Raw genomic sequence first — 57,671 nt, 5'->3', positions numbered from 1 at the left:
AACAAACTTACAGACGGAAATTATATGTTCCTTTCCTATAAACCGGATAATGCCTCTTTATTGGATTATTTTGGTCCGTACCCTGTTTACATATTATCACTTGAAGGGGCTGCCATATTGCTGTTTCTTTTGCTGCTGGTGCCATTCAAAAGGAAAGATAGGCAATCTGCAAGAAAGGAGGAATCTTCATGAGACCTGATAAAGTTGGGATAGATGCTGGCGGTACATTGCTGAAAATGGTTTATGAAGAAAGTAGCCGCTTTCACTATAAGACCTATTCAATGGATAACTTACAGAGTTCTATGAAGTGGCTGAAGATGACTGCTTCGGGGGCATCATTTGCATTGACAGGCGGCCAATCAGAATTTCTTAAAAATGATTTCTTTCCAAATGCCATAACTGTTTCTGAATTTAAGGCAAACTGTGAAGGAGCTGCTTTTTTGATGAATCAGGAAGGGAGAACGAAGGAAAACTATTTGCTCATTAATATTGGAACCGGTACATCCATTTATCTTATAAAGGCCAGGGAATATACCCGATTATTAGGGAGCGCTATCGGCGGAGGCACATTTCTGGGGCTGGGGAAATTGCTTACTGGAGAAACCGACTTTTCAAAGCTGGTTTCTTTGGCAAGAAAAGGGGAAGCTGCAGCTGCAGATTTGCTGGTTAAAGATATCTACCACCCCTCCAAACCTCCAATTGACGGCAGCCTGACCGCCAGCAATTTTGGAAAAGTTCGCATTAATGAAAAGGTAAGCAATGAAGATAAAATAGCAAGCTTAACCAATATGATTGCAGAAACGATCGTCCTTTTAAGTATGCAGTCAGCTTCCCATCATCAAATTAAAGACATCGTTTATATTGGAAATACTCTCAAAAATAATAAGCTGCTTAAGAACCGCTTAGAGCATTATACCAAAATGCTTGGCTTGAATCCGTTTTTTATTCAGAATGGGGAATACAGCGGTGCAGTGGGAGCTTTCTTATCTTTATAATACCTGTTTATTGAAAGATTCTTTTTTTCAGGATACAGTTAAAAAAAGAATGTATATAGAAGTAGGTGGCAGATTTGACGAAGAGATATTTTACTATAGGCATGGCAGGTCATATCGACCATGGTAAAACAACTTTAACTAAAGCATTAACGAATGTAGATACTGATAGGTTAAAAGAAGAAAAAGAACGGCAAATATCCATAGAGCTCGGGTTTGCACCTTTATATGAAGATGAGGAAATTCAAATATCTGTCGTGGATGTTCCCGGACATGAACGCTTTATACGGCAGATGATAGCCGGTGTAGCGGGAATAGACTTAGTTGTATTAGTAGTTGCCGCTGATGAAGGGGTAATGCCGCAAACAAAAGAACACTTGGAGATTCTTGATTTTCTTGGGATCCGAAAAGGGATTGTTGCTATTACGAAGATTGATCGAGTAGACGAGGAATTTAGTGACCTTGTAAAGGAAGAAATAATCGAGGAACTTAAAGGAACAGTTTTTGAACATGTTCCGTTCGTATTAACAGATAGTTTGTCTCTTAACGGAATTGATGAGCTAAAGCAGTTAATCATTCATACTTTGAAAGAACAGGATACCCGGGATACGAAAGGGGCTTTCCGCCTGCCGATTGATCAGGTATTCACCGTAAAAGGGCAAGGAACGGTAGTAAGAGGAACGGTTTATGAAGGATGGGTTGAAGAAGGGCAGCCTCTTAAAATTCTGCCAAAAGGACTTGAGGTAAGAGCTCGGCAGCTTCAGGTGCACCATCAGCCTGCAAATACCGCCTATGCAGGGCAAAGGGCGGCAATTAATCTTTCCGGGGTATCTAAGGAAGACATTGAGCGTGGAGAAGTACTTGTTTCTTCTGAGCATTTTAGCGTAACAAAAACCATTGATGTAGCCGTTAGAATGGTTGAAAATTTTGAACATATCATAAAACAGCGGATGCCGATAAAATGCCATATTGGGACAGCTGAAGTAATGGGAAGAATCGTATTTTTCGATCGTAATGAATTAAACGATAACGATGGGGAAATTCTCTGCCAGCTGCGATTGGACGAGGAGATTGTAACCAAAAGAGGAGACCGGTTTATTTTGAGAAGGCCAAGTCCCCAGGAGACAATCGGAGGCGGCTGGGTAATTGATCCCAACGGTGAGAAATATCGGTTTGGGTTAAAAACCATCGAGGAATTAAGCAAGAAAAAAGAGGGCAGCCCTAAAGATAGAATTATGGCTGCGTTAACGGAAGGCAAGAGTTTGTCGCTCTCCGAAATAATGACCAGAACTTCACTAGATGAAATTACAGTAAAAGAAGTGCTGGCTGATGCAGATTTCCTTTCTATAAACAGCAAAGAATTTACACTTGCTGCTATAAAAGAAAGCATTGAAGAAGAGTTATATGACCGTTTGCATGAGTTTCATCATCAGAACCCGATGAAGCAGGGGTTAAATAAAGCAGAACTTCTTCAGGTTATGCTGAGAGCCTATCCTAAAATGCTTGTTGAATTTGTGATAAGCCTTGGAACTGAATGTGGAATTTTCAGAAGAAAAGGGCAATATTTGCAAAATGCCGATTTCCATCCGCACATCCCGCAAAACTGGCAAAAACGCATTGAGAATCTTCTGGCTGAATTAAAAAAGGATGGTTTAAAAGTAAAGCATTTTGATGACTATTATTTTTCTGCTGGGATTCCAGAAGTTCTAAAAGGTGATTTGAAGCGTTTCTTAGAGGAGCAGGGAACAATTGTGCCACTTGATGGGCAATTTTATTGGCATGGAGACCATTTCGGACAAACAGTAGACAAACTAAAAAAAGATACAGGTGCTGAATTTGAAGTTGGAGATGCCAAGGAAGTCCTGGGACTTTCCAGAAAATATATGATTCCTTTTTTAGAGAGGCTCGACTCCATGGGACTTACTAACAGAATCGAGAACAAAAGAGTTTGGAGAAAAACAGATCATTAATTAAAAGCTGGTCCTTGGACCTGCTTTTTTTATTTATATCCGTTATTAAAAGTAAGATAAACAGCTAAAGAATGGGATCCTTTTTATTTTTGGGGGTATTTACTATTAAAAAGTGTATTGTAAACATTCAAATAACTTGGGGTATATTACACTTGTGTTTCCATGAATAGTTTAAATTTCTATTATTTTCTGGGTTAAATTAACTAGCTTTTAATGGAAGGGTTAGGATGTTTAGGGAGGTTTAGGAATAGGGAGGCAGTTTTACCAATTAATCCAATATTTTCAGGTAGGATTTTACTAGATTTATTACTAATATTAGGTTGTCAAAGAAATTTAAGGAGAGTACAACTTGAAAAAACAACTACTTACAATGGCTGCGACAGCTGGTTTATTGTTTACAACGTTCAATGGTGAAGCAAGTGCTCATGAAAATAGATATAAAGTTCAGTTAGGCGATACATTGTGGAGAATTTCCATTAATAATAATCTGTCAGTGGAAGAATTAAAGAAATGGAATAACATTTCTGGTTCGACGATTTATACGGGACAGTCTTTATCTTTGTTAGCACCGCACAGTCATGAGGCTTCAACTGGTACATCAAGCAGTGGAGCAGTCAGCTATACAGTGAAATCAGGCGATACTTTATGGGGAATTGCAAGAACACATGGCCTTTCCGTCAGCGCTCTTAAGAATTTAAACGGGCTTAGCCGTGACACCATTTATCCAGGCCAAAAGCTTAAGGTCAAAGGCACATCTCAAAGTGTATCTGTACCTGCAGCAACGGCTTCTTCAGGAAGCAGCAGTGTCTATACAATCCAAAGAGGCGACACTCTTTCCGGAATTGCATCTCGCCATAACTTATCGGTTTCACAATTAAAGGCAATGAATAATCTTTCTTCTAATCTTATTTATGCAGGCCAAACGTTAAAGGTTAAAGGGACTTCAGTAAGCCAGACAACCGAAACGAAAGTAGCGGCCCAGACTGCATCACAGGTTGACGAGCTTATAGCAGAAGCAAAGAAATATATGAGTGTTCCATACGTATGGGCAGGAAGCACGCCGTCAGGATTTGATTGCAGCGGCTACCTTAACTATGTATATAGCAACGTAGGAATCTCCATTCCTCGTACTGTAGCATCCATTTGGAGTGCTACGAGGTCAGTTTCAACACCAAGAGCAGGGGATCTTGTCTTCTTTGAAACGTATAAAGCAGGTCCATCCCATGCAGGAATTTACCTTGGGAATAACAAGTTTATCCATGCAGGTTCTTCACGAGGTGTAGAAATCAGTGACATGAATAACTCCTACTGGAAGCCGCGTTACCTTGGTGCGAGAACAACTTTTTAATTCATTACCCATTTATGTTTAAATGAAACATAGAAATATAAAAAAAGTAACCAACGTCTTGAACGCGTTGGTTACTTTTTTTATTAATCTCTTGAATCATTAAAAGTTTTGGAGAGGGCTTCTTTGGCATCCCCCCATTTTTCTTTGGCTTGGCCTTTCATTTTATCCATATTTCCTTCAGCTTCTTTTGATTCATTATTTGTAAATTTGCCGTATTGTTTTTTCAGCTCGCCTTTTAATTGATCAACATTGCCATTCGTTTGGTCTCGATTCATTTAGCAATTTTCCTCCTTGTTTAGTTATTTCTTGCTTTGTATTTACCCGCAGGATATCTATTAAAACAAAATAAACAATTGTAAATCTTTCCTTAAAAAATTTTTTCTTACTGCCGCAACGATGGAAGCGTTTCCTTTAATTGTTTGAATATAAAAAGCATATTGACAATTCTATTGTATGGATATAATATTTTCACTAACAACTTAATAGCTAACTTATCAAGAGTGACTGAGGGATCAGGCCCTATGACGTCCGGCAACCTCCATTTTGGAACGGTGCCACTTCCTGCAGAATGATTTCATTCTGAAAGATAAGTCGTAATACATACGCGATGCCTCTTTCCGAATGGAAAGAGGTTTTTTATTTGAAAAAGGCTATGTTAAAGCGATTCATGTTGTTTGGATCGGAAATAGGGACGAATGAACGGGGGGATCTGCATGATAGAAATAAAAGATCTGGTAAAAGTGTATGAAACAAAAAAAGGGAGAGTAACAGGTGTTGACCAGGTGTCACTTAAAGTGGAAAAAGGAGAAATTTTTGGAATTGTAGGATATAGCGGTGCAGGTAAAAGCTCGTTGATCAGATGTTTAAACTTATTGGAAACGCCGACTTCAGGGGAAATAAAAATTGATGGACTATCTTTAACCTCATTAGGAAAAAAAGAGCTGCGCCAGGCGCGATTAAAAATAGGTATGATTTTTCAGCATTTTCACCTGGTTAGTTCGAAAACCGTCTATGAAAATATAGCTTTTGCTTTAAAAGCAGCACACAAGACGAAGAGCGAAATAGATGCAAGAGTTAAAGAATTGCTTGATATGGTAGGGTTAACGGATAAGCGGGATGTCTATCCTTCACAATTAAGCGGAGGTCAAAAACAAAGGGTTGGAATTGCCCGGGCATTGGCTAACAATCCATCCGTCCTCCTATGCGATGAAGCAACATCTGCTTTGGACCCGAGCACAACGAAATCGATCCTGTCACTTTTGAAGAAAATTAATAAAGAGCTTGGCTTAACCATCGTATTAATCACCCATGAGATGGAGGTTGTTAAAGACATTTGCGATCGGATGGCCGTCATGCAGGATGGAAAAGTTATCGAGGAAGGAAAAGTGTACGATCTTTTCTCAAATCCTCAGCAGCCGCTGACAAAAGATTTTATTAACAGTATCCTTCAATTTGAATTGCCGGAAAAGCTTTTAAAGGAACGGAATGGAAAGATTATAAAAATATATTTCCAGGGCAGTATCGCAGAGGAATCCGTCATCTCAGATGTGTTTCAGCAATTTAAAGTTAAAGGCAATATTCTTCACGGGAAAATTGAGTATATACAGGAAACACCGCTTGGGATCTTTGTAATGGAATTGACAGGTTCGCCGCTTGAGATTGAACGTGCCATCCATTATATTACTGATCGCACAAGAAATTTGGAGGTGATTCGTGATGCAGCTTGATAGTTTATTAAGTATATTGCCAGAACTAAATAAAGCATTCTTTGAAACAATCTATATGGTTGGCATTTCAATAGTAATAGCCATTGTTGTTGGCCTTCCGACAGGTGTGCTGCTATTTGTAACAGATAAAGGACTATTTATGGAGAATACAGCTTTTAAAAATATTGTAGGATTTATCGTCAATATGGTACGGTCCATTCCATTTATTATTTTGCTGATTGCCCTTTTGCCTTTAGCCAATTTGATTACTGGAACAACCATTGGACCGACTGCAGCATCTGTTTCTCTTTCAGTAGCGGCCATTCCATTTTTCGCAAGAATGGTCGAACAGTCTTTGCGTGAGATCGATAAAGGTGTGATTGAAGCAGCTGTAGCTGTGGGAGCATCGCCGTGGATGATTATAAAGGACGTCCTTGTCCCTGAAGCAAAACCGGGAATTGTCCAGGGGATTACAATCACAGTCATTAGCCTTGTCGCATACTCAGCAATGGCAGGCATTGTCGGCGGCGGTGGTGTGGGTGACCTGGCCATCCGCTTTGGATATTACCGATATGATAATACAGTTATGTTTACAACCGTTATTATTCTAATTTGCCTGGTCCAAATATTCCAATTTGCAGGAGACCGGATTGCAAGATTAGTTGATAAAAGATAGAAAAAAAGTGGGGGCGGCGGAATATCAGCGATCGCCTTAAACCTCCACTGAATGAATCACACCTATAGACGATAGTCTAAAAAACACAACAGGGGGAAAAGGGAAATGAAAAAACTTGGAATACTATTCATGCATGTACTCATATTGGGCCTATTGGCAGCATGCGGCAGCGAAGATTCAAATTCAGAAGCAAGCAGCGATAAAAAGGAAGTTACAATCGGGGCTACATCAGGACCGTACAGTGACATGGTAAGCAAGGCAATTAAACCAGTACTTGAAGATAAAGGCTATACAGTGAAAGTAGTTGAATTCAGTGATTATATCCAGCCAAACCTGGCCCTTTCAAAAGGAGACCTGGATGCAAACTTATTCCAGCATAAAGTGTACATGGAAAACTTCGCAAAAGAACACAACATCGAGTTATCAGAGGTAGTTGTGGTTCCAACCGCGCCGATGGGCATCTACTCTAAAAAGTTCGCTTCACTTGAAGAAATTGAAGTCGGTGCAGCGATTGCCATTCCAAACGATCCAACAAATGCAGCACGCGCTTTCTTGATTCTCGAGGACGCAGGACTAATCACTTTAAATCCGGATGCAGATCCGCTTACTATTTCTGAGAAAGATGTGGAAAACAATGTAAAAAACCTGCAATTTAAACCAATCGAAGCTGCCCAGCTTCCTCGTGCGGTAGACAGTGTTGATCTGTCAGCTGTTCCAGGGAACTTTGCTTTGGCTGCAAAAATGGATCTGCTTGATGCACTGCAACTTGAAAAAATGCCAGATCAATACCGCAATCGTGTGGTCATTGATACGAAAAATGAAGATGCTCAATTTGCTAAAGACCTAAAAGAGTCTGTTGAGTCAGCTGAATTTGAAAAAGTCATTGATGAACAGTTTAAAGGCTTTGGCAAACCAGAATGGATGGAAAATCAGTAATTATATTAATGAAGGAATGCGCCGGTTCTTGCCGGCGTATTTTTTGGTTAATAAAATAGTAATTATCTCTAAAGTTTATGGTTGTTGATGTAATAAGTGCTGTGACGTAAAGGCTGGAGTTGAAATATAACCTTTTGCACATAAATAGAGTACGGTTCGCCGCAAACAAGTAGATTTCGACACATACACGATCCCACGATTTAAGACAGGTGGAAATGGACGAAAAAACTGTTTTGATCGCCGTAAAAAGAATCGGGATTGAAGCATTAACAGCAGATTCTGAAGCACAAAAGTCCCATTGGTACAATACAACCTCTTATAAGTGAACTTTCCTCAAAATATTGCTAAAATAAGAAACGTATCTACTTCAAGACCTAGCAAAGAAAGGACATAATATTTTGTTTTTTAAACAATTAGGGAGCTTTCTTCTATTTTTATTAGTCATGACTACAGTTGGACTCATTTTCTATCAATATATACAGCAAGCAGAAGATCCATTTTTAAAAGATGTGCCGCCTCCAACCGCCCTGCATCCTGTGGTTGCAGAGAAGAAGGATGAGCTGATTGCGAAGGCTGCGGATAGGGGCATTAACGTGGTGATTACGCAGGATTTTAGAAGTATCGAAGAGCAGGACGCCCTTTATGAAAAGGGTCGTTCAAAAGAAGGCAGCATCGTTACACATGCAAAGGGCGGTGAGTCTTATCATAACTTTGGACTGGCCATTGATTTTGCACTGCTGTCTGTTGATGGCCACGTGATTTGGGACATGCAATACGACGGGAATGGCAATGCCAGAGCAGATTGGATGGAGGTTGTCGGGATTGCCAAGGACCTCGGTTTTGAATGGGGAGGGGACTGGAAGCATTTTAAGGATAATCCTCACCTGCAAATGGATTTCGGCCTTTCCATCTGGGAGCTGCAAAGAGGGAAGAGACCTCCGGAAAAAGAAAAAACGCCATAAAGATGAACTGCACCCCAATAGTTAGACACATCTAACAATTGGAGGTGCAGTTTTATAAAATAACATTATAGTACCATCTCTGATTGTACATAGTGGTACAGCAATTTGGCTGTATTTTTAATTGAATCTTCATGTGTACGCTCAAAAGCATGGGAAGAGTCAATTCCTGGCCCAATCAATCCGTGTACAATATCATGTCCGGCACGGATGGCAGCTGATGCATCGGATCCGTAGAAAGGATAGATATCGAGTTTGTAGCCAATCTGATGGTCTTGTGCCAGCTGAACAAGCCGCTTTCTTAATTCATAATGGTAGGGACCGCTTGCGTCCTTTACACATATGGAAACTGTGTATTCATCTGTTGATTGCCCATCTCCCATAGCACCCATATCGACAGCCAGATACTCTACCGTTTCAGGTGTGATGTTTGAGTTGCCGCCATAGCCGATTTCTTCATTATTGGAAATAAGGAAGTGGGTTGTATATGGCAGCTCAATATTTTCCGACTTCATCTGTTTAATAAGCTGGAGAAGGATGGCTACACTTGCTTTGTCATCAAGGTGGCGGGACTTAATAAATCCTGAAGGTGTCGTTTGCACGCGAGGATCGAAGGAAACAAAGTCCCCGACCTCAATGCCAAGAGCCCGGACATCCTCTGCATTATGAACCTGTTCATCTATGCGGACTTCCATATTATCCTGATTTCTTTCTGCCTTGCCGGCATCCTTGTATACATGGACTGAGGTCTGGTGCATAAGTATTGTGCCGGTGAGTTTTTTGCCGGAGGACGTTTCAATTTCACAATATTCGCCTTCAATAGAGTTGTACTTGAAACCGCCTATCAAATCAATTTTAAGGCGTCCGCTCGGTTTAATTTCTTTTACGATCGCACCAAGGGTATCGACATGTGCTGTGAGCATCCGATGATTGGCATCATCTTTGCCTGGCAAAGTTGCAACCAGACCGCCTTTGCGGTTTCTGCTGGTTTCGACATTCAGCTCATTTAAAAACTTTTCCACATATGTAATCACTTCATTCGTATTTCCGGAAGGACTCGGGATAGAGACGATTTCTTTTAATAAACTTATTGTTTCTTTTGTTTTTGGGTAAGCCATGATAAAACTCCTCTCAAAATATTTCCACACAATTCCTATTATACTGTTTTATTAATAAAGAATCATATCATTCGAATTATCTCCGCAAAAAAAAGGAGCTGCCGATTTGGCAGCCCCAACCAATCAACTAACTATTCTTCCGATAAAATGCTTTCTCTTGTTCTTAATCTGTAAAATCTTTTGAAGTCTTTGACCAGTACCTTAATAACTGAGTATAAAGGAATGGCTATGAGAATTCCGATGAAGCCGTAAAGGGATCCTGCTACGAGCAGCAAAATAATGACCGTTAAGGGATGAAGGTTCAGCCTATGGCCCATTACATAAGGAGATACAAGATTCCCTTCCAGCTGCTGTACAATAACAAGTACGCCTAAAATTTTAATCACCATGGTTGGGCTTTGCATCATGCCGACAAAAATGGCAGGGATTACTCCCAGAATGGGGCCGAGAAATGGAACGACTGTCAGGAACATCGCAAAAATCGCCAAGATCAAAGCGTAATCAAGACCAATGATCAGGAAACCAATATACATAAGTGTCCCGTCAACAACTGCGATAATGAACTGTCCAATGACATAAGAAAACAAGGTTTTATCAACATCCGTAAGAATTTTGTTTCCCTCATGCTCGTGTTTATCCGGCAAATATTTTAAAAGGAAGGGGCGAAGCTTATGATCATCCTTTAAAAAGTAAAATAATATAAAAGGTACAACGACGAGTACTGTAGCGATGCTGGTAATCGTATTGAATATATTCATGATGTTTTCGCCTGCACCGGATAAAATCGATTTAAAATAGGAGACAGCCTTATTCTCTAGATTCTTGTAAGAGAACATTCCCATATTGTTTTCTTCAACCACTTCTTCTGTTTCTTTGGATACATCCTTCACTTTTTCAGGCAAATTCCCGGTTAATTCGGTAATTTGATTGCCTATCAGGGATCCTGCAAAACTGCTCCCTAAGTATATCAATCCAGCTACCGCTGCAAACACCAGTAGTATGCTTGCTGGTTTTGGCATGATATTAGAAGCCAGCCTAACAAGCGGCCTTAAAATATAATAGAAGAGACCTGCAATTAGTATAGGAAAAAAGATAGTGGCAATCAATGCACGGATTGGCCACAGAAAGTAATCAATTTTTCCTAACAGAAAAATGATGATTAAAACCAAAATAATGCCTGTTGCATATTTAAAAAACGGTTTGTTAATCCACATTCACATACCCAACCTTACTATATGTATTTAATATTCACCTTTCCTTTTTTTTATCATTGTTAAACACAAAGCTGGTTTAAACCCTCCTTCTGTTTAATAAGCCCCAAAAGAAGGAATAGATAAACATTAGCAATTAAACAGGTGAGTGTTAAATGGATGAATTGAATGTATCTATACTATTAATAAAAAATGTAACAATACAGGAAGCTGCACTATTTCTCTTTTTTACTGGCGTAATTTTGGCTGCAAAATGGACGATAAACATGGTCTTAAATAAAACGGGGAAAAAGAAGTCGATCCAAAACGAGCGTATTCTGCAAGGAGTTGCCTCATTAGTAAATTGGGCCGCTTTTTATGGGATTATTATTCTCTTTCTGTTTTACTTTTCAAAGGAGAAGTGGCTTTCTTACATCTTGTTCACAGCAGGTGAAGTAGATGTTACGCTCAAATTACTTATCGTTGCTTTTTTAACTGTTTCGCTTGCGCACCGGCTTGTTCAGGTATTAACCAAATATCTGTTAACGTCTGTTTATGAATTTTACGGGGTCGACAGAGGATTGGGTTACTCATTCAACCGGATGATCTATTATACGGTTATGATTGCGGCTCTTGGGATAAGCTTAACGACCGTAGGGCTGGATTTAAGTGCTGCAGCTGCGATATTGGGCGTCCTTGGGATTGGTATTGGTTTCGGTATGAGGAATGTTGCCGGAAACTTTATTTCAGGTATTATCATTTTGTTCGAAAGGCCGGTTGAAATCGGGGAAATGATCGAAATCAATAATAAGATAGGAAAAATAGAAAGTATTCGATTAAGGTCAACGATCATCCGGACAGCCAAAGAGGGGACGCTAATTGTGCCAAACCAGTATTTTATAGAACAAATAATAAAAAACAGGACAGGTTCAGAAATGCTGGCACAAGTACTGATAAGTGTTGCCTATGGAACAGATACAGAAAAAGTCGAAGAGCTGCTCCACGAAGTAGTAGTACGGGAGATTTCAAATGCAGACGGAGTGCTGCTTAAACCATCTCCAGATATCCGTTTTGTTGATTTTCGCAATAAAGCCATGGATTTTCTTATCGAAGTCCCAGTTGCCCATTTTGAAGCAAAGCAAACTTTTGAAAGCCGTCTGCGCCATGGAATTGCGGAGACCTTTTATAAAAATGGAATTGAGCTCGCTTCACCTCACGGTTTCCCAGCCGATTAACTGTCCCCATCAGAAAAAGATTAAAAGCCAGGCTGCACGATCAATGAGTGCTGCCTGGCTTTCTTTAAATGCTATTTTCTTTGGACATTTGTGAAATAACGGCTTGAAGATTGCTCATCACCTGGATATTTGCGAAACTTACACCCAATTGAACGACTGATTGGGCAATTTCCGGCCTAAGACCTGTTAGAATAGCTTTAACACCAATTAAATTTAATGCCTTTACGACCTGGAAAATTTCGTGTCCAACCATTGTATCGATAATCGCAACGCCCGACATATCAATAATCAGCGTATTAACCTTTAGCTCTGAGCATTTTTGCAATGACTTTTCAATCAAAACCTTCGAACGGTATGTATCGAGCTCGCCAATTAACGGCAAAATTGCTACGTCCTTGGTTAGTGCAATAACAGGTACGGATAGTTCCTGAATCGCTTCTTTCGCTAAATCCAAAGAGCGTTTATGGTCTTTTACGTAGGAAGCGCTAAATATGGATGCTGCGTTATCTAGAATAGGATCAATAATATCTGATACCCCGATTAGCTCCATTGGATCAACAGAATGAGATTTTAAATATTCTTTAATCACCTTCCAAGTTAGAGAACGGTATACGCTAATCGTTTTTAGGGCTTTATCCAACGGAAGCTGGCTTTCAACTGCTCCTTCGCCTGTAACCTTTGCCCATTCAGCGACTTTCTCTTCCACTGATTCTGGATTCCTCTCAATGATCGCTTCTCCCAAAAAACCGATGAGCTTGGATCTCCATTCATTTACTGCATCTAAATCGCTATGTGAAGCTTTTAAACGCTTTACATAGCCTTCCTCTAGAAGCTCATTGAATTGTTTCGTTATTTCAAGCTTTTTATTTATTACTTCTTGCCCGATGTCTTTTAAAGATTGCAAAATATAATCCTCCATGACTTTTTGAATCATTATAACATTGGGCAGAACTGTTAAAAAGCAATGTGCCTTTCGTGGCTGAGTAAAGGAAGTTAAAGAAGAAAAAGAAAAAGAAAAGAAAAAGCATCGGCATTAGCCGATGCATAATCAAATGAAGCTTATCTTCCGATCAATGCCTTCACGCCAAGATAAAGAATGGCTAGACCGAATACAAGCATGGCCAGGCCGCCGACAATAGTGAAAAAACTAGTAATACCTGAAGTAATAACTGCAGTAACAGGTACCATTGTCAAACCATAACCAGCCAGCATACAAGCTAAATATAATAATGCCAATTGATACATTATTGATCCCTCCTTCACTAATAATTTATGAGGAGGAACCAATCTTGCTTGGTCTAATAGCCCAAATTTTCCGAATAAATAATAAACAGTTCTTTAGTAGGAATTATCAAACCCCAGCCAACATTTGGTTATTTCTGCATTTCTTGTATGGCAATAATTTTTAAAGCAGTTAGTTCTTCTTCTGTTAACCTATCACTCAAAAGAGCATATATTTCATTTTGTTCTTCAGGGGTCAGGCCGCCTTTTACTTTCGAAGCTACCTGGCGGATTTCCTTTACGGAGAAGTCTTGAGAAATCTTTTTAACAGCTTCCTCTTTTGTAGTGATTGGCAAAGAGGTCTCTTTTAAATCCACAGTAGAAATTGCCTCTGAATGACTACCAATTAACTCTTTCACGGAAGGGTCATTCGAAAGCATCTCAATATCACCTTCAGTAATGCTCCCAGCCACTTCAGCCATTACTTTGTCAGAAATCATATCCATTGAAGCTAAATAGGCTAGTACACCGAGGAATAAAACAGCACATACAGACATCGTCCAAAGTGTAATTTTTTTCAACATTTGTTCGCTATTGCTCTAATTTGAACAATACCTCTCACACCCTTTTTAAGTTCTACTCTATTAAAGTGTAAATCGTCATTTCCGCATTTTGCAAATAATATCTTATGTAGAACATATGTGCTATAATGAGGTCATTATTTAATATAAGGAGCCGAATCGATGCAAGATAAAGTGAAACTATCTGTTAGGTCGCTAGTTGAATATGTGTATAGAAGCGGCAGCATTGAAACAGGCTTTCGCTCTGCAGTATCCCTTTCGGAGGGAACCAGGTTACATCAGCGCATTCAGAAACGGTATGGAGAAGACGATCAAAAGGAAGTGCATTTTCTCGCCGACCTATTTTATGGAAATCTGGAATTTACTCTGGAAGGTCGCTGCGATGGACTGCTCCTCAGAAACAATGAACGAATAATAGACGAAATTAAGTCAGTTTCCCGTTCAATAACAGACATAAACGAGGATACATATCCTGTACATTGGGCTCAGGCAAAGTGCTATGCTTTTATGTATGCCAGGGATCATCATTTAAAAAAGATGACCGTCCAGTTGACTTATGTCCAAAGTGATACAAATGAAGAGAAGAAATTTAGGCAAAGTTTTTCCTTTGAAAAATTAGAACATTTTATACAGGAACTATTGGAAGCTTACACTCCTTACGCAGAAATGAGAATGATGCACAAAAAGGATATGATGAAAAGCATCCGCGATTTGGGCTTTCCTTTTCCTAACTATCGCGAAGGCCAAAGGAAGTTCGCGGGTGCAGTCTATAAAACCATTGCCGAAGGAAAAAGCTTGTATGCCAACGCTCCTACCGGAATTGGAAAAACCATTTCGGCTCTTTTTCCAGCTATAAAAGCCATTGGGGAAGGAGAAATCCAGCGAATCTTTTATTTAACGGCAAAAACAATCACCCGCCAGGCTGCTGAAGAAGCTATAAAATTGTTGGAACAAAGCGGATTGAATCATAAAACGGTAACCATTACCGCAAAGGACAAAATATGCTTTAAGGAAGAAACCAATTGCCAAAAGGAGTACTGTGAATTTGCCAATGGATATTATGATCGGATAAATGGTGCTATTCTCGACCTTCTGGCAAATGAAAACTTGATGGATAGAAAAGTAATTGAAAAATATGCGCTAAAGCATAGAGTATGTCCCTTTGAATTCTCATTGGATGCAGCTTATGCAGGGGACGCCATTATTGGTGATTATAATTATGTTTTTGACCCCAGGGTGTCTCTTAAGCGCTTCATTGAAGAAGAAAAAAAGAAAACCGTTCTCCTGGTAGATGAAGCACATAATCTGGTCGACCGTGCAAGAGAGATGTATTCATCTTCATTGGATAAGTCTTCCTTTTTGCAGTTGAGCAGGAGCTTTAAAGGGAGGGACGAGGGTATTCAACAAAGTGCTAAGCGGGCGAATCAAGTATTTATTGCGCTGAAAAAAAAGTGCGGTGAACCCAAGGCAATTGTAGAAAAGGATTATCCGGATGAGCTCCTTCCAGAGCTCCAAGAATTTGCAGCATGTGCTGAAAAATATCTATTCCTTAATAAGCATGAAGCTGAAGACGAATTACTGGATACATACTTTGCTGTCCAAAGCTTTATTCGGATCAGCCAGCTTTATGATGAAAGATTTGTTACTTATTTTCAAGACCAACGGAATGATATCCGAATCAAATTGTTCTGCCTGGATCCTTCATATCTTTTGCAGCAGGCAGTGAAAGGATTTAAGTCGACTATCTTTTTTTCGGCTACTCTAAAGCCGTTAAACTATTTTAAAGACATGCTTGGTTTTTCTAAGGATGACTACACATTATCTATTCCATCTCCCTTCTCAAAAGAACAGACTGATGTTTACATTCAACCTCTATCAACAAGGTTTCATGATCGTGGGGAGTCTATTGAACCCATTATTAAAACAATTAAGGATAGGCTAAAAGGCAAGAAAGGCAATTACCTTATTTTCTTTCCATCCTATCAGTATATGGAAGAAGTATATCGACGATTTCTGGATGAGGATTTGCATATTAGGACCATCATACAGAGGACAGGAATGGAAGAAGGGGAAAGGGAAGCTTTCCTCGAAACATTTAAACCAAATGCTGCAGAAACACTGCTTGGTTTCGCGGTTATGGGCGGAATTTTTTCGGAAGGCGTTGACCTGCAAGGAGACAGGCTGAATGGGGTGCTTGTGGTTGGAGTTGGACTTCCCCAGATCGGATTGGAACGAGATATTATGAAAAATTATTTTCTTCAGCATAAAAAGAATGGGTATGACTATGCATACACTTACCCTGGAATGAATAAAGTCCTGCAGGCAGGAGGAAGACTGATTCGAGCTGAAAACGATACAGGAATGATTGTCTTAATTGATGACCGGTATTTGCACACTAAGTATCAGGCTCTGCTGCCAGAAGAGTGGAAAGATTTTATGGTATTAAAAAAATGGCTATGTTAAAGCTCATTGTTGATTTTGGCACATGTTGATTGGAGAGGAAGGCACGAGACTCCAGCGGGAAACGCGAGTCATTGGGAGACCCCGCATGCTTTTACGCCGAGGAGCGTCGGACCGCCCTCTGTTCGCTGAGTTTCTTAAGCGGAAATCAATAGGCAAGATTAACAGAGTCAAAAAAATAAAAAACAGCCTGTCGAACAAAATCAGGCTGTTTTTTTTATTCAGTAATAATCGGCTTTTTAGGTGCCTGTATTTTTTCAAGCATCTTTTCAAATCTCGGATAAAAGAATTGCACAACCAATCCAAGTGTCAGTGTCACTACAATGGTTCCAATGCCAATAGCTCCTCTAAATAAAAAGGCAAGCAGGAGGGCGAAACTTTCACTGATAATGCGAGAGTTCCTCAGGTTTAAACCAAAACGGGTGTGGATGGCAACCATCAGTGTATCCATCGGGCTTGCCGGGAATTTTGCCTGCAAATAGATCGCAACACCGACCCCCATTGCCATTATGCCAAATAATAAGGCAAAGGATTGTCCTGCCAGTGTAGCCGGAGATAAATCCTTAAAGATAATCAGAAGCCAAAAGTCGATAAGAGCCCCAATAATCAGGATTGAAATCGCTGCAAGCACTTCAGGCTTTTTCTTCATTAAAAAAGCATTAAGAAAAATCAGTACAATTCCATTTATAAACACAAAGGTACCAACCGTTAAGTTGAACATCTGAGATTCACCGACAGCTAATGCATCCCATGCTGAAGCACCAAGATTCGACTTAATAATTAAGGCAACTCCCATCGTAAGGATAAGAAGACCTACAGTAAAAAATAAAAAGCGCTCTTTCATGATGATTCTCCAATCATTTGTAATTAATTTTAGCTTGTGCCCTTTTAAAATCATTACTCGCAAAGAAGTAATATTATGAAAGGAAAATTCATTTTACCATTGGAATCAATTCGTTTAAAGTAAAATATTTGTGGCGAGATTCTATGTTTGTAGGATTTTGCAAGAAAAAGGCGAAAGATATAGCGGGTATTTTTGTTTTCATTAGGCTGAAACTGTGCTATATTATTTTACATTCATTCACCAATAATTAATGTAAGCTTTACATATTTTACTTAAAAATAAAAAAACTTAGCTGCCGCTAAGTTTTTCGCATGTTTACTATTTAAGAGGTGAAACATTATGAGAAAGCTTTTAAAATCGCCTAAAAAGCTGGCGAAAAGCAGTCTGGCTGTATTCTTTCTGGCTGTAGTTCTGTTTTGGCTAAAAACGTATATTGCCTATCGAATTGAATTTAATTTGGGAATTAATAATGATGTCCAAAGGTTTTTGCTGTTTCTGAATCCATTAAGTTCTACTCTTGTATTCCTTGGATTTGCTTTGTTTTTTAAAGGAAAGATCCAGTCCGGGATGTTAATTGGCTTAAACTTCTTTTTATCCTTTTTGCTGTATGCCAATGTTGTTTATTACCGATTCTTTAACGACTTTATTACCGTGCCAGTCTTAATGCAGGCAAAAGTGAATGGCGGACAGCTTGGGGACAGTGCTCTTTCGTTAATGTCTCCATTAGATATCCTTTATTTTACCGATACCCTTTTGCTGATTTTTCTTGCAGTAAGGAAATGGTACAAACCTGGAAGGAAAGTTAGCAGAAAACCTGCTCTGGCTGTAATCGCAGCTGGAATCATTGTTTTTTTCATCAATCTCGATATTGCTGAAAGTGATCGTCCGGAACTGCTGACCCGCTCATTTGACCGTAATTATTTAGTTAAATATCTTGGTGCCTATAACTTTACCGTCTACGATATTGTCCAAAATGCCAAATCAGCGAGCCAGAGAGCGCTGGCGGATAATAATGATGTAACCGAAGTGGAAAACTACGTGAAAGCCAAGTATGCTGCGCCAAATCCTGAATTTTTTGGAGAAGCGGAAGGTATGAACGTTATTTTCGTTTCCATGGAGTCACTTCAGACCTTTATCATTGACTACAAACTAAATGGAAAAGAAGTCACGCCATTCTTAAACTCCCTTGCCCATGATGAAAAAACGTTTTATTTTGATAACATCATTAACCAGACTGGCCAGGGAAAGACATCTGATGCGGAATTCATAATGGATACTTCCTTATATCCGATGTCACAGGGTGCGGTTTACGTAACGAAAGCGCAAAATACTTTTCATGGTACACCTGCCATCTTAAAATCCCGGGGTTATACATCCGCTTCCTTCCATGGAAACTACAAAACCTTCTGGAATCGGAACGAAATGTATAAAACAATGGGGTATGACAAATTTTTTGATGCTGAGTACTACAATATGAGCGATGAAAATACGAAAAATTATGGCCTGAAAGATAAGCCGTTTTTCAAGGAATCCATGCCGCTGCTGTCAAGCTTGCCGCAGCCATTCTATACAAAATTTATTACACTTTCGAATCACTTCCCGTTTAAAATGGATGAGTGGGATACAGAGTTTCCTGCAGCTGAAACAGATAATAATGTTGTCAATCATTATTTCCAGTCAGCCAACTATATGGATCAGGCTCTTGAGCAATTCTTTAACGACTTAAAAGAATCTGGCTTATATGATAATACAGTTGTTGTCATGTATGGTGATCACTACGGAATATCTGAAAATCATAATGAGGCGATGGCAGAGGTCATTGGAAAAGAAATTACTCCTTTTGAATATGCACAGCTACAGAGGGTGCCGGTTTTTATTCATGTACCTGGAGTTGATGGTGGAGTAAACCATAATTTTGGCGGGCAGGTGGATGTGCGCCCAACATTACTTCACTTGCTCGGTATCGATACCAAGGATTATTTAGAAATGGGTTCAGACCTACTATCTGAAAAGCATCGCGAAGTCGTGCCTTTTCGAAATGGAGATTTCATTTCACCTGAATTAACACAAGTGGAAGAAACATGCTATTACACTGAAACAGGTGAAATTGCTGAAGCAAGCGCATGTGCACCACTATCAGACCAGGCGAAAAAAGAGCTCGAAATGTCAGATAACATTGTCTACAAAGACTTGCTGCGCTTCTACCAGCCAGAAGGGTTTGTACCAGTCAATCGAAATGAATTCTCGTATGTGAAGAAAGAAGAGCCATATAAAGAAGAACGAAATGGGCCAGGCTTACAGAAATAAAAGTGAGAGCGGAGAGATGAATCTCCGCTCTTTATTTTATTTTTTAAATGGCTATGTTAAAGCTCATTGTTGATTTTGGCACCCTCTTGATTGGAGCGGAAGGAATGAGATCCTCGGAAATGCATCCGCATTTCCTTCGTGCGGTGTTTATTCAAGGATGCTTATTCAAAGTGCTGCGTGACACGCGTGTCAAAGGGAGACACCGCAGGCGTTAACGCTGAGAAGCGTCGGACCGTCCGAGTTCGCTGAGTGCCTGGAGCGGAATCAACAGGCAAGTTTGACAGAGCCTTTGAAATAAAAGTCTGATTTTCTGATTCGTTGATATATTGGATTTTTCGTTGATAAAACACCAGTTTTCGTTGATATATAGAAAAAATCGTTGATATATTTACATTTTCGTTGATTTATCATTTTACGTGCACACTTTTTGCATAAGTTTTTAGTAACCTCTACTTAGATTACAGCTTTTAAGCTTGTAAAGTGGCTATTCTCCTTGATTTTCCATTAGTAAGCTGTTATTTTAGACACTTATAAGACACAAAAGCTGAAAAATAGAATGTTGGAGTGAGAAAGTTGAAGAAATTATGGATCATTGCTGCTGGACTTACATTGGGATTAAGCGCGTGCGGCCAAAACGAAGAACCGAAAGTTACGGAAGAAGAAACTGCAGTCGAGGAGCAGAATGAGCAAACAGAGAGCCAAAATACAGATGACAATAAAGAGATCATAGCTAACCATGATTTTTTTGAACCGTTTGATGGGAAAATCGATCATATTCATGGGCTTGGCTATGCGGGCAATCAAGGAGCACCTTTCTTTGCCGCCCATGATGGCTTAAAAGTATATGAAAACGGCAAATGGTATAAAACAAAAGAACAAAATAATGACTATATGGGATTCAATGCAACAAAGGCTGGATTTTATACAAGCGGGCACCCAGGGCAGGATTCCAATCTCCCTAATCCTTTAGGTATCAAAACAAGTACGGATAATGGACAAACACTTGATAAAATCGCTCTTGAAGGGGAAACAGACTTCCATGTTATGGGAGTTGGATATGAAAATCAGGCGATCTTTGTCATGAACCCACATAAAAACTCGATAATGAAAACGGAGAAATTTTATCTAAGTGAAGATAATGCCAACTCATGGCAAGAAGTTCAAGCCAATGGCCTTAAGGATGTTTTAATCAGCGTTGCCGTACAGCCTCAAAAAGTGGATTACCTGGCTGCTGCTGGACAGCAGGGCATTTATCTTTCAAAAGATAAAGGAGAAAACTTTGAAAAGATCACAGATAGCGGACAAGGCACGTCAGTATTTTTTACAAACGACAGCCTCATATATGGGACTTACGATGGAACTGCCAAACTGGTAAAGCATTCACTGTCTGATGGATCAGAAACGGAGATCCCATTGCCTAAAATGGAAGAGGATGCAGTTATGTATTTTGCCCAAAACCCGCAGAATGAGAAGGAGATGACTTTTGTCTCATTTAACGGGAATATTTATTATACAAAAGATAGCGGCAGCAACTGGGACCTTATTGTAGAGGCAGGAAATCCTAAGTAAAAAACGGAATGGGGGCTACCCATTTCGTTTTTCTTAATCTTTAACATTAAACTGTCCCATCATTCCTGCTTCTTCATGTTCTAAAATATGGCAGTGATACATGAATAATCCCCTGCGTTCAAAAGTGGCAATGGCTCTTACTTTTTCCCCGGGATATACAAGGACTGTGTCTTTCCATCCCTGTTCATTGGGAGGAGGAGGATTTCCATCTCTGTCGAGGATTTGGAATTGGGCTCCGTGGGCATGGAAAGGATGGGCCATACCGCCATCGTTCCCAATCATGTTTTTATTCTTTCTAAAAAGGCGGCAAGAAATTACGTATTCTTATACCCGTTTACGTATTAATAAATGATAGCCTTCTTTTGTTTTTGGCTCTGTTAAATTTGCCTGTTGATTTCCGCTGCAGGCACTCCCTTTCCGCGGGCGGTCCGGGAGCCTCCTCGTCGCTTTGCTCCTGCGGGGTCTCCCTTTGATCCGCACTCCCGCAGGAGTCTCGTGCCTTCCGCTCCAATCAACAGGGTGCTAAAAAACAACAATAAGCTTTAACAGAGCCTTGTTTTTAATAGCAACTGATAACCATTTGTTTGAGTAAATATGCATTTTTTGTGGAGTTTATTTGTAAATTTGCGGGGTACGGAAATAGGGAGCTGAAATAATAATTGTATATGGAAAGGATTGATGACATGTGCTTCTGTCTGCAGTAAATATGGGTATTATTACTTCTCATTTAGTATCACAGATGGAATGATTTTTTAATTTAAAACTCTATTAGAGCAACTGAGAAATTGAGAAAAATACTTATTAGGGATCCTAAGGAGACATAATAAGGTAATGGAATGTTAAATATTCAAGAACAGTAAATAATATAAATACCCTATATAAAAATAAGGCACACTAAAAACAGTGTGTCTTATTTTATTAATTTACATCCTTCACAGAAATGGAGGGAAAAAGTTGAAAGAAGAAGCAGTAGAAGCCAAATTGAGCAATGTTCAATCCAATAAAGATAGGTTAAAAATAATTACCGTTTTGGCCATACCGGCTGTTATCGAAAACTTTTTTCAAACAATTCTTGGTTTTGTAGACACCTATTTTGTTTCAAAACTTGGACTTGCTGAGGTATCGGCTGTAGGTGTTACAAATGCAGTTCTTGCCATTTATTTCGCGCTTTTTATGGCAATAGGGGTTGCAGCAAACGTAAGAATCGCTAACTTTCTTGGAGCGAATCTTACGGAAAAGGCCAGGCATATATCCCAGCAAGCTATTGTCCTAGCGCTGTTATTTGGTTTGCTTACTGGTATTGCCACTTTGTTTTTTGCAGAACCATTGTTAAAGCTGATGGGAATTGAAGCTGATGTTTTAGAAGCTGGTTCCCTTTATTTTAGGATTGTCGGAATTCCTTCCATCTTTATGTCCCTAATGTTTGTTTTAAGTGCCATTCTTAGAGGGGCAGGAGATACAAAAACACCGATGAAAGTAAGCATTGTTATTAATATTGTTAACGCTGTGCTGGATTACGTGCTGATTTTCGGCTTTTTACTTATTCCGGAAATGGGAATTGTAGGAGCTGCCCTTGCTACTGTATTCTCGCGGGTTATTGGCAGTGCTGCGCTTTTATTCTATCTGAATCGCTCAAAGGTTTTAGCTTTCCGTAAGGACTATTGGAAGCTGGATAAGGTTCATTTAATGGAGCTAACTGCGCTCGGGGCACCAGCAGCAGGTGAACGATTAGTCATGCGGGCTGGCCAAATTGTCTATTTCGGATTCGTTGTGGCGTTAGGAACAAATGCCTTTGCCGCTCATCAAATTGCAGGTAATATTGAAGTCTTTTCTTACATGATAGGTTATGGATTTGCAACTGCAGCGACAATTCTTGTAGGTCAGCAAATCGGTGCGGGCAACCTGGAAGAGGCGAAAATCTATGCAAAGCTTACAACTGTATTAACATTGGCATCAATGACTATTCTTGGAGCTATGCTTTTCTTCCTCGGTGATTGGGCAGGAAGCTTTTTTACAGAAGACAGGGAGGTAATCGGCAATATTGGGACTGCGCTAAAAATATCGGGTGCTTTTCAGCCATTTTTAGCTGTTTTGATGGTATTGACGGGAGCTTTTCAAGGTGCAAACAATACAAAATTTCCAATGTACCTGACAGCAGTTGGTATGTGGGCAGTTCGAACAGTCCTTGTATATGTATTGGGCATCATGCTAGGCTGGGGCTTGGCCGGTGTCTGGATTGCAATAGGGGCTGACATAGCATTCCGGGCAATTGTTCTGGTTATTCAGTTCAAAAGAGGAAAATGGATGGCTCTCGAAAAAGCACCGGAGGCAGAATCTGAATGCCATCCGCAGACAACCAAAGAAAATATGTCGGCTTGTGTAAACAATTATTAAACTTTGCTAAGAAAAAGGTATTTTAAAAAACAAATCGCTTCGGGCAGTGAATCTATAGATTCCTGTCCGTTTTTTCTGTTTCTATATCTCTTTTTTGATGATTAACTTTTATATTTAAATTATTTATAAGGTACAAATTAGCGGAATGGGGGAAGACCAATTTAAATTTAAGGGGTTTATTTTAAATCTAACCTTAGAAGGAAAAAAGATTAAATCAGCATTCCAAATTTATCAAGCTCGAGTTCTTAATGAAAATAAAGACAAAGCCTTAGTATTGAAAACCTGAATCATATATTTTTATGCAGTTTAAATAAAAACAACCGGGGTAGTATGAATGTGAAGACAAACTATACGGAGGGATGATCAATGTATAATCAGTCCTATGAAGATTGTATAAAAGCTTGCTTGGAATGTATGGAAGCGTGCAATGTTTGTTACGATGCTTGTTTTCAGGAAGAAGATTTAAAAATGATGGCAGATTGTATTAGAATGGATCGGGAATGTGCAGATATATGTGCATTTGCTGCAAAATCCATGCAGTCCAATAGCCCTTTTGTAAAACAGGTTTGTAATCTTTGTGCAGATATATGCGAAGCATGCGGGAATGAATGTAAAAAACATGATCACGAACACTGCCAAAAATGTGCTGAAGCTTGCTTTAAATGTGCAGAAGAATGCAGAAAAATGGCTTCTTAAATCAAAAATAACAGCTAGACACCCGTAATGAGATGTCTGGCGCAGCTTGGTTTTTAAACTATGAATAATGTTTTTTAGGCTCACCTTGTATAAAAAAGGTGAGCTTTTACTATTTCTTCATTGAAAATGCAAAATTAATCGTTATCATGAAAGAAAGGTCTGATGAACTGCCTATATAGAAGATTTTTATAAAACTCACAGCAATGGAGAAAAAGGAGAAGTTAATGAATGTATGAATTTTTTAGCCAAATCAGTAATTTCATGAGCCAGCCTTTTATCAATATAGGACTTGATATGAGAGGAATTCCCATTCTATCTGCGTTTGTATTAGGGATTGTAGGGGCGTTGGCACCGTGCCAATTTACAGGAAATCTAGGTGCTATTGCATATTATGGAAACCAATCTATTCAAAAGAAAACTGCCTGGAAAGAGGTCTTTTTCTTTATTTTAGGCAAAATAGCAGTTTTCTCAGGACTTGGCATTTTAGTTTGGATCCTGGGTGTTGAAATCAAAACATCTCTCACTGCTTACTTTCCATGGTTTAGGAAAATAGTTGGCCCTATGTTTATAATAATTGGACTATTCTTTCTTGGACTAATCAAATTTCACAAAACAATTACATTGGGAAGTATACCAGATAGACTTCAAAAAAAAGGAAATTTAGGGGCGTTTCTCATGGGTGTAAGCTTCACGGTTGGTTTTTGTCCAACGATGTTCGTTTTGTTTTTTATTACGCTCATGCCTATGGCTATGGCCGTCAGCTATGGGACAATCCTTCCTGCCATCTTTGCTGTCGGAACCTCACTGCCTCTTATTATTGCAATCTTCCTAATATGGTACTTGGGGCTGGGGGGGAGATTACTGAAGAAAAAGGGAAGAAGGCTAGGTAATATAGTTCAAAAAGCAACCGGTTTGTTGATGTTTGTTCTTGGTATTTTGGATACCATTACTTATTGGAGTCTATGAATTGAGTAAAGAAAAAAAAAGTTAAAGGAAAACTGGAGTGCGTGTGAAAGGCTTAAAAAGCGTTTATAAATTGATTGCACCCAGTAAAAAGCAAATATCTTATTTGTCAGATAGATCATTCATTGTCAAAGTTAACCGTGACAATATTGCTTTAATTCAATATGAGTTCTGTTGGAGCAAATGATTTTCCTGCTGGACCACTATTTTAATTATCAGTGATTTATTTTCTTTAGCGGATTGTATCATTAGAAAAGTGGTAGCATTTATATTTAACATTTTTCTGAGTTCCATAGGGATAGAAAGCCTCCCATTTCTAAAAATACATTTATTTAAATAGTCATCTGTATGATGAGAGCTAATAACAAGTTGGTTAGCTTCTTTATATATCGTCACATATTCTCCATCCTTGAAACCTGCCTGTTTATACAGTTCTGCAGGAAGGGATATTTGGCCACTTTTTGTTAACTTCTTAATATACAAAGTACACGCCTCCTTTATATAAGCAAAAAATACAAATCTAATTATTGAGTTAGAGATTTAAATTTACGCGAATTATCTATGAGTATATTACGACAAAAGTATGAAGAAAATTTGCAGTCTAATATACTTCTTAATCAGTTAGCTATTGTTATACATTTTTTGAAGCCGTTTCAGTCCTTATTTTTTGCAAAATTTGATTCTGGATCTTAAAAGTTATAGGAAGAAGTAAGTGGAAATTGAAAATTTCTGCAAATATTATTCCTTAAAACCCTATTGTCTGATTACAATGTAACAGCAAATAAAGGCAGCAAAAATATATTAGAACTAGAATTAACAAATAACAAAACAACAAAATATAAAATGCCTAAAAATGTTGATGGCTATATTACGTTTATAGCGATCAACCATAAAAATAAAGGTGAGCTTGCTTTTCCACAGACCAACTTAATAAATATAGAAGCAACGATAAAGGAAATACATGGTATTCAGTTGTAGGTGAAGGTGAAATAAGCGGAACAAAATAAATGAATGAGTTAGTTAGCAGGAACTCAATTTATTTTTATGACTTAAATAATGTCAAAACCGGGAAGATAACCTTGTACTTTCATTAATACCTTTCTCCTTACTTTCTGCACATTTTCCTGTAATAATATCTTAAATTCTATAGGAGGTTATGGATTATGTTTATAAGTAAAAAGTTGACTTTGGGATTTGTTTCTTTCATTACTGCGATTTCATTGTCAGCGTGCAGCGGCAATGGTGAGGAAGCTGGTCCGGCAGAAACTGCAGAGAAAAACACATCTACTGAAGAAAACAATGAACATTCTGGAGGCCATAGCGGCATGGACCATTCTGGCTCCGGAGAGGCTCCTGAGGGATTAAAAGAAGCGGAAAATCCCAAATATGAAGTCGGCAGTAAAGCGATCATTACACATGGACATATGGAAGGAATGGAGGGCGCTGAGGCAACGATCGTTGGTGCTTATGATACAGCGGTGTATACTATTTCCTATACTCCAACCACTGGCGGAGAAAGAGTAGAAAATCATAAATGGGTAGTCCATCAAGAAATAGCGGATGCCGGTGAGGAGCCATTTGCAGAAGGGGACGAGGTTAGAGTAAATGCAAGCCATATGGAGGGCATGGAAGGTGCAACAGCTGAAATTGATTCTGTGGAGGAAATGACCGTCTATATGGTTGATTTTACTACAACAGATGGGGAAGAAGTTAAAAATCATATGTGGGTAACAGAAAATGAGCTGTCCCCAGCTGAGTAAACATAAAAATTGAAGGTTATAAGAGCTTATACTACTAGGGTGTAAGCTCTTTTTAAATACCTGGAAAAAATCGATATAATTCTTTCTATACTATAGCGGGGTATTGTATAATAGGGTTGATGAACGTTTTCGTTGTTTATGACTTGGATAAAGGGGTGTTTTTATGAGCGATACAAAAGAAAAAGTAAAACTTGCCGTTAACGGCGGCATTGGCTTTGGTGCCAAGCTGTCGGCGAAACAGCTTATGGTTTTGGCGAAATATATGGACGAAAATGACGAGCTGGAGCTAACGACATTTCAGCAGCTCTACATTGAAATCGATGCTGACAGGAAGAAGGAAATCATTAAAGAGTTTGAAGAAACCGGGCTGAATTGTTACCCGGTTGGGAGCTATGTAAAAAGCTTGAGAACCTGCAATTTTTGCAAGGGGGCAGAAGAAGAGGGAATGCCAACCGCGAAGGAAATAAATAAGAGAATTTCAGGCAGACCTGTTCCCTTTACACTAAAGCCTGCCTATACTGGCTGTCCGGTTGGCTGCGGGGAACCCCTTATGAATGATATTGGAATCATGAAGGTGAAAGAAACATATGATTTATATGTTGGAGGCAAAGCAAAAGGCAAGGATGCCGAAGCCGGGACTCTCTTAATGGAAAGCCTGAATCCTGACCAGCTATATTCAGCCATTGATACATTAATAGAAATATATCAGCAAAACGGCAAGAAAAGAGAAGCTTTCCATAAATTTGTGAAAAGGTATGGAATTGAAAATTTACGTTCAGAAACAAAGATAATATAAATGGAAAAGGAAACAGCATCAACACTCTTCTTGGATAGAGAAAAGATGCTGTTTTTTAATGGGATTTATTTAGAATATTTCTTTTTAAAAGCTTTCATAGCCTCAATCTGTTCTTCCCGTGAGACGTCAGGTACATGCACCCAGCCCTTTTTCTTTATAATATGGGAATATTTATCCTGCAGCCTGACCTGCTGCAGTGACATTTGAACATGAATGTTTTTTATGTTTTCAGCTTTCATAGCCAAAGCAGAAGTAAAGTTATCAAGTGCCATGGATCTGGCAGTGTGGCGTCCTTCAATAGCAATATTTTGTTCTGTTAGCTGATTAACGGGGGATTTGCAGTCAATAGGAACTGGCTTCACGTCTGTTAATGCTTCTACAGTAATATTTTCGTTGATTTGCGGATCCATCAGGTTAATCATGACCCTTACATGATTATCCATAATGACTATTTGTTCATATAGGACCTGGCGCAATTCGGGATCATCAACTGTACAGAAAAAGAGCTTTAATTTTTCTATAACGGCTTTATGAATGTTCAAATGCTCGGCCATAAGGCTTAAATCGATCGCTTTGAGTATCATATTAATCCCCCTAATACCAAAATTCACACTCTTTCTATGTTTATCATTGCACGGCTTGTCATCATGACAACATATTAATTTGAGGATGGATGTGTCAAAAAAACAAAATAAAAAGAACAGCTAAACTGTCCTTTAATTAACTCTTCTTTTCCATATCAAATAAAGCAAAAAGAAAACCGAAACGAATAGAATAATGCCGATTTGAAATTCTGTTTTTAATTTAAGTGCTTCCGAGATTGTGTATGCCTCAATAATTAAAGCGGGAATCTTCCCAAATGTGCTGGCCAGGCTGAATGAAAGCAAACCCATTTTGCTAAAGGCTGCAGTCAGCGTTACTGCTCCAGATGGAACGAAGGGCAAGATTCTTAGTAAAATAACGATAAAAAAGGCAGTAGTACCTTCAGCATTTTTAAGTTTAAGCAAAAATTTGTTATCCTTATTTTTGATCTTCGGAAAAATAGAGAATAGCCTGGAGATCCCTTTACGGTATAGAACGAAGCTTACGACCGCTCCAGCAGCTTCTCCAATAATTAAAATGAATAAGCCCCAGTTCAAGTCAAATACGGCAATAGTGCCGACCGTTATAAAGGCACTTGGGAGAACCCCTGTAATGGCGACCCCTACATTCATCATAATACTAAAAAGTGCTGCAAATAAAGGCTGTCCGGAAATCCATAAAAGAATATCAGAAAACATTCATTATTCCTTTCCAGTCCATTTGTAGCCGACTCCCCAGACAGTCAGTAGATAATCATCAGCCGGGAAACCGGCTTTCCGCAGTTTTTCACGTAAATTGCGGACATGTGAATCGATAGTGCGATCTTCAATGGATACACCATATCCCCAAACGGAACCAATCAAATGCTCTCTTGAGAAAACTTTGTTGGGGTTAGCGAGAAAAAGCTTAAGCATAGAAAATTCTTTTGGGGTTAAAAGGATTTCTTTGTTTTTAAAAAGCAGTTCAAATGAATCCTCTTTTAATACTAATCCCTTAAAGGTTAACGTTTTTCCGTCTGATTTCCTTCTTCTAAGAACCGCTTCAATTCTTGCGACCAATTCCTCTTCATCAAACGGTTTCAAAATGTAATCATCTGCTCCAATGTTGAGGCCTTTGACAATATCAGGTTTCTCGCTTTTGGCAGTCAGCATAATGATTGGAATATCCCAAAATTTCTTGATCTCCCGGCATACTGTCCAGCCATCCATTTCAGGCATCATCACATCCAGAAGAATGAGATCTGCAGTATGGGAATCCAGATAAAGCAAAGCATCTGCGCCTGACGTTGATTTAATGCAATTGTATCCGCGCGGTGTTAAATATAAAGAAATCAAATCAAGCATTCTTGTTTCATCATCAACCAGCAGTATTGTTTTCATCATCCATCGTCTCCCTTAAAAACCATATCAAATTCAGTTCCTATATTTTCTTTGCTTTTTACAGTAATGGTCCCTCCATGAGCATGGATAAGTTCTTTTACAATGGCTAGGCCGAGCCCCGTTCCCCCAAGGGCTCTTGTGCGTGATTTATCCACTCTGTAGAAGCGATTAAAAATATAAGGCAGTTCATGTTCAGGAATTCCTTTTCCGTTATCTTTTATCCTAATAATGATATTCTTATTGTGCCTGCTTACAGTAATAGCTGTTTTACCATCCGGTGAAGAATATTTAATGCTGTTATCCAAAAGATTAAAAATGATTTGTTCCAGTCTGGATGCATCAGCATTTAATTGGATAGCTTCCGGGCAATTTACTTCAAGTATCATCTTTTTATCCATAAAGGCAGGAGTGAATTTTGCTTCGATTTTTCTCATGAAATCATGGAGATCAATTGGTGTTTTGTGAATATCAAAAGAATTTTTATCAATTTTCGCCAAATCAAATAGGTTTTTAACCATATCTGAAAGGCGGTTTGTTTCTTCCAGGATAATCGTTAAATATTGATTTCTTTCCTCTGCAGTAAGATTTCGTTTTTGGACGATATCCGCATAACCTTTAATGTAGGTGAGAGGAGTGCGAAGTTCATGTGAAATGCTGGATAAAAACTCGCTGCGTTCCTCTTTTAAGTAACTTAAATCATTGGCTAATAACTGTATCGATTGTGCCAAATCCCCAAGTTCATCATCCCCTGTTTTAGGAAGGGAAACAGAAAAATCCCCCTTGCTGATTTGCGAGGTTGCTTCTTTCATTTTTATTAAAGGCTTTGCTAGTGCTTTTGATAGAAAAATAATGATTGTAATGGTAAAGATAACAGCAATGAACCCTGCAAGCAAAAACTGCTCATTTAAACGGGAAATGAGGGATTGAATCCATGCTGTATCCTGAAACATATAAACATAGCCGATAAGCTGGCCTTTCTGTTCAATGGGGCTTACGGTAGAAATATAATCCTCATCCCTCCAATTATCACCGATCGTTTGCCCTTCTCTGGGAACTGAAGGATTGGGCCTATCAATATATTCTTGAATGATGGAGCTTTTTACAGATGAACCAAGAATGTCCTTATTGATATTTGTAATTACCACATCTGTATTTGCTTCAGACTCCATTAAGGCTACATGGGAAATGGTGTCGTTTTCAAAATGTCTTTCAAGGATTGCACGATGAGAATTCCCCCTTGTCTGGAGAGCAATCAGTTCTTCTTCTACACGAGATTCAACAAGTGTGCTATGTAAAAAGAAAAACGTAAAGGTTTCAAGCCCGAAAAGGATCAGGAAAAACAATAACCCCAATTTTAAGGAAAGATTTTTCAAAGGACTCACTCATTTCAGATCAATTACTTCTATTATATTCGAAAAAATTGAAGAATCTATGCAGAAGCTTCAGGTTTTAATTAGGGTAGAGGAAGGTAAATTAGAATAATGTGCCCTAACATAGTAAAATACAAAGAGAACAGTTTGAAATTCAGGAGGGATATCAATGAGCGAATGTAAGTTAGATCATTCACAAGAAGACGTACAGAAAAAATATGAACAGCAGGCAGAATTTCTGCCAGAGGATATGAAACCATTATTCCAGTCCTTCTTCCAGGAAGAACATACCCAGGATCTATTAAATGAAGTTTTTCATCTATTAAAAAAGTTCGACCTTGCATCCCAAGAAGAAAAGAGCGAGCGTGTAAACAGGTTATACCTGGTTTTAAAAAATGTTTAAAAAACAATGCCACAGCCTTTGAGGCTGTGGCATTTGTTTATTTGTTTTATTACTTTGGAAAATAGAAAAATTAACGGGAGGCAATTTGCTTTATATTAGAAGATTGCCTTTTTGGTTACAATTTTTTTGTAGTTATTAAAATTTTATTTTAATTAATTTATTTTTTATGTTATGATTCAATTATTGAGAAATATAGAGTAGTATATTAATGAAAGCGATTACAAAAGGAAGTGACAGGAATTGAAGGAATGCCGTAAGCCTGTATTCGACTTGGCGATCCGGACTGCTGATATGCTTGTAAAAATGTTTGGTTCCCGCTGTGAAGTGGCCGTCCACGATTTCAGCGACTTAAAAAAATCGCTTATTCATATTGCCGGGAATGTAACAGACCGGAAAATCGGTTCTCCCATTACTGATCTCGTGTTAAATGAATTAGCCAAACATGATAATGATGTAAACGATATAGCGAATTATAAAACTCAATCAAAAAAGGGAAATGTCATGAAATCATCCACGATTTTTCTTCGTGATGATGAAAATAAGGTAATTGGCGCACTGTGCCTAAATTACGATATAAGTTTGCTAATGCAATTTAGCGGTGAAATTGAGGAGTTCATCGGCTTTGATGACAGCCATTCCAAATCCGAAAACTTCTACAACTCTGTCCAGGACGTTATCCACGAGATGGTCGAGCAAGTGCTTCAAGGATTTAAAAAGGCGCCTTCGCTCATGACACTTGATGAAAAGGTTGAGTGTGTACGCCAGCTTGAAGATAAAGGGACATTCCTGATTAAGGGGGCAACAGACTATGTAGCCTCTGTCCTGGGGGTATCTAAATTTACGATTTATAATTATTTGCAGAAAATCAGAACCATTAATGAGCTCCATCCCGAAGCAGCTATCGAACATAAATAAGACAATCCTTTCCTTGCTGACTATAACCAGTATAAACATAGTGAGAAAATGTATTTAAATCTAGAACCTTTGTGTTACAATTTTCTTTTGCCGCTAAAAAGATAAATAACGACCATTAGAGTAAAGGGGCATACAAAATGAAATACAGATCTGCATTCGATATCATCGGTCCGGTTATGATTGGACCTTCAAGTTCACATACAGCTGGAGCTGCACGAATCGGCCGGGTTGCCCGGACTCTTTTTGGAAAGCAGCCAGCCAAAGCAGAGATTTCTTTATACGGGTCTTTCGCGAAGACTTATAAAGGGCATGGCACAGATGTGGCCATTGTCGGCGGGATTCTTGATTTTGATACTTTTGATGAGCGCATCCCTTTTGCACTAAAATTAGCAGAAGAAGCAGGTATAGAAGTAATTTTTACAGTGGAAGATACGGTTACAGACCATCCGAATACTGTACGCATCAAGCTGTCAGAGGGAGAACGTGACTTGGAACTTGTCGGTATATCCATTGGCGGCGGAACGATTGAAATTACAGAGCTAAACTCATTTGAACTTAAATTGACAGGTGAGCATCCTGCTATTTTAGTCGTCCATAACGATCAGTTCGGCGTAATCTCCGCTGTTACAAATATTTTATCAAAACACCGAATCAACATTGGGCATATGGAAGTTTCCCGCAAAGAAAAAGGAAAAATGGCGATCATGGTCATTGAAGTGGACCAGAAGATTGACGAAGAAGTGATGGCTGAGCTAGAAGGGCTTCCAAATATTACGCAAATTATTAGAATGGTTGACTAATAGGATAAGACGCAGTGCACCAGGAGGGAAAAACTAATGTTGTTTAGAAATGTTGCTGAGCTTGTGGAGCTCGCTGAAAATAAAGAGGTTAAAATTGCTGAAATAATGATTCAGCAGGAAATAGAAGTTACCGGTCGGACTCGTGAGGAAATTATCGAAAAGATGGACCGTAACCTGACAGTAATGGAACAGGCAGTCGAGCGCGGCCTGAACGGAGTGACGTCTGTAACCGGATTGACAGGAGGAGATGCTGTTCTTCTTCAAAAATACATTAAAAGCGGCAAAGCATTATCAGGCAATATTTTACTTGATGCTGTCAGCAAAGCGGTCGCGACCAATGAAGTGAATGCTGCAATGGGAACGATCTGCGCTACCCCAACAGCCGGATCTGCCGGAGTTGTGCCAGGTACATTGTTCGCGGTAAAGGAAGTTTTAAATCCAACTCGCATGGAAATGATCGAATTCCTATTCACTTCAGCGGCCTTCGGCTTTGTGGTTGCAAACAATGCTTCCATTTCCGGGGCGGCTGGCGGATGCCAGGCTGAAGTTGGATCTGCAAGCGGTATGGCGGCTGCTTCCATCGTGGAAATGGCAGGAGGAACACCAAGCCAGGCAGCGCAAGCGATGGCGATTACACTGAAAAATATGCTGGGTCTGGTTTGTGACCCAGTTGCTGGACTTGTAGAGGTTCCCTGTGTGAAACGAAATGCCATGGGTGCTTCCAACGCTATGACTGCAGCCGATATGGCACTTGCGGGAATCACGAGCCGTATTCCTTGCGACGAAGTCATAAATGCCATGTTCCAAATCGGCCAAACTATGCCATCTGCGTTGAGGGAAACAGCAGAAGGCGGTTTAGCTGCAACTCCGACCGGGCGAAGGCTGCAGGAACAAATTTTTGGGAAAAAGCAATAACCCTATATAATATAATTGGTAGCACCAATTCTTAACGGAGTTGGTGTTATTTGATTTGCGGTGAAAAATTGGTTAACAGTGATTGGCTGTTTTATGGCATACTTGATAAGGAATTTTTTAAAAGGGAGAGAATTAAAAGATTGAAGGTTCTTAGAGGAGTTTTTTTCACTATTATTATATTATTTATGCTGTTATTAGGAATCATCATTCCAGCAGCGTTAATCGGGCTGGTTGTCTTTTTTATTGGATTGTTTTTAAACAATCAGTACCGCAGATATAAAACCAATTTTAAACAATCCGGCTGGGTAATGGCTGCAGGAATTGTCCTCTCACTAATTTTGGCTGTTGCATTTTCTGAGACCACTGAAACTGCAAAAGATCAGGACATTGAGGGCACTTCTGAACAGGAAGAAATGGCTAAAGAAGAGCGGCGGGAAGCCGATGAAAAAATGCAAGCAGAGGAAGAAAAGCTTGCTGAAGAGAAGGCGAAAGAAGAGGAAGCAAAAGAACAGGCCGAGGAGAAAGCAAGAATAGAAGCTGAGAAAGCAGAAAAAGAAAAGCAAGAAGAATCAGAGAGGCTGCAACAGGAAGAAGAACAGAATGCTGCCAGCTTGGGTCTTGAGTTAGTGACTGTTGGGAGAGTAGTTGATGGAGACACGGTTGAAACATCCGATGGAAGAAAAGTGCGGCTAATTGGGATTAACACGCCGGAATCGACAACAAAAGTTGAAGAATACGGCAAGGAAGCCAGCCAATTTACCTCATCCAAGTTAACGGGGAAGAAAGTTTGGATGCAAAAGGACGTTTCTGATACAGACCGATATGGCCGTCTGCTAAGACTCATTTGGCTTGAAATCCCTTCAGATGATATGGACGAAAGCGAAATACGTTCTAAAATGTTCAACGCCCAATTAGTGCTTAACGGGTACGCTGAACCATCAACCTATAATCCGGATGTAAAATACAGCGAATACTTCAGAAAGTTTGGCAGGGAAGCAAGGGAAGCTAATAAAGGTCTCTGGGCGTTTGGAAATGAAGGAACAACCAGGGGGGATTTGGACTATTCGGGGAGCAGCAGTGCGGCTGGTTCATCGTCAGGTTCTGGAACTGGCAATACCTCAAGCGGCTCAGAAGCCGATAGCAGCTCGTCCAACAACAGTGCTTCATGGTCATCGGAAAATCAATCAGAGTCTTACAAAAATTGCACAGAGTTGAGAAAAGTGTATCCGAATGGAGTTCCATCGACACATCCTGCTTATGACTCAAAACATGATCGAGATAAAGATAATTTTGCATGTGAAAGATAGAATGGAGGCTGATTCTTGCAAAAGAGTCGACTTTTTTGATGAAAACTGGCGGTTTTTAACAATGAGGACATGATTCAATCATTAAAAGGAAGCCGCCTATGTTTATTCGCTAATTTTTATGATTTCTTCGCTAAATTACTGAATTTGTTCGTAGGTTTTAGAGGTTTCTTCGCAATTTCACCATTTTGTTCTCAAGTTTTGGCAGTTTCTTCGTAAAGTTCACAATTAAGTTAATTTATTCCAAATAGAAAGCAGCCTGCTAACCAAAGTTGCAGGCTGCTTTCTATATTATTTCCACCTAATATTCTCCATCACAAATTAGCTTTCCGGAAAGGTAGGCATTCGAACAAAACTATAGCTCAAATTTTGAACTGTAATGTCAAACTCGATTTTGTTTACTAGAAAATCTATGCTAGCTTTCATGACTTCGACCGTGATACCTTCACCAGGGCTTCGCGATCACCGGAATGGAGCTTAACTTTTACCTCCGGATGCTCATGTAAAGCAAGCGCAGCAAAGGTAATAAATGTGGCAATCGCAACAATCGGCCTTAACACATTAATTAGTTCAATGGCAGCCATTTGTGTATCGAGCTGCCTGTCATCGAGCTCTTCGTGAAATGCCATTTCGTAAAGGGCTGAACCTTCTTCTTCGAATAAACACTGCACGAAGGAAATGGGAATACATTTTCGTAAAGTTTCGAGCCTTCCCTACAATTAACATAATGCCAAAATCAGCATTGAGCTTTACCATAGCCATAAAAAAAGAACACTGGCCTAAACCAGTGTTTTAAGATGTTCTTCTATGATGGTCATTCAGCTTAATAAGTGAACCTCTTTTAATCCAATAGTGGAAGTTATCTGCAGGAAAAACGCCACGCCCGCTGGATCTATCCATTTGAATGACAACACTGCTCGGGGTTACCTCCAAGATCTTAAGAGTCTGAGAACGGTAAAGATTCGGAGCAAAGCAGCTTTTGATTTCGAATTGCATATCTTTATCCAGGTTCAATGATAATACCTCCTAAAAGTATTGTTATAATCAGGATTCCCATTCTATATTTTTCTATCCATATATTGGCCAGTATAATTAACTAAAAAATCTCCAGCAAGCGTGCTGGAGATTTACATGTCCAATTTAATCGGCTGTGATTTCTTCATATAAACAGATTGGGGTCTGGTTTTGTTATATCTGTTTTAATAAACTAATAATCCTTAAGAAATAGCGATCAAAAAAATATAACTTTTGCATTTTTCAAATAAATTGTATAATTCATCTAGGTGCTATGAATCTATATAAGCAGGTGAAGGAATTTGAGTGAAAAGGTTAAATTGGGGCTAATTGGAATGGGAGCTATCGGTGAAAGGATATTACATCAATTTCAGCAGCATGGAGAATTTGAAATTGCAGCCCTCTGTGATCGAAACGTTGACCGTTTAAACAAATTTAAGAATGAGCTGCCGGATGCAGCAATGTACACAGATCATTTGAACATGCTTCAGGACGAAACGATTAAGCTCATTTATTTAGGGGCTCCGCCTAAATTCCATCATTCAATTGCGATGGATATAATCAGAAGAGGCAAGAATCTGCTGTGTGAAAAGCCGCTTGCCAATTCGGTTGAAGAAGCGAAAGAAATGGTTGAAGCAGCTGAACGGGCCAAAATTGTCCATGCCATGAATTTTCCAATGGTATATAGCCAGGCCTATCAGGTATTTAAAGAAAAGATACAGAGCGGAGACCTGGGAAAAATCAAAAAAGTAGAACTTCATCTGCATTTTACCCAATGGCCTCGCGCGTGGCAGAAAAATGAATGGATCTCAAGCAGAGAGCAGGGTGGATTTATCCGGGAAGTAGCTCCCCATTTTATTCAAATGATCCATGATGTTTTCGGGGAAATGTGCGATATTAATTCTTTTGTTGAATATCCTGAGGATGAACTTTTGTGCGAAACAAGCTTTATCAGTTCAATGAAGCTTCCACGAGGTATTCCTGTTCTATTTAACGGAATAGCTGGTATTGGACAGAAAGACCATCTTTCATTTAAAGTCTTCGGTGACAAAGGAACATTGGACATGGTGAACTGGGGCATTCTTTCCCAGAGTACAGCTGCAGACAACGGGGTAATCATCCCACTTGAAAGTTCTGATACAAGCAGCCTTGCCGGAGAGTTGCTTAAAGCAATCAAAGGTGATTCAGCAAAGCTGGTATCTTTTAAAGAAGGATACGCGGTTCAAAAAGTTTTAGAGGAATTAATAAAGGCAAATTAGAGGCTCTTTTGTGTCTCTTTTTTGTTGTTTTCCATTTCAATACATTTGTAACGAAATATTCACAGCTTTTAAAAGAACAGAGGTGATAAAATTGGTCTAACAAAAGACGAGGAGAGATAATGATGGAGGAGCTATTGAAGCAGCTGCTGGAAAGCAACAAAGAGATAAAGAATCAGCTGATCCAAATCGATAAAAATGTAAAAATACTTGAACACAGATTGGACCGCCTAGAAAAGGTGGATAGCATTGAACACCGAGTAATGGTTAACCAAATCGATCTCACAGATATAAAGGAAATTGTTGAAAAAATGGATTCTTTCCAGAGAGAAGAAATGAAGGATTTTTTGGAGATTATTAAAGAAACGACTTTAAAGCAAATGTTAAGCGAGGAAATTACACAAATCCACCAGCGGCTTGACGCTCAATTAACAAAGATAGCAAAGAATGAAGAAGCCATCCTGATGATAGAAGGGAAAACGTCATCTAAGGCCGTCTAAATAATGCCGTGTGCTAACCTCTTTTAAAGAGGTTTTTTATTTTGAAAATTTTTCATAAAAGTATTGCCAAAAAAGGGGTACCGGATTATGATTACTAAGAAAATATTTAGTGTATCGAAATAGAAATGTATATATCTTATGAAGGAAGATGACCGATGGCACTCCCGCTAAGTGAAACAAAGCAGAATGAGAAGCTCAGTATCCGTAATGGAATTGCAACAACCATTGTATTAAACATTAGTAATAATTATTTTCCGCTGTTTGCCATCAGTGTGCTCGGAGCAACAAATTTTCAAATAGGGCTTATCAGCTCGTTACCGCAGTTTATTGGCATGTTTGCCATGGTGATAGGATCCATGATTTTGAATCGCCTGGAAGAGAAGAAAAGATTTACGGCATATTCTTTCCTGGCGGCAAGGCTCTTTTTATTCTTGATATTTTTCGTTATGTATTTGCCTGCTGAATATAGAAGCTGGGCCTTTGTTCTTCTTGTCGGCTTTATGAATCTGCCGGGATCCTTCGCAAATTTGAGCTGGCAGAGTTTTATAGGCGATCTGATCCCTGATGACCGGAGAAGCGGATTCTTTAGCGAACGAAATAAAGTTCTCACGATAGTTGGTATGTTTTCTACATTTTTGATCGGCATCCTTCTCCAGCAATTTGACAAAACAAGCCCATTTCCATTTCAAGTTTTGTTTGTCTCTGCGTTTCTTTTCGGCTTAATAGAGGTTTATTATTTACTGAAGCATAAGGAAGAGAAGAAGGAAAAAAAGAGAGAGAAAAAGCGCTTATGTTTCGGGTTGGAGGTTTTCAGGCATAAGCCTTTTCTCTACTTTTTGTTTTGCAGCCTCTTTTTCAATTTCGGCTGGCAAATGGCATGGTCATTATTTAGCATTTATCAGATTAAGTATGCGGGAGCAACAGCACTGTGGATCAGTTTATTTACAGTAGCGAACCAACTGGCGCAAATTATCAGCTACAAATGGTGGGGGAGAATGGCTGATAAACATAGCAATGCAAAAATGATGATCCTTGTCTCTGCTGGAATGGCCAGCGCACCTGTTTTGACGATTCTTTCTCCTAATATGATCTATCTTGTTTTAGTGAATGGCTTTAGCGGGCTGTTTGTGTCTGGTACAGTTCTTATCCTATTTAACCAGCTCTTGGAGGTAACAGAGGAAGAAAAGCGGAGTGTCTTTATTTCCAATTATAATATTTTGCTTGCACTAGTGGCCTTTGTTGCTCCGCAATTCGGCGTCTATCTCCTCGAGCAAACGAGCATTGATATGGCGATGATCGTTTCCACAATCCTAAGAGGATCCAGTGCCGGAGTTTTCTTTTTCTTGTACCTATTCTTGAAAAAGAACCAATCGAAATCACTGCCTGCTGCCTTTATTTAGTGTGTAAATCTGACCAAACTCAAAGTCAATACAAGTTGTATTGGCTTTTTTCCCTTCTAGGCCGCAGTATAGGATTTTGTTATTTAGATAATAAAATATTTTTAGACCAAGACTTAAATAATTAAAAAAGGGAACCCGCGGGTTTCCTTTTTTAATGGAATTAAAAGTATATACTCGAAAAAGTCCCCACACTTAATGTATAATAATGGGGTATGAGTTCTTCAGTTGAAGAAGAATTCCATTACATATAATTACCTTTTTATAGATCCAAAGCTGAAAGAGAGTGGGACATATGGGCCGTAAATGGAACAATATTAAAGAAAAGAAAGCTTCAAAGGATGCGAATACAAGTCGTGTTTATTCCAAGTTCGCACTTGAAATTTATGTAGTTGCTAAACAGGGCGAACCTGATCCTGAAGCAAACCAGGCTTTAAAATTTGTACTTGAACGTGCAAAAACATATAATGTGCCAAGAAATATCATTGATCGTGCGATTGAAAAAGCCAAAGGCGGAGCGGAAGAAAATTATGACGAGCTTCGTTACGAAGGATTCGGGCCAAGCGGTTCCATGATCATTGTTGATGCGCTGACAAATAACGTAAACCGCACTGCTTCCAATGTACGTGCTGCATTTGGTAAAAATGGAGGCAATATGGGAGTGAGCGGTTCAGTAGCCTACATGTTCGATTCAACAGCTGTAATTGGCGTTGAAGGCAAATCCGAAGAAGAAGTGCTTGAAATCTTAATGGAAGCAGACGTAGACGCCCGTGATATTTTAGAAGAAGATGAAACCGTAATCGTCTACGCTGAGCCAGATCAATTTCATGCTATTCAGGAAGCCTTTAAAGAAGAAGGCATTACAGAGTTTACAGTTGCGGAATTAACGATGCTTCCTCAAAATGAAGTTACACTGGATTCTGATGCACAAGCTCAATTTGAAAAGCTGATTGATGCTCTGGAAGATCTGGAAGATGTTCAACGGGTGTACCATAATGTTGACTTAGGTGAATAAGAATCAAGAAAGGAGTCCAGATTAAATGATGGACTCCTTTTTTTGATAGTATCGGGTGGTCAATAATTTAATTATGTAAACAAAGTGATTAGCACTTCTCTTATGGATGAGAATGATGAAAATTTTATCATATACGATTGGCGAGCTCCAATTTCAAGCCTTTATTATGATTACTCACCAGGGGCTGCCAAGTATTGCACAACAACCGGAACTATTCATGGTGAAATGACTTTAAAACGGCAATTCATCATTCGAATGGTGTAATAGAAGGAATGTATGATACCGGAGTAGCCATTGGTGATCACCTAAGGGATTGAATTTGATGCTGTCGTGATTTACAATGCTTCAGATTATAGTAAAGAAAGAGGAAGGAAGCTTTTTTATACGGATTGTACAAGAGCCATGCACCGTTTAAGTTTATTCACACTCGGAGAAACTTGTCCTTTTATCGGTGAATTAGACGAAGGATGTTATAAATTTGTTGATATAGGTTGATATCTGTCGGATATCAACTAGCTAGCACTTGCTTTCTTTTTGCTATTTTGTTTTGTTTTCTTTTAAATACAGGTGTTTCAAAGGTGGAATACTGTATTGGAAATATTACACCAAAGAAAATTACTAGTTTAAACTCTGTATTAACGGGAAGAAATAAGGCGAAAGGAGAGTTTTACACATATGAATTCGTTTAAGATTATTTACACATTTGAAAAAGACGTAACTGTTACTGAAGTAGTTGAAGCAGAAAACAAATCCGAGGTTATTGGGAGCATTAAGGATCTCGAAGGATTCGTTGAAGTTACTGATTCCGATGACAATTACCATCGCTTTGACTTTGCAGACGTCAAATTAGTGACAATTACTCAATAAAAAAGAAGGCCTCTAAATGGCCTTCTCTTTAAAAACCCGCATAATAAGCGGGTTTTTCTATTCTCTCACTAAATCACCAACCAGGATATATCGCTGTGGTGCATCCCCGACAAAATCAAACGGGTAACAAGTTGTGACAGTCAGGGTTGCTCTCGGCTTAGGTACGATGACTGTTCTGTCGTCTGCATCAACTATTCTTACTTTGCGGACTTTGTAGGTAAACTCGCCTGCAGACGTGTTGACTACCAGTAAATCGCCTACTGTTACTTCGCCAAGCTTTCGGAATACGGTATCCCGGTGGCCGGAAAGGACAGAGTTGTCAGCTTCGCCCGGGAGTACACTTCCCGCAAAATGACCGACCCCTTTTTCCAGTTCATCTTCGTTGGTACCATGGAAAATCGGGAGGCTTGATGATATTTTTGGTATTGACAGCTCGCCAATCTCTTCCCCCGTTGCAGGTCGTACCGGATACAAGGTTGATCCATCAGTTTTCTCTGCCTTTGACACATGCTGATGATTTTGTTGCTCTATAGGTTTCTGATCAATTTGGGCTGTAGTTTGTTCAGCGTAGAAAAAGGGCTGTATATTTGAAAATACAAGCCAAATTCCTATAATAATAACTGCCGAACCAAGAACGGCCTTTAATACAGTCTTATTGTTCACGCAGATTTCACTTTCCGTTTGCGGAAAATGAACGCTCCTAATACAATTAGACCCATTCCGGCAAGAATACCTTCAGCATAATTGCCGGCAGTATTTGGCAGCTTGCCGCCTTTAACTGTTTTTACACTCTTCGGAGCAGGCTTGGCTTTAACTGGTTCCTGTTTCTTAATAACCGTTTCAGCCTGGTTCAAATCGCCTATTGTATCTTCAATCAGCTCTGAACTGAACATATCAGCTGTAATGACCATATCAGCAAGGAATTCGCCTTTTGTATTGAACAGCTCGATCAATAAGTCAAAGCCATTTGTCTCTTCTAATACCATCATTTCCTCTGTTGTTAAATGAATTTTTTCATTGCCTTTAACGAGATAAAACTCTGCATCCAGCTGGAACAGATCCATCATTTCCTGCATAATGCTAATAAGTTCAGCAATTTGTTCTTCGTTCAGTTCCTCAGCACTTTCAAAATCGCCAAACGCCATTAAGCGGCTTTCCAGGTCCATCATTTTGTCAAGAAGGGCTGGATCTTCAAAATCCAAAGTCATAAAGTGTGTCATTAATGCTTCAAGTTCTTCGTCAGTAAGGCCGATATCTGCAAGCATTTGAGTCAGCTCATCTTCACCTGGCATTTCATCTGCACCAAGATAAATGGAAACCATGATATCCAGGTCTTCAATATACTCATAGTTTTCCAAAGCATCTTCGTTTTCCTTAAGGAGAGCGTTAAGTTCTTCCATAGTAAGGCCGTAGTCTTCAAGCAGCTGCTGAAGAGTTTCTGCATTAATTTCTGTACCTGTATATGTCAGAAAAGAAGTTGTCGAATCCAAAGCGTCAATATATTTGAAAACGCCACGAACATTTTCATTTGCTTCCATTTCTCCATTTTCAACAAGCATTGCTGTTAATTCTTCCTCATTCTCGAAACCATAGTCAGCCAAGAGCTGCTGCAGGTTTTCTTCAGTAATTGGCTCACCCAGGAACTCAATTAAATCTTCCATCGTTTCAAAATCTTCCATATTTACATCCCAAAAATATTCCAGGTGGTCAATTAAGCCCTCTTCAGTCCAATTTATTTCCTGTAAAAATGCAGCCAGTTCTTCCTCGTTTGGAGCTGCATAGCTTACTGCAGGGAACAAACCGAATAATAGAACAGAAGTTAAAAATAATAGTTGCAGTTTTTTCAAAGGTGATTCCTCCGTAAAAATTAATAAATTTCTAGAATAATATAATGTAAAAAATATTTTTCGGATAGAATTGTTATTCAGAAATTTATCGGATATAATAATAGGCTTTTTTTAATAGGTTATAAACCCTAAGAAATGTACATTTTCCGAGGGTTTAATCTTTAGCAGTTGAAGGAAAAGGTTCAGAAGTATTGGATAAATCCCTTTTTATACCTCTGTTTCCTGCATTTAAATAAATAATTTAAATAGGAGAACTCTTGATAAGAGACCTACTGCTAATTTGGTTTTGTTAAAAAGCCTGGTTATTAAATGCGGGTTCCTAAAAAGAAGGCTATGTTAAAGCGCCTTGTTGATTTTGGTCCTATGTGGATCGGGAAAGAAGGCGCATTGGCAGCTCTAAACGATAATTAGACTATGCAGGAGAAACTTTTAAATTTTACCAAAAGGGGGGATTGATTATCAGTTTAAATATGTGTAAAATTACACCAATAGTATAAAATGATTGCAATTCCAATGATTGTTATAGAAGAGGTGATGTAATGGATTCTCAAACTGAAAAATACCATAAAAGCATTTTCCAATTTGAACTGGCAAAACTTAAAGAAAAAGGCTATATAACAGATGAACATTATGCAATCACCATGAGTGCACATAATAAATATTATTCTAACCTTGACGAAAAGAGGCAGGAGCATGAGCTGATCCATGCTGCTGTTATAAAACAAAATACAAGGCAGCCTGCCCAGCAGCCGGTTAAACCAAAAAAGAAATTATCACCAGAAGAAGCCAGGGAAAGAAACATCTCCTGGCTGTTGAATATCGGAGTCATCCTCCTGCTGATTGGCGGGCTGTTTGTCGCCACGAGCAACTGGGACACGATGTCCAATTGGATGAAGAGCGGCTCTATTGCTTTTGTTTCCCTTCTTTTCTATGGAATGGCCTATATTTCAAATAAAATATTAAAAATTGAGAGAACATCGTTTGCTTTCATTGTTCTCGGCAGCTTATTCTTGCCAATCTTTATTTTATCTGTTGGATGGTTTAAATTGCTTGGCCCGTATTTTTCATTTTATGGAGAAGGTCGTTTCATACTTGGAGCGGCTGGAAGTTTTCTAATTGTACCGATATACAGTATTCTTGCAAAGAAGTTAAGTTCTCGTTTATTTGTCTGGTTTGCTTATATTGCCCTAAGTGCCAGTGCAGGATATACATTAGCAGCATTCAAGCTTGAAAAAGATGGCTTCTATTTAGGCCTCATGCTTTTTAACGCTTTGCTTGCAGCTGCCTATCACAGAATCAAAAACCATGAAGACTTAAAGCTGTTTTCAAAAGAGCTTGTTTATTTTGCACAAATTAATTTGGTGCTCTCTACGATTTTAATGCTCGCTTTCTTTAATAGCCCTGTTTTTTACAGTGTAAATATTTTAGTATCTGCAGCTATTTATTTATCAATGGTCTATGTTACTGGTAAAAAGGAATTCCACTTTGTTTTTAGTTTATTGATTGTCTACGGTGCCTACCAGCTTATTGAACATTCCGTTTTAGATGTGGCTGCTCCGGTATTCTATGCGCTGGTTGGAACAGGATTTCTGTTAGTGCCGAGGATGATGGATCATCATTATCCTTGGGAAAAAGTGTTCAGGGTTACGAGTTCAATTGTCTCAATCCTGGCGTTTCTCTATATTTCGGTTGAAGGCATACTTCTTAGGATGAATGAACCGTCCGCTGCATTGCTTTTGGCGTACATTATTCTAGCCGTACAGTTTATTTATTTGGCAAAAATGATGGCTAATGTGCTTTTTGCGTACCTTGCCCCCATTTTTATAGCCTCTGCACTGTATGAGATTATGCTCATGCTTGATCAGGCATTTGGTTTTAAAAATTTTATTCTCCCAGTATTCTTTATCGGTTTTGTGCTTTTTATAAGCATAGGATATTCACTAAAGCATCCGATGCTAAAAGTCATCGATTCAAGCTCACGTGATGTGGGAAATGGCATCATGGTATTTTCCATATTGCTTGCAATAGGCCTTTGGGATTGGATGGCAGCCGGAACCATGCTTTTAATTTTTAGTTTTGTGATGTTCCTGGTTAATACGGTTGAAAAAAGAAGCTTTTATACAGAGGCAGCACCATGGGCCATCCCGATTTCCATAGGGTTCGCTTTTATGTTCTATGGAGAAGAAATGCGCAGGACCTTTAGCTTGTATCATGATTCACTTGGGATGGCGATGAATACGGTTATGGCTAGTGCTGTACTCTTGGTGTTAACTTATGTTTTAAAATGGAAGAATCATAAAACTGCTGCCAGAAATGCTTTTTTCATCGCACAGGGGTTTTATTCGATCTCATTATTTTCAGCACTCGTATTGCCAATCAATGATGTTTGGGTGAGGCCGGCAATCCTATTGGGCGGTGTGGCTATGTATCTGGCACTATATTTTGCGATAAAACAAGTATGGGTGCCGTTTTTTGCGGCAACGGTTTCTTTGCTTGCATACTTCTCTATAATAAATGGTCTAACCCTAGCAAGAGTTAACTTTGAATATTTCAATTGGATTCAGCTGCCAATAGGTGCATTTATTCTCCTGGCTATTGCTTATTTTTTATTGAAAAAAGATTCAATATTGGCAAAAGGCTTTTCTTGGATTGGCCATTTTTACATGCCGCTCGCAATGTTTCTGACACTATTCATGTATAGGGAAAATAGCATTTGGGGCTTTCTGGGCGCTTTGGGAGTTTATTGGATCAGTTCGAGAGTTTCCCGAAAAGAGTGGAAAGTGAAAGTCTTCCTATATAGCGCATTCCTTGCACTGTTCATGTCCATTTTAACTGGAATGGATCATATTAGGGATGGTGAGTACAGTGAGTTTGCTTTCTTGCTGGTAAGCTGTATTATTTTTGCATTTTGGCTTCATGCACACCAGGCTGATAAACAGAGAAGCATTTTCTTTCTTATTCCTTGGTCTGTGGTCGGCATTTTGGCATTTCTTTCAGCTTATCCATTTGGGTGGGTTCCATTTGTTGTTTCGGTTTTATATGCAGCTGGATTAATTGCTTACTTACACAGATTGAAATTAGATATATTGTCAGGAATTCCACTGTTTTTAATTTTTATTGGCACAATGAAATTCCTGTATATTAATCAAATTTCACCTGAGTTTAAGACTCTTACCGCGGCTGGGTTTGGTTTGATCCTGGCCATTATCGGCAAAACCATTTACAACCGGACTTTCTTATTCGAAGGCAAGAGGAAACAGGCAGACAGCTATACCATTACAGCCTTCTTATTCTTCCTTTCAATCTATCTATTTCATGCAGAGGATTTATGGGCAAAAGTTCTTCCGGGTTTATTAATCAGCATCTTTATTTATTTGCAGCGCAATAGAATTCCATCTAACCACTTCTGGATGCCAGGATTGCTTTCCGGTTTTGTTCTATTGGAACCGTATTATGCTTTACTGCGTCACATTGAGATTCCCGCACTTTTAACAAGGGAACTTTACGTGCTTCCATGGATTGCTCTGATTATTTTAACAAGAAAAATTCTCAAAGACCGATATGGCAAGCTTACAAATAGGCTGCAATGGGCTCTGCTCATCAGTGTTTCATTGCTGCTCGTACAGGATGGGCTTGCAAGCAATACGGTTTATGATGCGCTGATTGTCGGCACGCTTTCACTTCTTTCCATGCTGGCAGGAACTTTCTTCCGAATAAAAGCATATTTCTTTGTCGGTTCAGGAGTACTTTTGCTAAACGTACTGCTTCAGACAAGACCATATTGGGGCAGCCTCCCTTGGTGGGCTTATCTCTTAATAGCCGGCTCACTTCTCATCACTGTCGCCAGTTATAACGAATGGAAGAAACAACAAACAGCAAAAGGTGAAGAGCCTCTTATTTCAATTTGGAAGAATATTATTATAAAGAAATTGAAGGAATGGCAATAAAATTTGTTTTTATAGATAAAAAGCCGACTGTTTTTGTTGGCTTTTTTTATGTGCTTTTCGCTCAGAGGATTGATCCGTTAACTGAAAAAATAAATTAGTAAATTTTCTGAAAATAAGTTGACTTTTTCCTATTTACACGGTATCTTTGTGTTAAATATATGACACTTAATATATATTACGATATATAAACGTTATATAAAAGTGTTATCTTAAAATGATAATTTTCTGGGAGGTTTTGGCTTGATCCTGCATGATATTGAAACGGAAAGCCGCGATTTTATAGAGGAATTGCAGTTGAACCGGCTCAAGCAGACAGCGGAGAGAGTATTTAACAAAGTACCTTTTTATCGGAAAAAGTTTTTGGAAAGTAATATTGCACCTGAGAATATTAACAGTCTGGAGGATATTCGGAAGCTGCCATTTACTGTTAAAGCAGATTTACGTGAAAATTACCCATTCGGGCTTTTTGCCGTGGATAAGAAGGATATTATCCGGCTTCATGCTTCCTCTGGAACAAGCGGTAAGCCGACTGTTGTTGGGTATACACGCAATGATATCGAGATGTGGGGGAATCTTGTTGCCAGAGCGATTGCAATCGGAGGAGGCCAGCCGGGACAGGTCTTGCATAATGCTTACGGATATGGATTGTTTACCGGAGGGCTGCGACTCCATTATGGAAGTGAACTGCTCGGAATGGCCACTGTCCCTATATCTGGCGGTAATACTGACCGGCAGATTATGCTGATACGGGACTTTGAGCCTGAGGTTATTTGCGGCACTCCGTCGTATATATTGAATTTGGCTGAAAAGATGGAAGAAAAGGGTTTAGATCCTTCAAAAGCTTCTTTAAAGTACGGCATTTTTGGTGCAGAACCATGGTCGGAAGAGATGCGGCATACGTTAGAAAAAAAACTGGGCATTAAAGCATGCGATATTTATGGGCTAAGCGAAGTGTTGGGACCAGGAGTAGCCATGGAGTGCCATGAAGTGCAGGATGGATTGCATATAGCAGAAGATCATTTTTTCGCAGAGATTATTGATCCAGTAAAAATGAAACCGCTTCCAAACGGAGAGCAGGGTGAATTGGTTTTCACCAGCTTAACAAAGGAAGCTTTTCCAGTGATTCGCTACCGAACAGGTGATATTGCTTCCCTTTCTAAAGAGAAGTGCAGCTGCGGAAGAACTACGATTCGAATGAGCCGGGTAAAAGGCCGGATTGACGATATGCTGAATGTAAATGGCGTTAATCTATTTCCTTCCGAAATCGAGCATTGTCTTTTGCAGATTCCGGAACTTGCCCCTCATTACCAGATTCATTTACTGCAAAAAGGAAGCCTTAAGTCATTGGAGCTTCATGCAGAATGGAGCGAAGGATTTTTCAAGGAAATGATAGACGCTGATTTGATAAAAAGGAAGATTCAGCATGCTTTGAGGCAGCATTGCTTTATAACCATACAGCTTGAAGTCCATCCGCCAAAAACCTTGCCAAGATCGGAAGGCAAAGCTGTAAGGGTTGTGGATCGAACGAAGGAAAATGCAGTTGTTTAAATAGGACTTGCAAGACTCGTAACAAAACAGGGGGTGAACTTTTTGTCTGGAGTAATTTCTTATCAGGAATGGACCGAAGAACAAAAATATGAGCAATTTATAAAGCGTATCGAGGCAGGCGAAAAAATTGAAGCGGATGACTGGATGCCTGAAGATTACCGGCTGACCTTAATTAAATTGATTTCCATGCACGGAATCAGTGAAATTATGGGGGCTCTGCCGGAAAAAGAGTGGGTGCCGAAAGCTCCCTCTTTAAAACGCAAGCTTGGAATTATGGCAAAGGTACAGGATGAGATGGGGCATGGACAGCTGCTGCTCCGTGTTGCAGAGGACTTAATGAAGCCGCTCGGGAAAACGCGTGAGGACATCATGCAGGATCTATTCAGCGGCAGGCTAAAGTTCCACAACGTCTTTCATATGGAGGCGCCTACATGGGGTGATGCTGGATTGATTGGCTGGCTGGTTGACGGTGCGGCCATCATTACTCAGACCAATATGCTTAATGCCTCGTATGGCCCTTATGCCCGTGCACTCAAAAGAATTTGTGCTGAGGAAGTATTCCATGCCCAGCATGGTGAAGCGATTATCATGGCGTTAGCAGAAGGGACCGATGAGCAAAGAGCCATGGTCCAGGATGCGGTGAACCGCTGGTGGGAGGCTTTGCTAATGTTCTTTGGACCGGGAGATGCTACCACCACTGGCACTTCCAAGCAGGATACAACTATCAAATATAAAATCCGGACAAAGACGAACGAAGAACTAAGGCAGGATTTCTTTACAAAGTATATTCCGCGTGTTCTCTCGCTCGGTCTAACCGTTCCTGATGAAACGATGCAGTTCGATCAGCAACAGAATCTTTGGGTCTATAAACAGCCGGACTGGAACAAATTTAAGGACATTATTAAAAATAATGGACCGAAATCAAAGGAACGCCTCGGCCTCCGCCAAACAGCTTATGATACAAACGAATGGGTGAGAGATGCTCTAAATACAGCAAATTAACCGGACCAGATGGGAGGGAACGCTTTGGGAAGCGAAGGATTTTATCAGGAATTTGAAGTGTTCAGCAAAAGAACAGATACCTCTTCTTTGCAATATCAATTTTCGCTGTTGGCGCCAAATCGGGAGCTTGCCCTCGTCATGGCACAGGAAAATTTTATGAGGAGAGAACCGGTCGCAGACATTTGGGTTGTTAAACGGTCCGATGTAAGGAAAATGACTCCGGAGGAAAAGCAATCACTCATGCGGCTGGATAATAAAGAATACCGAACTACAAAAGGATACGGCTACTTGAAGAAGAAGTGGCGCCATTATGAACAGGAAATGCTTGACGAAAAGGAAATTTTATCATGGGGAGGGATGAAGAAAAGTGAATAAGCCTGATAATAAGCCATTCGATCCAGCTATTAAATCAGCTCTAACTGCTTTATTATACCAGCTTGCTGACGATGACTTCATCCTTGCCTACCGCGGTTCTGAATGGCTTGGCCTTGCCCCGCATATTGAGGAGGATGTAGCTTTTTCATCCATCAGCCAGGATACGATGGGCCATGCGGCGATGTTTTATCAGCTGCTGGAGGATCTTGGAGAAGGAAATATAGACAGCCTTGCCCACGGAAGGGAAGCGTCCGAGCGTAAAAATGCCGTTCTTTTGGAAATGGTAAATGGCCCGGGGCATTACTTATCCACAGCCCAATACGACTGGGCCTTCGCTGTTGTAAGAAACTATTTTTACGTACAGGCCAAGAAGGTCCGAATGGACTCATTGAAAAATTCATCTTATCAGCCGTTAGCCGATGTGGCATTAAAGGTAAATATGGAGCTTTACTATCATCTCCTTCACTGGAAAACCTGGTTTGTGCAGTTAATGCAGGCAGGCGGCGAAGCAAGGCCGAGAATGGAAGCTGCGATCAAAAAGGTTCTTGGCGATTTTGAAGGCGTGCTTACATTGGGACCGCTTGGGAATGAAATTGCAGAGCATGGTCTGATTGAAGCTGAAGAGAGGTTAAAACAGCGCTGGCTTTTTATGATGGAGCCTGTCTTTGAATCTGTAAATCTATCGGTATCCGAGTCTGTTTTCGCAATGAAAAATGGAAATGGCCGCAAAGGGGAACATACAGCTGACCTTGATGCCGCTTTATCCACTTTAAGCGAAGTGTATAACGTAGATCCGGCTGCAAGCTGGTAAGTTTTTTTAAGGGATGATAAATATGGAGCAAATTCAAGTAATGGAAAAAGCAGCGTTAGAAGCGCTTCATAATGTGAAGGACCCTGAAATAGACTCTATTTCAATTGTTGATTTGGGGATGGTTGAGCATTTAAAGGCAGAGGGGAGTACAGTTATGGTAGAACTTCTTCCAACTTTTATGGGCTGCCCGGCGCTGGACATTATTCGGAAAAATGTAGAAGCCGAATTGGGAAAGCTGGGCTCCTTTGAGAAAATAGAAGTCCAGTTTATCTATCATCCGCCATGGACCTCTGACAGGGTTACAGAAAAGGGAAGAATCCAGCTAAAAGAATTCGGTATTGCCCCGCCGCCTGAATTGATCAGCGAAACAGGGGAATGGCATGTTGAATGCCCGTTTTGCGGATCGGCCTACACCACGATGGATAACCTCTTCGGACCGACTGCATGCCGCAGTATTTTGTACTGTAAATCCTGCCGGAACCCATTTGAGGCAATGAAGCCAGTATCGACAATGATGTAGGAAGGGAAAATTCTTATTTTTGTCCAGAGTGCCGAAAGACCAACAAGTGACGCATAAATTTCAAAAGTGGCACATAACTGTGGAAAAGTAACGCATAAAATCGGAAAGTGATGCATATATCGGAAAAATAGTTTCGAAACTTTTAAAAGTGAAGCATATTTCGAAAAATGCTCATATGGCATAGTTTTTTCCGCCATTATCAGTACAAATTGTACCTAATGTTAGATAAATTTCAGAACATGCTAGATAAATCTTCAAACATGCAAGATAAAATACGCAAGGTGCCAGTAATTTTCAATAATATGCTAAATAAACCAAGACACATGTTAGACAACTCCTGGAGATTTAGGTTAAAACTAAATTCTTTCGTGATCAAAGCTTATCACATATCAATTCATTTGCAGGAATACTTTTAATTGAACAACCAAATACAAAACCGAGAGGAAGTTGACCAAATGGTAAAATTAATCGCTCTTTATAAACACCCCGAAAATAAGGAGGCATTTGATGACCATTATTTTAATACGCATGCGCCAATCACAGCCAAAATTCCGGGTCTTCGTAAAATGGAGGTTACAAAAATTGTTGGCAGTCCTATGGGGGGCGAAGGGAAGTACTATTTGATGTGTGAAATGTATTATGACAGCCATGATGCGCTGCAAACTGCTATGAGGACAGACGAAGGAAAGGCATCAGGCAAAGATGCCATGAAGTTTGCAGGTGATTTGATCACCCTTATGATTGGTGAGGAAGCAGATGAGTAAAACCTATGAATATATTGAAGTTTCAAAGCAAGACCAGCTTGGATTAATAGCTTTGAACCGGCCGAAAGTTCTCAATGCCATCAACCGGCCAATGGTATCAGAAATTCTTGATGCCATGGAAAGCTTTGAGACCGACATCGGCGTACGTGCCATCGTATTAAGCGGCAAGGGCAGGGCTTTCGCTGCCGGTGCTGATATTGATGAAATGGCCAATGATAACGCAATTGATTTTGAGCTCCGAAACCAATTCAAGGATTGGGACCGCCTTGCCATGATCAAAAAACCGATCATCGGTGCGGTGCAGGGCTTCGCACTTGGCGGAGGATTTGAGCTTGCTTTATGCTGTGACTTGCTTTATTCGGCTGATGATGCAGAATTCGGTTTCCCGGAAGTAAATCTAGGTGTCATGCCCGGTGCAGGGGGTACACAGCGGCTTACGAAGCTCGCTGGTAAAACGAAGGCGATGGAATGGCTTTTTACAGGAAAAAGGATTTCTGCCCGCGAAGCGCTTCACCATGGCATTGTCAACCAGCTGATTTCCAAGGAGCTTCTCATGGAGGAGACCATGAAAGCGGCTGAACAAATTGCCAATCAGGCGCCGATTTCCATTCGGCTTATAAAAGAAGCCATCCTTAAAGCGGTGGACACTCCTTTAAATGAAGGAATGGAATTTGAGCGAAAAAACTTCTATCTATTATTCTCTACAGATGATCAAAAAGAAGGTATGCAGGCATTTATCGAAAAACGAAAGCCTCATTTTAAAGGGAAATAGAGGAGGTGTACATAGCATATGTTCGAAACAGTCAAATATGAAGTGAAAAATGGTGTAGCTTGGATCACTCTAAATCGCCCTGATAAATTGAATGCGTTTACTGAGCAGGTAAATAAAGAGGTTCAACAGTCAATTAAGCAGGCAAGCAGAGATATGGAGGTCCGTTGCCTCGTCATCACAGGTGAAGGCCGCGCCTTCTGCTCAGGCCAGGACCTTGAAGGTGTAAACGAGAATATGGATCATGGGCAGGTACTCCGAAAATTTTATAACCCTATGGTAATGGAACTGGATAAATGTGAAAAGCCGGTCGTTGCAGCGGTTAACGGTGTTGCAGCAGGAGCCGGGATGAGCCTGGCATTGGCATGCGATTTTCGCCTTCTTTCTGAAAAAGCTAGCTTCATAGAAGCTTTTATCCATGTGGGATTAGTCCCCGATGCAGGAAATCTGTATTTTCTGCCAAAGCTGATTGGTCATGCAAGATCCATGGAGCTCGCGGTACTCGGTGAAAAAATATCTGCACAGGAAGCAAAGGAGCACGGCCTCGCTACAAAGGTGATTCCGCTGGAACAATGGCATGATGAGGTTTCAGTATTTGCTGAAAGACTAGCCAAAATGCCGACAGCCGCAATTGGCCTCATAAAAAAGAATTTGAAGGCAAGCTGGGAATCCACCTTGGAAGAGAGCCTGGAGCGGGACGCACAGGGGCAGCGCATTGCTGGCCTTACCCTTGACCATAAAGAAGGCGTCAAGGCTTTTATGGAAAAACGCAAGCCTGTTTTTCAAGGGAAGTAAAATAATCTGCCGGAAGCCAGGTAAGGGCACCGGCATCAATCAGCAAAATATTTGCCCGTCATATGTTCTAATTTACGAGCATCTCGTTTCGGGTGCTCGTCTTTTTATAAGATTATGTTAAAGCTCATTGTATATTTTGGCACCCTGTTGATTGGAGCGGAAGGCACGAGATCCTCGAAAATACATTCGCATTTTCTTCCTTCGGTGCATACTCGAGGTTGCTTATTCAATGTCCTGCGGGAAACGCGAGTCAAAAGGAGACCCCGCAGGCGTTTACGCCGAGGAGCGTCGGACCGCCCGCGGAAAGCTTGGGAGCCTGGAGTGGAAATCAGCAGGCAAGTTTAAACAGAGACTTTTAAAAATCTGAAAGGGGGCTTTCAATTGAAAAATCTTGTAGTGATTGGTTCTGGCGTAATGGGGCGCGGAATTGCATATGTTAGTGCAGTCGGAGGATTTAAAACCACTCTGGTTGATATCAGCCAGGAACAATTAGCCAATGCGGAAAAAGAGATTAATAACATATTTGAAAGAGGGCTAGCCCGAAAAAAGTTAACTTTTACGGAAATGGAAGAAAGCAAAAGCCGTCTTCAATATTCAGTAAGCCTGGCCCAGCATTTGAAAGAGGCTGACCTTGTCATAGAAGCGGTGCCTGAAGTGATGGACATTAAGAAAAATATATTTGAAGTAATCGATCAGCACGCTTCTGAGACCTGCTGCTTTGCAACCAATACTTCCACTATGAGCCCGACAGAGATTGGGTCATATACAAAACGGCCTGATAAAGTGATTGCCATGCATTTTTTCAATCCTGTCCATAAAATGCCCCTGGTGGAAATCATTAAAGGGCTGGAAACAAGTGATGAAACTGCAGAAGCGATTAGAAGAGCTGCTGAGCAAATGGGGAAAGAAACGGTTGTAATCAATGAGTTTCCTGGATTCGTGACGAGCAGAATCAGTGCGCTTGTCGGAAATGAGGCATTTTATATGCTTCAGGAAGGTGTAGGAACCCCTGAGGAAATTGATAAAGCCATTAAGCTCGGCTTGAATTACCCGATGGGCCCGTTTGAGCTGGGGGATCTTGTCGGGCTTGATACCCGCCTGAATAACCTAAACTATCTGCACAGCAAGCTGGGTGAAAAATATCGTCCTGCACCGCTTCTTGAGCAGTATGTGAAGGCAGGCAGACTCGGCCGCAAATCGGGCAGAGGAGTATACGATTATTCCGCCAAGGAGGAATTTGCACAATGAGAGAAGTGGTCATATTAGATGCAGTCAGGACACCGATCGGGCGATATAAAGGGGCATTAAAAAGTATTCGTCCAGATGATTTGGGTGCCATGGTCATAAAAGCCCTGCTCGGGCGGAATCCTAATATAGATCCTCAGGAAATTGAAGAGGTCATATTTGGGAATGCCAACCAGGCAGGTGAGGATAACCGAAATGTTGCCAGAATGTCAGCGCTTCTTGCCGGTTTGCCAGTGGAGGTCGCAGCTTCTACCGTAAACCGGCTGTGCGGTTCAGGACTGGATGCAGTTAATTATGCCGCCAGGGCCATACTGGCCGGAGAAGGCGACATTTTCATTGCTGGCGGTACTGAAAGCATGACACGAGCGCCATTCGTCATGGCCAAACCGAACAGCGAATTTCCAAGAGGCAACATGGAAATGTATGACACAACAATTGGCTGGCGTTTTACAAATAGTAAATTGAAAGAAATATATGGAGCGGAAAGTATGCCCGAAACAGCAGAAAATGTTGCTGAAAGGTTTGGAATAACGCGTGAAGAGCAGGACCAGTTTGCCTTGGAGAGCCAGATGAAAGCAAAGCTGGCGATAGAAAAAGGCCTTTTTAAAGATGAAATCATACCTGTCACTTATACGGATAGAAAAGGAAATGAAATCACTATAGCTCAGGACGAACATCCGCGCCCGGAAACAACCTATGAAAAACTCTCAGGGTTAAAGCCGATTTTTAAGGGCGGAACGGTAACTGCAGGAAATGCTTCAGGAGTGAATGATGGCGCATCAGCTTTGCTGCTGATGTCAGCCGAAAAGGCCAAGAAACTAGGTCTTGCGCCCCTGGGGAAATACGTAGTTTCCGCAACAGCAGGATTGGAACCATCAATCATGGGAGTCGGCCCAGTTTTTTCAACATGGAAAGCACTGAATAGAGCCGGACTTAAAATAGAGGATATTGATTTAACAGAACTGAATGAGGCTTTTGCTTCCCAATCACTTGCCTGTATAAAAGAGCTTGAAGCAGATCCTAAACACGTGAATGTGAATGGAGGGGCGATTGCATTCGGCCATCCGCTGGGAGCAAGCGGTGCGAGAATCCTGACGACTCTTTTACATGAAATGAAAAGGCGGAACTCTAAATATGGCCTTGCCACCATGTGTGTGGGAGTCGGCCAGGGGATCTCAACAATCGTCAAACGTGTTGAAAACTAATTGCCCAAAACCATAGGGGACCAGGTTCTCTATGGTTTTTTATTCACAGGATATTTAGTATTCCGAAAAAATATTTTTCAAAACCAAATAAATTTAGTACAATTGTTATATAACGTATTTTTTCCGTGTAACTCTCTTAATGAAATGAGGATGGAAGCAAGTTGAATACAAGGTCAATGATTTTTACACTTTATGGAGATTATATATCACACTATGGAAGCAAAATCTGGATTGGCAGCCTCATCAAGCTTTTAAGCGAATTTGGCCATAATGACCAGTCTGTCAGGGCGGCCATTTCGAGAATGAATAAGCAAGGGTGGGTACAGGCTGAAAAGATCGGCAATAAAAGCTATTACTCTTTAACACCAAGAGGCCAGAAAAGGATTGAGGAAGCAGCAAAGCGTATTTTTAAATTAAAGCCGGAGGAATGGGATGGCCACTGGCGGATTCTCATGTATACCATTCCGGAAGAAATCCGAAATGTACGGGATGAATTGCGCAAGGAGCTTGTTTGGAGCGGTTTTGGATCCATGTCCAGCAGCTGTTGGATTTCTGCGAATAACCTGGAGAAGCAAGTATTTGATTTGATTGAGAAATACGATATTGCCAATTATGTTGATTTCTTTATTGCCAGATATGCAGGGCCGCATAAAAATATTGAAATTGTTGAAAAGAGCTGGAATCTGCAGGAAATTAATGACCGATACCAGGAATTTATTTCTGAGTACAGCCAAAAATATATAATTGATAAAAATAAAATACAAAGAGGCAATATGAGTGATGCTGAATGCTTTGTAGAAAGAACAAAGCTAGTCCATGAGTACAGGAAATTCCTCTTTGTTGATCCGGGACTTCCGGAGGAACTTCTTCCTGACAAGTGGCTTGGCAGCCATGCCGCTGCTTTGTTCAGTGATTATTATAAGGAACTTGCGGAACCGGCTTCCAGATTTTTCGAATGTGTATTTAAGGAAGGGAATGAACTGAAAAACAGGGATGCTGATTATGACGTGCTAAACCATCCATATATGGTCGAGTAATAAAGAGCCATCATGTTGCCAAAAGGGAACTAGACTAACCTAGATAAATGAGACACTATAAAACACCTTCGAAATGGTACACTTAATTAAAGTGTTAATTCGGAGGTGTTTTTGCGTGGGCAAAAACGTATATTCAAATGAGGTTAAATGGGCAGTAGTTAAAGATAAGATGAGTGGTCAGTTTACGAATCAAGAAATCATGGAGAAGTATGGGATTAAAAATGTGTCTCAAATCAAAACGTGGATGAAATGGTATCGTGAAAATCAGGTGCATCGATTCGACCAACCAATAGGTAAACAATATTCATATGGTCATGGACCTGACAGTTCAAGTGATGAAGAGAAAAAAGAACGCCAAATGAATCACT

At 39.9% G+C, this 57,671-nt stretch carries 55 protein-coding genes, 3 pseudogenes and 1 riboswitch (1 of these 59 running past the window's edge); of the genes and pseudogenes, 41 read left to right on the top strand and 17 right to left on the bottom strand.

The window, feature by feature from the left end; all coding sequences use genetic code 11:
• The 4 genes from IQ19_RS22190 to IQ19_RS22175 form a co-directional block, all read left to right on the top strand.
• Nucleotides 1-192: the 3' portion of a YwaF family protein gene (locus IQ19_RS22190; protein ID WP_144545190.1), read on the top strand. 540 nt of this gene lie to the left of the window's left edge; only the last 192 of its 732 coding nucleotides appear in the window; its start codon lies beyond the left edge, outside the window; the stop codon is at nt 190-192.
• Entirely contained in the window at nt 189-995 is an 807-nt protein-coding gene (coaW, locus tag IQ19_RS22185; RefSeq protein WP_144545188.1) for a type II pantothenate kinase, read from the top strand. The genes IQ19_RS22190 and coaW overlap by 4 nt, the downstream gene beginning before the upstream one ends.
• A gap of 101 nt (nt 996-1,096) precedes the next feature.
• Nucleotides 1,097-2,962 (top strand): selenocysteine-specific translation elongation factor, encoded by a 1,866-nt coding sequence (gene selB, locus IQ19_RS22180; RefSeq protein WP_242021096.1) that lies wholly within the window; start codon nt 1,097-1,099, stop codon nt 2,960-2,962.
• 349 nt (nt 2,963-3,311) lie between these two features.
• Nucleotides 3,312-4,310 carry a C40 family peptidase gene (locus tag IQ19_RS22175; RefSeq protein ID WP_144545183.1) on the top strand — a complete coding sequence of 333 codons (999 nt, stop codon included), beginning with the start codon at nt 3,312-3,314 and terminating at the stop codon, nt 4,308-4,310.
• An 83-nt stretch (nt 4,311-4,393) separates the two neighbouring features.
• Here IQ19_RS22175 and IQ19_RS22170 read toward each other — a convergent pair whose 3' ends face one another.
• Nucleotides 4,394-4,585 (bottom strand): CsbD family protein, encoded by a 192-nt coding sequence (locus IQ19_RS22170; protein WP_110066809.1) that lies wholly within the window; start codon nt 4,583-4,585, stop codon nt 4,394-4,396.
• 213 nt (nt 4,586-4,798) lie between these two features.
• Nucleotides 4,799-4,903, top strand: a riboswitch (SAM riboswitch).
• A 120-nt stretch (nt 4,904-5,023) separates the two neighbouring features.
• Between IQ19_RS22170 and IQ19_RS22165 the strand changes: the two genes are divergently transcribed.
• The 4 genes from IQ19_RS22165 (at nt 5,024) to IQ19_RS22150 (ending at nt 8,590) form a co-directional block, all read left to right on the top strand.
• On the top strand, nt 5,024-6,037 hold the full coding sequence (locus IQ19_RS22165; protein ID WP_144545181.1) for a methionine ABC transporter ATP-binding protein: 1,014 nt from the start codon (nt 5,024-5,026) through the stop codon (nt 6,035-6,037).
• Nucleotides 6,027-6,692 carry a methionine ABC transporter permease gene (locus tag IQ19_RS22160; RefSeq protein ID WP_144545270.1) on the top strand — a complete coding sequence of 222 codons (666 nt, stop codon included), beginning with the start codon at nt 6,027-6,029 and terminating at the stop codon, nt 6,690-6,692. The genes IQ19_RS22165 and IQ19_RS22160 overlap by 11 nt, the downstream gene beginning before the upstream one ends.
• Before the next feature lie 105 nt (nt 6,693-6,797).
• Nucleotides 6,798-7,628, top strand: coding sequence for a MetQ/NlpA family ABC transporter substrate-binding protein (locus IQ19_RS22155; RefSeq protein WP_144545179.1), 831 nt, complete (start codon nt 6,798-6,800; stop codon nt 7,626-7,628).
• 443 nt (nt 7,629-8,071) lie between these two features.
• Complete coding sequence (locus IQ19_RS22150) at nt 8,072-8,590, top strand: M15 family metallopeptidase (RefSeq protein ID WP_144545268.1); 519 nt, start codon at nt 8,072-8,074, stop codon at nt 8,588-8,590.
• A 65-nt stretch (nt 8,591-8,655) separates the two neighbouring features.
• Here the strand turns inward: IQ19_RS22150 and IQ19_RS22145 are convergent, their stop codons facing one another.
• A complete protein-coding gene (locus tag IQ19_RS22145; protein WP_144545177.1) occupies nt 8,656-9,705 on the bottom strand; it encodes a M42 family metallopeptidase in 1,050 nt (349 codons plus the stop codon).
• 131 nt (nt 9,706-9,836) lie between these two features.
• Entirely contained in the window at nt 9,837-10,919 is a 1,083-nt protein-coding gene (locus IQ19_RS22140) for an AI-2E family transporter (protein WP_144545175.1), read from the bottom strand.
• 152 nt (nt 10,920-11,071) lie between these two features.
• Here IQ19_RS22140 and IQ19_RS22135 point away from each other — a divergent pair, with 152 nt between their 5' ends.
• Nucleotides 11,072-12,130, top strand: coding sequence for a mechanosensitive ion channel family protein (locus IQ19_RS22135; RefSeq protein WP_242021091.1), 1,059 nt, complete (start codon nt 11,072-11,074; stop codon nt 12,128-12,130).
• A 64-nt stretch (nt 12,131-12,194) separates the two neighbouring features.
• Here IQ19_RS22135 and IQ19_RS22130 read toward each other — a convergent pair whose 3' ends face one another.
• The 3 genes from IQ19_RS22130 to IQ19_RS22120 form a co-directional block, all read right to left on the bottom strand.
• On the bottom strand, nt 12,195-13,034 hold the full coding sequence (locus tag IQ19_RS22130; protein WP_158638881.1) for an STAS domain-containing protein: 840 nt from the start codon (nt 13,032-13,034) through the stop codon (nt 12,195-12,197).
• A 155-nt stretch (nt 13,035-13,189) separates the two neighbouring features.
• The gene (locus IQ19_RS22125) at nt 13,190-13,375 is read right to left on the bottom strand and encodes a hypothetical protein (RefSeq protein WP_144545171.1); all 186 of its coding nucleotides are present in this window, start codon (nt 13,373-13,375) and stop codon (nt 13,190-13,192) included.
• Nucleotides 13,376-13,503: 128 nt separating this feature from the next.
• Nucleotides 13,504-13,935 carry a hypothetical protein gene (locus IQ19_RS22120; protein ID WP_242021090.1) on the bottom strand — a complete coding sequence of 144 codons (432 nt, stop codon included), beginning with the start codon at nt 13,933-13,935 and terminating at the stop codon, nt 13,504-13,506.
• 159 nt (nt 13,936-14,094) lie between these two features.
• On the opposite strand from IQ19_RS22120, the gene IQ19_RS22115 reads away from it, so the two are divergent.
• Nucleotides 14,095-16,395 carry an ATP-dependent DNA helicase gene (locus IQ19_RS22115; RefSeq protein ID WP_144545169.1) on the top strand — a complete coding sequence of 767 codons (2,301 nt, stop codon included), beginning with the start codon at nt 14,095-14,097 and terminating at the stop codon, nt 16,393-16,395.
• Between the two features lie 214 nt (nt 16,396-16,609).
• On the opposite strand, the gene IQ19_RS22110 is transcribed toward IQ19_RS22115, so the two are convergent.
• Nucleotides 16,610-17,290 carry a YczE/YyaS/YitT family protein gene (locus IQ19_RS22110; RefSeq protein ID WP_242021089.1) on the bottom strand — a complete coding sequence of 227 codons (681 nt, stop codon included), beginning with the start codon at nt 17,288-17,290 and terminating at the stop codon, nt 16,610-16,612.
• Nucleotides 17,291-17,575: 285 nt separating this feature from the next.
• On the opposite strand from IQ19_RS22110, the gene ltaS reads away from it, so the two are divergent.
• Nucleotides 17,576-19,543, top strand: coding sequence for a lipoteichoic acid synthase (gene ltaS, locus IQ19_RS22105; RefSeq protein ID WP_144545166.1), 1,968 nt, complete (start codon nt 17,576-17,578; stop codon nt 19,541-19,543).
• 573 nt (nt 19,544-20,116) lie between these two features.
• Entirely contained in the window at nt 20,117-21,112 is a 996-nt protein-coding gene (locus IQ19_RS22100; RefSeq protein ID WP_415802820.1) for a F510_1955 family glycosylhydrolase, read from the top strand.
• A 33-nt stretch (nt 21,113-21,145) separates the two neighbouring features.
• On the opposite strand, the pseudogene IQ19_RS22095 reads toward IQ19_RS22100, so the two are convergent.
• Nucleotides 21,146-21,379: pseudogene (locus IQ19_RS22095) on the bottom strand (multicopper oxidase domain-containing protein); the annotation flags it as partial.
• Nucleotides 21,380-22,066: 687 nt separating this feature from the next.
• Here IQ19_RS22095 and IQ19_RS22085 point away from each other — a divergent pair.
• The 3 genes from IQ19_RS22085 to IQ19_RS22075 all read left to right on the top strand — a co-directional run bounded on the left by IQ19_RS22085 (nt 22,067) and on the right by IQ19_RS22075 (nt 25,168).
• Nucleotides 22,067-23,506 carry an MATE family efflux transporter gene (locus IQ19_RS22085; RefSeq protein WP_144545162.1) on the top strand — a complete coding sequence of 480 codons (1,440 nt, stop codon included), beginning with the start codon at nt 22,067-22,069 and terminating at the stop codon, nt 23,504-23,506.
• 366 nt (nt 23,507-23,872) lie between these two features.
• A complete protein-coding gene (locus tag IQ19_RS22080) occupies nt 23,873-24,202 on the top strand; it encodes a four-helix bundle copper-binding protein (RefSeq protein WP_144545160.1) in 330 nt (109 codons plus the stop codon).
• 228 nt (nt 24,203-24,430) lie between these two features.
• Complete coding sequence (locus IQ19_RS22075) at nt 24,431-25,168, top strand: urease accessory protein UreH domain-containing protein (protein ID WP_144545158.1); 738 nt, start codon at nt 24,431-24,433, stop codon at nt 25,166-25,168.
• A gap of 156 nt (nt 25,169-25,324) precedes the next feature.
• Here IQ19_RS22075 and IQ19_RS22070 read toward each other — a convergent pair whose 3' ends face one another.
• The gene (locus IQ19_RS22070; protein ID WP_144545156.1) at nt 25,325-25,648 is read right to left on the bottom strand and encodes an AbrB/MazE/SpoVT family DNA-binding domain-containing protein; all 324 of its coding nucleotides are present in this window, start codon (nt 25,646-25,648) and stop codon (nt 25,325-25,327) included.
• A gap of 680 nt (nt 25,649-26,328) precedes the next feature.
• Here IQ19_RS22070 and IQ19_RS22065 point away from each other — a divergent pair.
• Nucleotides 26,329-26,925, top strand: a complete 597-nt coding sequence (locus IQ19_RS22065) for a YdhK family protein (protein WP_144545154.1) — start codon at nt 26,329-26,331, stop codon at nt 26,923-26,925.
• Between the two features lie 163 nt (nt 26,926-27,088).
• Complete coding sequence (locus IQ19_RS22060) at nt 27,089-27,721, top strand: NAD(P)/FAD-dependent oxidoreductase (protein ID WP_144545152.1); 633 nt, start codon at nt 27,089-27,091, stop codon at nt 27,719-27,721.
• A gap of 65 nt (nt 27,722-27,786) precedes the next feature.
• Here the strand turns inward: IQ19_RS22060 and IQ19_RS22055 are convergent, their stop codons facing one another.
• The 4 genes from IQ19_RS22055 to IQ19_RS22040 all read right to left on the bottom strand — a co-directional run bounded on the left by IQ19_RS22055 (nt 27,787) and on the right by IQ19_RS22040 (nt 31,064).
• A complete protein-coding gene (locus tag IQ19_RS22055) occupies nt 27,787-28,305 on the bottom strand; it encodes a hypothetical protein (protein ID WP_144545150.1) in 519 nt (172 codons plus the stop codon).
• Between the two features lie 132 nt (nt 28,306-28,437).
• Entirely contained in the window at nt 28,438-29,001 is a 564-nt protein-coding gene (locus IQ19_RS22050; RefSeq protein ID WP_144545147.1) for a TVP38/TMEM64 family protein, read from the bottom strand.
• Nucleotides 29,002-29,004: 3 nt separating this feature from the next.
• Nucleotides 29,005-29,682 carry a response regulator transcription factor gene (locus IQ19_RS22045; protein ID WP_144545262.1) on the bottom strand — a complete coding sequence of 226 codons (678 nt, stop codon included), beginning with the start codon at nt 29,680-29,682 and terminating at the stop codon, nt 29,005-29,007.
• Complete coding sequence (locus IQ19_RS22040; protein ID WP_415802816.1) at nt 29,682-31,064, bottom strand: sensor histidine kinase; 1,383 nt, start codon at nt 31,062-31,064, stop codon at nt 29,682-29,684. Before IQ19_RS22040 ends, IQ19_RS22045 begins: the two co-directional genes overlap by 1 nt.
• 157 nt (nt 31,065-31,221) lie before the next feature.
• On the opposite strand from IQ19_RS22040, the gene IQ19_RS22035 reads away from it, so the two are divergent.
• From IQ19_RS22035 to IQ19_RS22015, 5 genes are all read left to right on the top strand, one after another.
• Entirely contained in the window at nt 31,222-31,455 is a 234-nt protein-coding gene (locus tag IQ19_RS22035; protein WP_144545143.1) for a group-specific protein, read from the top strand.
• Between the two features lie 240 nt (nt 31,456-31,695).
• The gene (locus tag IQ19_RS22030; protein WP_144545140.1) at nt 31,696-32,370 is read left to right on the top strand and encodes a helix-turn-helix transcriptional regulator; all 675 of its coding nucleotides are present in this window, start codon (nt 31,696-31,698) and stop codon (nt 32,368-32,370) included.
• Nucleotides 32,371-32,507: 137 nt separating this feature from the next.
• A complete protein-coding gene (gene sdaAB / locus IQ19_RS22025) occupies nt 32,508-33,170 on the top strand; it encodes an L-serine ammonia-lyase, iron-sulfur-dependent subunit beta (RefSeq protein ID WP_144545138.1) in 663 nt (220 codons plus the stop codon).
• Nucleotides 33,171-33,209: 39 nt separating this feature from the next.
• Nucleotides 33,210-34,085: an L-serine ammonia-lyase, iron-sulfur-dependent, subunit alpha gene (sdaAA, locus tag IQ19_RS22020; RefSeq protein WP_144545260.1), complete on the top strand. Its 876-nt coding sequence runs from the start codon at nt 33,210-33,212 to the stop codon at nt 34,083-34,085.
• Nucleotides 34,086-34,225: 140 nt separating this feature from the next.
• Complete coding sequence (locus IQ19_RS22015; RefSeq protein ID WP_242021088.1) at nt 34,226-35,392, top strand: thermonuclease family protein; 1,167 nt, start codon at nt 34,226-34,228, stop codon at nt 35,390-35,392.
• 318 nt (nt 35,393-35,710) lie between these two features.
• Here the strand turns inward: IQ19_RS22015 and IQ19_RS22010 are convergent.
• Together IQ19_RS22010 and IQ19_RS22005 are read right to left on the bottom strand one after the other, a co-directional pair.
• Nucleotides 35,711-36,039: pseudogene (locus IQ19_RS22010) on the bottom strand (hypothetical protein); the annotation flags it as partial.
• Between the two features lie 142 nt (nt 36,040-36,181).
• Entirely contained in the window at nt 36,182-36,403 is a 222-nt protein-coding gene (locus IQ19_RS22005; RefSeq protein WP_144545136.1) for a hypothetical protein, read from the bottom strand.
• Nucleotides 36,404-36,705: 302 nt separating this feature from the next.
• Between IQ19_RS22005 and IQ19_RS22000 the strand changes: the two genes are divergently transcribed.
• The 6 genes and pseudogenes from IQ19_RS22000 to IQ19_RS21975 all read left to right on the top strand — a co-directional run bounded on the left by IQ19_RS22000 (nt 36,706) and on the right by IQ19_RS21975 (nt 41,438).
• Nucleotides 36,706-37,662 (top strand): Gfo/Idh/MocA family protein, encoded by a 957-nt coding sequence (locus tag IQ19_RS22000; protein WP_144545134.1) that lies wholly within the window; start codon nt 36,706-36,708, stop codon nt 37,660-37,662.
• Between the two features lie 119 nt (nt 37,663-37,781).
• Nucleotides 37,782-38,159 (top strand): hypothetical protein, encoded by a 378-nt coding sequence (locus IQ19_RS21995; protein ID WP_144545132.1) that lies wholly within the window; start codon nt 37,782-37,784, stop codon nt 38,157-38,159.
• A 155-nt stretch (nt 38,160-38,314) separates the two neighbouring features.
• Nucleotides 38,315-39,559 carry an MFS transporter gene (locus IQ19_RS21990; RefSeq protein WP_144545131.1) on the top strand — a complete coding sequence of 415 codons (1,245 nt, stop codon included), beginning with the start codon at nt 38,315-38,317 and terminating at the stop codon, nt 39,557-39,559.
• Nucleotides 39,560-39,851: 292 nt separating this feature from the next.
• Nucleotides 39,852-40,571: a YebC/PmpR family DNA-binding transcriptional regulator gene (locus IQ19_RS21985; protein WP_144545129.1), complete on the top strand. Its 720-nt coding sequence runs from the start codon at nt 39,852-39,854 to the stop codon at nt 40,569-40,571.
• Between the two features lie 93 nt (nt 40,572-40,664).
• Nucleotides 40,665-40,879 (top strand): annotated as a pseudogene (locus IQ19_RS28695) (hypothetical protein); the annotation flags it as partial.
• A gap of 367 nt (nt 40,880-41,246) precedes the next feature.
• The gene (locus IQ19_RS21975; protein WP_144545127.1) at nt 41,247-41,438 is read left to right on the top strand and encodes a hypothetical protein; all 192 of its coding nucleotides are present in this window, start codon (nt 41,247-41,249) and stop codon (nt 41,436-41,438) included.
• Nucleotides 41,439-41,495: 57 nt separating this feature from the next.
• Here IQ19_RS21975 and IQ19_RS21970 read toward each other — a convergent pair whose 3' ends face one another.
• Both IQ19_RS21970 and IQ19_RS21965 read right to left on the bottom strand, forming a co-directional pair.
• Complete coding sequence (locus IQ19_RS21970) at nt 41,496-42,101, bottom strand: class D sortase (protein ID WP_144545125.1); 606 nt, start codon at nt 42,099-42,101, stop codon at nt 41,496-41,498.
• A complete protein-coding gene (locus IQ19_RS21965) occupies nt 42,098-43,285 on the bottom strand; it encodes a processed acidic surface protein (protein ID WP_144545123.1) in 1,188 nt (395 codons plus the stop codon). The genes IQ19_RS21970 and IQ19_RS21965 overlap by 4 nt, the downstream gene beginning before the upstream one ends.
• A 539-nt stretch (nt 43,286-43,824) precedes the next feature.
• On the opposite strand from IQ19_RS21965, the gene IQ19_RS21960 reads away from it, so the two are divergent.
• The 13 genes from IQ19_RS21960 to IQ19_RS21900 form a co-directional block, all read left to right on the top strand.
• A complete protein-coding gene (locus IQ19_RS21960) occupies nt 43,825-47,232 on the top strand; it encodes a hypothetical protein (RefSeq protein WP_144545121.1) in 3,408 nt (1,135 codons plus the stop codon).
• Nucleotides 47,233-47,472: 240 nt separating this feature from the next.
• A complete protein-coding gene (locus IQ19_RS21955) occupies nt 47,473-48,780 on the top strand; it encodes a phenylacetate--CoA ligase family protein (protein ID WP_144545119.1) in 1,308 nt (435 codons plus the stop codon).
• Between the two features lie 42 nt (nt 48,781-48,822).
• On the top strand, nt 48,823-49,782 hold the full coding sequence (paaA, locus tag IQ19_RS21950) for a 1,2-phenylacetyl-CoA epoxidase subunit PaaA (RefSeq protein ID WP_144545117.1): 960 nt from the start codon (nt 48,823-48,825) through the stop codon (nt 49,780-49,782).
• Nucleotides 49,783-49,806: 24 nt separating this feature from the next.
• Nucleotides 49,807-50,157: a 1,2-phenylacetyl-CoA epoxidase subunit PaaB gene (paaB, locus tag IQ19_RS21945; RefSeq protein ID WP_144545115.1), complete on the top strand. Its 351-nt coding sequence runs from the start codon at nt 49,807-49,809 to the stop codon at nt 50,155-50,157.
• Nucleotides 50,150-50,968 (top strand): 1,2-phenylacetyl-CoA epoxidase subunit PaaC, encoded by an 819-nt coding sequence (paaC, locus tag IQ19_RS21940; protein ID WP_144545113.1) that lies wholly within the window; start codon nt 50,150-50,152, stop codon nt 50,966-50,968. Before paaB ends, paaC begins: the two co-directional genes overlap by 8 nt.
• 22 nt (nt 50,969-50,990) lie before the next feature.
• A complete protein-coding gene (paaD, locus tag IQ19_RS21935; protein ID WP_144545111.1) occupies nt 50,991-51,488 on the top strand; it encodes a 1,2-phenylacetyl-CoA epoxidase subunit PaaD in 498 nt (165 codons plus the stop codon).
• 455 nt (nt 51,489-51,943) lie between these two features.
• The gene (locus IQ19_RS21930; protein ID WP_144545109.1) at nt 51,944-52,252 is read left to right on the top strand and encodes an EthD family reductase; all 309 of its coding nucleotides are present in this window, start codon (nt 51,944-51,946) and stop codon (nt 52,250-52,252) included.
• Nucleotides 52,245-53,024 (top strand): enoyl-CoA hydratase-related protein, encoded by a 780-nt coding sequence (locus IQ19_RS21925; RefSeq protein ID WP_144545107.1) that lies wholly within the window; start codon nt 52,245-52,247, stop codon nt 53,022-53,024. Before IQ19_RS21930 ends, IQ19_RS21925 begins: the two co-directional genes overlap by 8 nt.
• A gap of 18 nt (nt 53,025-53,042) precedes the next feature.
• Entirely contained in the window at nt 53,043-53,816 is a 774-nt protein-coding gene (locus tag IQ19_RS21920) for an enoyl-CoA hydratase-related protein (protein WP_144545105.1), read from the top strand.
• 381 nt (nt 53,817-54,197) lie between these two features.
• Complete coding sequence (locus tag IQ19_RS21915; RefSeq protein WP_144545103.1) at nt 54,198-55,064, top strand: 3-hydroxyacyl-CoA dehydrogenase; 867 nt, start codon at nt 54,198-54,200, stop codon at nt 55,062-55,064.
• Nucleotides 55,061-56,266 (top strand): acetyl-CoA C-acyltransferase, encoded by a 1,206-nt coding sequence (locus IQ19_RS21910; RefSeq protein WP_144545101.1) that lies wholly within the window; start codon nt 55,061-55,063, stop codon nt 56,264-56,266. Before IQ19_RS21915 ends, IQ19_RS21910 begins: the two co-directional genes overlap by 4 nt.
• A 161-nt stretch (nt 56,267-56,427) precedes the next feature.
• Nucleotides 56,428-57,303 carry a phenylacetic acid degradation operon negative regulatory protein PaaX gene (gene paaX / locus IQ19_RS21905; RefSeq protein WP_144545099.1) on the top strand — a complete coding sequence of 292 codons (876 nt, stop codon included), beginning with the start codon at nt 56,428-56,430 and terminating at the stop codon, nt 57,301-57,303.
• 115 nt (nt 57,304-57,418) lie between these two features.
• Nucleotides 57,419-57,671, top strand: a 253-nt coding sequence (locus IQ19_RS21900) for a transposase (RefSeq protein ID WP_144545097.1), incomplete at its 3' end; no start/stop codon positions are given.

Origin of the sequence: Cytobacillus oceanisediminis (assembly GCF_007830235.1) — a bacterium.
Classification (GTDB): Bacteria; Bacillota; Bacilli; order Bacillales; family Cytobacillaceae; genus Cytobacillus; species Cytobacillus oceanisediminis.
This window is presented reverse-complemented; position numbering and strand designations above follow the sequence as displayed.

What these genes read in the sequence shown, in the direction of transcription:
- coaW (WP_144545188.1), top strand. Translation starts at nt 189, where the DNA reads ATGAGACCTGATAAAGTTGGGATAGATGCTGGCGGTACATTGCTGAAA.
- selB (WP_242021096.1), top strand. Translation starts at nt 1,097, where the DNA reads ATGGCAGGTCATATCGACCATGGTAAAACAACTTTAACTAAAGCATTA.
- IQ19_RS22170 (WP_110066809.1), bottom strand. Translation starts at nt 4,585, where the DNA reads ATGAATCGAGACCAAACGAATGGCAATGTTGATCAATTAAAAGGCGAG.
- IQ19_RS22165 (WP_144545181.1), top strand. Translation starts at nt 5,024, where the DNA reads ATGATAGAAATAAAAGATCTGGTAAAAGTGTATGAAACAAAAAAAGGG.
- IQ19_RS22160 (WP_144545270.1), top strand. Translation starts at nt 6,027, where the DNA reads ATGCAGCTTGATAGTTTATTAAGTATATTGCCAGAACTAAATAAAGCA.
- IQ19_RS22155 (WP_144545179.1), top strand. Translation starts at nt 6,798, where the DNA reads ATGAAAAAACTTGGAATACTATTCATGCATGTACTCATATTGGGCCTA.
- IQ19_RS22150 (WP_144545268.1), top strand. Translation starts at nt 8,072, where the DNA reads ATGACTACAGTTGGACTCATTTTCTATCAATATATACAGCAAGCAGAA.
- IQ19_RS22145 (WP_144545177.1), bottom strand. Translation starts at nt 9,705, where the DNA reads ATGGCTTACCCAAAAACAAAAGAAACAATAAGTTTATTAAAAGAAATC.
- IQ19_RS22140 (WP_144545175.1), bottom strand. Translation starts at nt 10,919, where the DNA reads ATGTGGATTAACAAACCGTTTTTTAAATATGCAACAGGCATTATTTTG.
- IQ19_RS22135 (WP_242021091.1), top strand. Translation starts at nt 11,072, where the DNA reads ATGGATGAATTGAATGTATCTATACTATTAATAAAAAATGTAACAATA.
- IQ19_RS22125 (WP_144545171.1), bottom strand. Translation starts at nt 13,375, where the DNA reads ATGTATCAATTGGCATTATTATATTTAGCTTGTATGCTGGCTGGTTAT.
- IQ19_RS22120 (WP_242021090.1), bottom strand. Translation starts at nt 13,935, where the DNA reads ATGTTGAAAAAAATTACACTTTGGACGATGTCTGTATGTGCTGTTTTA.
- IQ19_RS22115 (WP_144545169.1), top strand. Translation starts at nt 14,095, where the DNA reads ATGCAAGATAAAGTGAAACTATCTGTTAGGTCGCTAGTTGAATATGTG.
- IQ19_RS22110 (WP_242021089.1), bottom strand. Translation starts at nt 17,290, where the DNA reads ATGATTTTAAAAGGGCACAAGCTAAAATTAATTACAAATGATTGGAGA.
- ltaS (WP_144545166.1), top strand. Translation starts at nt 17,576, where the DNA reads ATGAGAAAGCTTTTAAAATCGCCTAAAAAGCTGGCGAAAAGCAGTCTG.
- IQ19_RS22080 (WP_144545160.1), top strand. Translation starts at nt 23,873, where the DNA reads ATGTATAATCAGTCCTATGAAGATTGTATAAAAGCTTGCTTGGAATGT.
- IQ19_RS22075 (WP_144545158.1), top strand. Translation starts at nt 24,431, where the DNA reads ATGTATGAATTTTTTAGCCAAATCAGTAATTTCATGAGCCAGCCTTTT.
- IQ19_RS22065 (WP_144545154.1), top strand. Translation starts at nt 26,329, where the DNA reads ATGTTTATAAGTAAAAAGTTGACTTTGGGATTTGTTTCTTTCATTACT.
- IQ19_RS22060 (WP_144545152.1), top strand. Translation starts at nt 27,089, where the DNA reads ATGAGCGATACAAAAGAAAAAGTAAAACTTGCCGTTAACGGCGGCATT.
- IQ19_RS22055 (WP_144545150.1), bottom strand. Translation starts at nt 28,305, where the DNA reads ATGATACTCAAAGCGATCGATTTAAGCCTTATGGCCGAGCATTTGAAC.
- IQ19_RS22050 (WP_144545147.1), bottom strand. Translation starts at nt 29,001, where the DNA reads ATGTTTTCTGATATTCTTTTATGGATTTCCGGACAGCCTTTATTTGCA.
- IQ19_RS22045 (WP_144545262.1), bottom strand. Translation starts at nt 29,682, where the DNA reads ATGAAAACAATACTGCTGGTTGATGATGAAACAAGAATGCTTGATTTG.
- IQ19_RS22035 (WP_144545143.1), top strand. Translation starts at nt 31,222, where the DNA reads ATGAGCGAATGTAAGTTAGATCATTCACAAGAAGACGTACAGAAAAAA.
- sdaAB (WP_144545138.1), top strand. Translation starts at nt 32,508, where the DNA reads ATGAAATACAGATCTGCATTCGATATCATCGGTCCGGTTATGATTGGA.
- IQ19_RS21995 (WP_144545132.1), top strand. Translation starts at nt 37,782, where the DNA reads ATGATGGAGGAGCTATTGAAGCAGCTGCTGGAAAGCAACAAAGAGATA.
- IQ19_RS21990 (WP_144545131.1), top strand. Translation starts at nt 38,315, where the DNA reads ATGGCACTCCCGCTAAGTGAAACAAAGCAGAATGAGAAGCTCAGTATC.
- IQ19_RS21985 (WP_144545129.1), top strand. Translation starts at nt 39,852, where the DNA reads ATGGGCCGTAAATGGAACAATATTAAAGAAAAGAAAGCTTCAAAGGAT.
- IQ19_RS21975 (WP_144545127.1), top strand. Translation starts at nt 41,247, where the DNA reads ATGAATTCGTTTAAGATTATTTACACATTTGAAAAAGACGTAACTGTT.
- IQ19_RS21960 (WP_144545121.1), top strand. Translation starts at nt 43,825, where the DNA reads ATGGATTCTCAAACTGAAAAATACCATAAAAGCATTTTCCAATTTGAA.
- paaD (WP_144545111.1), top strand. Translation starts at nt 50,991, where the DNA reads ATGGAGCAAATTCAAGTAATGGAAAAAGCAGCGTTAGAAGCGCTTCAT.
- IQ19_RS21930 (WP_144545109.1), top strand. Translation starts at nt 51,944, where the DNA reads ATGGTAAAATTAATCGCTCTTTATAAACACCCCGAAAATAAGGAGGCA.
- IQ19_RS21925 (WP_144545107.1), top strand. Translation starts at nt 52,245, where the DNA reads ATGAGTAAAACCTATGAATATATTGAAGTTTCAAAGCAAGACCAGCTT.
- IQ19_RS21920 (WP_144545105.1), top strand. Translation starts at nt 53,043, where the DNA reads ATGTTCGAAACAGTCAAATATGAAGTGAAAAATGGTGTAGCTTGGATC.
- IQ19_RS21910 (WP_144545101.1), top strand. Translation starts at nt 55,061, where the DNA reads ATGAGAGAAGTGGTCATATTAGATGCAGTCAGGACACCGATCGGGCGA.